The organism is Amycolatopsis sp. NPDC031561, assembly GCF_055580625.1.
Genome location: NZ_JBVILA010000036.1, coordinates 15,791 through 71,976, shown reverse-complemented (window position 1 = coordinate 71,976; position 56,186 = coordinate 15,791). Strand labels below are relative to the sequence as shown.

52 protein-coding genes (1 of these 52 cut by a window edge) are annotated in these 56,186 nt (G+C 68.6%); 25 read left to right on the top strand and 27 right to left on the bottom strand.

Annotation, left to right across the window (positions count from 1 at the left end):
- Both ACZ5IK_RS41380 and ACZ5IK_RS41375 read right to left on the bottom strand, forming a co-directional pair.
- Positions 1-496, bottom strand: the 5' portion of a protein-coding gene (locus ACZ5IK_RS41380; RefSeq protein ID WP_465492702.1) for a hypothetical protein. 59 nt of this gene lie to the left of the window's left edge; 496 of the gene's 555 nt are visible here — the first part of the coding sequence; it begins with the start codon at positions 494-496; its stop codon lies beyond the left edge, outside the window.
- Between the two features lie 23 nt (positions 497-519).
- Positions 520-1,275, bottom strand: a complete 756-nt coding sequence (locus ACZ5IK_RS41375; protein WP_465492701.1) for a serine/threonine protein kinase — start codon at positions 1,273-1,275, stop codon at positions 520-522.
- A gap of 124 nt (positions 1,276-1,399) precedes the next feature.
- On the opposite strand from ACZ5IK_RS41375, the gene ACZ5IK_RS41370 reads away from it, so the two are divergent.
- Together ACZ5IK_RS41370 and ACZ5IK_RS41365 are read left to right on the top strand one after the other, a co-directional pair.
- On the top strand, positions 1,400-2,755 hold the full coding sequence (locus ACZ5IK_RS41370) for an MFS transporter (protein ID WP_465492700.1): 1,356 nt from the start codon (positions 1,400-1,402) through the stop codon (positions 2,753-2,755).
- Between the two features lie 88 nt (positions 2,756-2,843).
- Complete coding sequence (locus ACZ5IK_RS41365) at positions 2,844-3,104, top strand: hypothetical protein (protein ID WP_465492699.1); 261 nt, start codon at positions 2,844-2,846, stop codon at positions 3,102-3,104.
- Between the two features lie 597 nt (positions 3,105-3,701).
- Here the strand turns inward: ACZ5IK_RS41365 and ACZ5IK_RS41360 are convergent.
- The 6 genes from ACZ5IK_RS41360 to ACZ5IK_RS41335 are packed head-to-tail and all read right to left on the bottom strand — an operon-like array spanning position 3,702 to position 10,035.
- On the bottom strand, positions 3,702-4,475 hold the full coding sequence (locus ACZ5IK_RS41360) for an HpcH/HpaI aldolase family protein (RefSeq protein ID WP_465492698.1): 774 nt from the start codon (positions 4,473-4,475) through the stop codon (positions 3,702-3,704).
- The gene (hpaH, locus tag ACZ5IK_RS41355) at positions 4,460-5,245 is read right to left on the bottom strand and encodes a 2-oxo-hept-4-ene-1,7-dioate hydratase (RefSeq protein ID WP_101608214.1); all 786 of its coding nucleotides are present in this window, start codon (positions 5,243-5,245) and stop codon (positions 4,460-4,462) included. Before hpaH ends, ACZ5IK_RS41360 begins: the two co-directional genes overlap by 16 nt.
- 9 nt (positions 5,246-5,254) lie before the next feature.
- Positions 5,255-6,349: a 3,4-dihydroxyphenylacetate 2,3-dioxygenase gene (gene hpaD, locus ACZ5IK_RS41350; RefSeq protein WP_465492697.1), complete on the bottom strand. Its 1,095-nt coding sequence runs from the start codon at positions 6,347-6,349 to the stop codon at positions 5,255-5,257.
- A 29-nt stretch (positions 6,350-6,378) separates the two neighbouring features.
- The gene (gene hpaE, locus ACZ5IK_RS41345; RefSeq protein ID WP_465492696.1) at positions 6,379-7,884 is read right to left on the bottom strand and encodes a 5-carboxymethyl-2-hydroxymuconate semialdehyde dehydrogenase; all 1,506 of its coding nucleotides are present in this window, start codon (positions 7,882-7,884) and stop codon (positions 6,379-6,381) included.
- 13 nt (positions 7,885-7,897) lie between these two features.
- On the bottom strand, positions 7,898-8,569 hold the full coding sequence (locus ACZ5IK_RS41340) for a GntR family transcriptional regulator (protein ID WP_465492695.1): 672 nt from the start codon (positions 8,567-8,569) through the stop codon (positions 7,898-7,900).
- Positions 8,551-10,035, bottom strand: coding sequence for a fumarylacetoacetate hydrolase family protein (locus ACZ5IK_RS41335; protein WP_465492694.1), 1,485 nt, complete (start codon positions 10,033-10,035; stop codon positions 8,551-8,553). Before ACZ5IK_RS41335 ends, ACZ5IK_RS41340 begins: the two co-directional genes overlap by 19 nt.
- Before the next feature lie 148 nt (positions 10,036-10,183).
- Here ACZ5IK_RS41335 and ACZ5IK_RS41330 point away from each other — a divergent pair, with 148 nt between their 5' ends.
- Positions 10,184-11,557, top strand: a complete 1,374-nt coding sequence (locus ACZ5IK_RS41330) for an MFS transporter (RefSeq protein WP_465492693.1) — start codon at positions 10,184-10,186, stop codon at positions 11,555-11,557.
- Positions 11,558-11,575: 18 nt separating this feature from the next.
- Here ACZ5IK_RS41330 and ACZ5IK_RS41325 read toward each other — a convergent pair whose 3' ends face one another.
- Positions 11,576-12,265 carry an IclR family transcriptional regulator gene (locus ACZ5IK_RS41325; protein ID WP_465492692.1) on the bottom strand — a complete coding sequence of 230 codons (690 nt, stop codon included), beginning with the start codon at positions 12,263-12,265 and terminating at the stop codon, positions 11,576-11,578.
- Positions 12,266-12,333: 68 nt separating this feature from the next.
- Between ACZ5IK_RS41325 and ACZ5IK_RS41320 the strand changes: the two genes are divergently transcribed.
- The 6 genes from ACZ5IK_RS41320 (at position 12,334) to ACZ5IK_RS41295 (ending at position 18,383) form a co-directional block, all read left to right on the top strand.
- Positions 12,334-12,867, top strand: coding sequence for a flavin reductase family protein (locus ACZ5IK_RS41320; protein WP_465492691.1), 534 nt, complete (start codon positions 12,334-12,336; stop codon positions 12,865-12,867).
- 27 nt (positions 12,868-12,894) lie between these two features.
- Positions 12,895-14,352 carry a 4-hydroxyphenylacetate 3-monooxygenase, oxygenase component gene (gene hpaB / locus ACZ5IK_RS41315; protein ID WP_465492690.1) on the top strand — a complete coding sequence of 486 codons (1,458 nt, stop codon included), beginning with the start codon at positions 12,895-12,897 and terminating at the stop codon, positions 14,350-14,352.
- 132 nt (positions 14,353-14,484) lie between these two features.
- On the top strand, positions 14,485-14,931 hold the full coding sequence (locus ACZ5IK_RS41310; RefSeq protein ID WP_101608200.1) for a Fur family transcriptional regulator: 447 nt from the start codon (positions 14,485-14,487) through the stop codon (positions 14,929-14,931).
- Positions 14,932-14,965: 34 nt separating this feature from the next.
- Positions 14,966-17,200, top strand: a complete 2,235-nt coding sequence (gene katG / locus ACZ5IK_RS41305) for a catalase/peroxidase HPI (protein ID WP_465492689.1) — start codon at positions 14,966-14,968, stop codon at positions 17,198-17,200.
- A gap of 85 nt (positions 17,201-17,285) precedes the next feature.
- Complete coding sequence (locus tag ACZ5IK_RS41300; RefSeq protein WP_465492688.1) at positions 17,286-18,041, top strand: ZIP family metal transporter; 756 nt, start codon at positions 17,286-17,288, stop codon at positions 18,039-18,041.
- Positions 18,042-18,191: 150 nt separating this feature from the next.
- On the top strand, positions 18,192-18,383 hold the full coding sequence (locus tag ACZ5IK_RS41295; protein WP_465492687.1) for a hypothetical protein: 192 nt from the start codon (positions 18,192-18,194) through the stop codon (positions 18,381-18,383).
- Positions 18,384-18,391: 8 nt separating this feature from the next.
- Here ACZ5IK_RS41295 and ACZ5IK_RS41290 read toward each other — a convergent pair whose 3' ends face one another.
- The 4 genes from ACZ5IK_RS41290 to ACZ5IK_RS41275 form a co-directional block, all read right to left on the bottom strand.
- Positions 18,392-19,831, bottom strand: a complete 1,440-nt coding sequence (locus ACZ5IK_RS41290; RefSeq protein ID WP_465492686.1) for an alpha/beta fold hydrolase — start codon at positions 19,829-19,831, stop codon at positions 18,392-18,394.
- Between the two features lie 98 nt (positions 19,832-19,929).
- Positions 19,930-20,385, bottom strand: coding sequence for an ester cyclase (locus ACZ5IK_RS41285; protein WP_101608195.1), 456 nt, complete (start codon positions 20,383-20,385; stop codon positions 19,930-19,932).
- On the bottom strand, positions 20,382-21,278 hold the full coding sequence (locus ACZ5IK_RS41280) for a hypothetical protein (protein WP_465492685.1): 897 nt from the start codon (positions 21,276-21,278) through the stop codon (positions 20,382-20,384). The genes ACZ5IK_RS41285 and ACZ5IK_RS41280 overlap by 4 nt, the downstream gene beginning before the upstream one ends.
- A 99-nt stretch (positions 21,279-21,377) precedes the next feature.
- On the bottom strand, positions 21,378-22,391 hold the full coding sequence (locus tag ACZ5IK_RS41275) for an SdiA-regulated/phytase-like domain-containing protein (protein WP_465492684.1): 1,014 nt from the start codon (positions 22,389-22,391) through the stop codon (positions 21,378-21,380).
- Positions 22,392-22,583: 192 nt separating this feature from the next.
- Between ACZ5IK_RS41275 and ACZ5IK_RS41270 the strand changes: the two genes are divergently transcribed.
- The 4 genes from ACZ5IK_RS41270 to ACZ5IK_RS41255 are packed head-to-tail and all read left to right on the top strand — an operon-like array spanning position 22,584 to position 26,023.
- Entirely contained in the window at positions 22,584-23,984 is a 1,401-nt protein-coding gene (locus ACZ5IK_RS41270; RefSeq protein WP_465492683.1) for a fatty acid desaturase, read from the top strand.
- Complete coding sequence (locus tag ACZ5IK_RS41265; protein ID WP_007029462.1) at positions 23,981-24,175, top strand: ferredoxin; 195 nt, start codon at positions 23,981-23,983, stop codon at positions 24,173-24,175. The genes ACZ5IK_RS41270 and ACZ5IK_RS41265 overlap by 4 nt, the downstream gene beginning before the upstream one ends.
- Before the next feature lie 2 nt (positions 24,176-24,177).
- A complete protein-coding gene (locus tag ACZ5IK_RS41260) occupies positions 24,178-25,386 on the top strand; it encodes an NAD(P)/FAD-dependent oxidoreductase (RefSeq protein WP_465492682.1) in 1,209 nt (402 codons plus the stop codon).
- A gap of 1 nt (position 25,387) precedes the next feature.
- The gene (locus ACZ5IK_RS41255; protein ID WP_465492681.1) at positions 25,388-26,023 is read left to right on the top strand and encodes a TetR/AcrR family transcriptional regulator; all 636 of its coding nucleotides are present in this window, start codon (positions 25,388-25,390) and stop codon (positions 26,021-26,023) included.
- Here the strand turns inward: ACZ5IK_RS41255 and ACZ5IK_RS41250 are convergent.
- The 4 genes from ACZ5IK_RS41250 to ACZ5IK_RS41235 all read right to left on the bottom strand — a co-directional run bounded on the left by ACZ5IK_RS41250 (position 25,997) and on the right by ACZ5IK_RS41235 (position 34,595).
- On the bottom strand, positions 25,997-26,578 hold the full coding sequence (locus ACZ5IK_RS41250) for a DEAD/DEAH box helicase family protein (protein WP_465492680.1): 582 nt from the start codon (positions 26,576-26,578) through the stop codon (positions 25,997-25,999). The genes ACZ5IK_RS41255 and ACZ5IK_RS41250 overlap by 27 nt on opposite strands.
- 96 nt (positions 26,579-26,674) lie before the next feature.
- Positions 26,675-27,820 carry a hypothetical protein gene (locus ACZ5IK_RS41245; RefSeq protein WP_465492679.1) on the bottom strand — a complete coding sequence of 382 codons (1,146 nt, stop codon included), beginning with the start codon at positions 27,818-27,820 and terminating at the stop codon, positions 26,675-26,677.
- Positions 27,820-28,335: a SigE family RNA polymerase sigma factor gene (locus ACZ5IK_RS41240; protein WP_465492678.1), complete on the bottom strand. Its 516-nt coding sequence runs from the start codon at positions 28,333-28,335 to the stop codon at positions 27,820-27,822. The genes ACZ5IK_RS41245 and ACZ5IK_RS41240 overlap by 1 nt, the downstream gene beginning before the upstream one ends.
- Before the next feature lie 569 nt (positions 28,336-28,904).
- Positions 28,905-34,595 (bottom strand): CHAT domain-containing protein, encoded by a 5,691-nt coding sequence (locus ACZ5IK_RS41235; protein ID WP_465492677.1) that lies wholly within the window; start codon positions 34,593-34,595, stop codon positions 28,905-28,907.
- Between the two features lie 62 nt (positions 34,596-34,657).
- Here ACZ5IK_RS41235 and ACZ5IK_RS41230 point away from each other — a divergent pair, with 62 nt between their 5' ends.
- Together ACZ5IK_RS41230 and ACZ5IK_RS41225 are read left to right on the top strand one after the other, a co-directional pair.
- Positions 34,658-35,047, top strand: a complete 390-nt coding sequence (locus ACZ5IK_RS41230) for a hypothetical protein (protein WP_465492676.1) — start codon at positions 34,658-34,660, stop codon at positions 35,045-35,047.
- Positions 35,044-35,859 (top strand): hypothetical protein, encoded by an 816-nt coding sequence (locus ACZ5IK_RS41225; RefSeq protein WP_465492675.1) that lies wholly within the window; start codon positions 35,044-35,046, stop codon positions 35,857-35,859. Before ACZ5IK_RS41230 ends, ACZ5IK_RS41225 begins: the two co-directional genes overlap by 4 nt.
- 192 nt (positions 35,860-36,051) lie before the next feature.
- On the opposite strand, the gene ACZ5IK_RS41220 is transcribed toward ACZ5IK_RS41225, so the two are convergent.
- Positions 36,052-36,549 (bottom strand): ATP-binding cassette domain-containing protein, encoded by a 498-nt coding sequence (locus tag ACZ5IK_RS41220; protein ID WP_465492674.1) that lies wholly within the window; start codon positions 36,547-36,549, stop codon positions 36,052-36,054.
- A gap of 371 nt (positions 36,550-36,920) precedes the next feature.
- On the opposite strand from ACZ5IK_RS41220, the gene ACZ5IK_RS41215 reads away from it, so the two are divergent.
- Entirely contained in the window at positions 36,921-37,538 is a 618-nt protein-coding gene (locus tag ACZ5IK_RS41215) for a GmrSD restriction endonuclease domain-containing protein (RefSeq protein ID WP_465492706.1), read from the top strand.
- A 27-nt stretch (positions 37,539-37,565) separates the two neighbouring features.
- On the opposite strand, the gene ACZ5IK_RS41210 is transcribed toward ACZ5IK_RS41215, so the two are convergent.
- A complete protein-coding gene (locus ACZ5IK_RS41210) occupies positions 37,566-38,369 on the bottom strand; it encodes a metallophosphoesterase (RefSeq protein ID WP_465492673.1) in 804 nt (267 codons plus the stop codon).
- 202 nt (positions 38,370-38,571) lie between these two features.
- On the opposite strand from ACZ5IK_RS41210, the gene ACZ5IK_RS41205 reads away from it, so the two are divergent.
- Positions 38,572-39,390, top strand: a complete 819-nt coding sequence (locus ACZ5IK_RS41205) for a tyrosine-protein phosphatase (protein ID WP_465492672.1) — start codon at positions 38,572-38,574, stop codon at positions 39,388-39,390.
- 68 nt (positions 39,391-39,458) lie between these two features.
- Here the strand turns inward: ACZ5IK_RS41205 and ACZ5IK_RS41200 are convergent, their stop codons facing one another.
- The 3 genes from ACZ5IK_RS41200 to ACZ5IK_RS41190 form a co-directional block, all read right to left on the bottom strand.
- The gene (locus ACZ5IK_RS41200) at positions 39,459-40,103 is read right to left on the bottom strand and encodes a lytic polysaccharide monooxygenase auxiliary activity family 9 protein (protein WP_465492671.1); all 645 of its coding nucleotides are present in this window, start codon (positions 40,101-40,103) and stop codon (positions 39,459-39,461) included.
- Positions 40,104-40,212: 109 nt separating this feature from the next.
- On the bottom strand, positions 40,213-40,866 hold the full coding sequence (locus ACZ5IK_RS41195) for a response regulator (protein WP_465492670.1): 654 nt from the start codon (positions 40,864-40,866) through the stop codon (positions 40,213-40,215).
- Positions 40,863-42,032, bottom strand: coding sequence for a sensor histidine kinase (locus tag ACZ5IK_RS41190; RefSeq protein WP_465492669.1), 1,170 nt, complete (start codon positions 42,030-42,032; stop codon positions 40,863-40,865). Before ACZ5IK_RS41190 ends, ACZ5IK_RS41195 begins: the two co-directional genes overlap by 4 nt.
- Before the next feature lie 203 nt (positions 42,033-42,235).
- Here ACZ5IK_RS41190 and ACZ5IK_RS41185 point away from each other — a divergent pair, with 203 nt between their 5' ends.
- Complete coding sequence (locus ACZ5IK_RS41185; protein ID WP_465492668.1) at positions 42,236-42,814, top strand: hypothetical protein; 579 nt, start codon at positions 42,236-42,238, stop codon at positions 42,812-42,814.
- 67 nt (positions 42,815-42,881) lie between these two features.
- Here ACZ5IK_RS41185 and ACZ5IK_RS41180 read toward each other — a convergent pair whose 3' ends face one another.
- Positions 42,882-43,028 carry a hypothetical protein gene (locus ACZ5IK_RS41180; RefSeq protein WP_465492667.1) on the bottom strand — a complete coding sequence of 49 codons (147 nt, stop codon included), beginning with the start codon at positions 43,026-43,028 and terminating at the stop codon, positions 42,882-42,884.
- A gap of 433 nt (positions 43,029-43,461) precedes the next feature.
- Between ACZ5IK_RS41180 and ACZ5IK_RS41175 the strand changes: the two genes are divergently transcribed.
- Positions 43,462-45,441, top strand: a complete 1,980-nt coding sequence (locus tag ACZ5IK_RS41175; RefSeq protein WP_465492666.1) for an amino acid transporter — start codon at positions 43,462-43,464, stop codon at positions 45,439-45,441.
- A gap of 108 nt (positions 45,442-45,549) precedes the next feature.
- Positions 45,550-46,233, top strand: coding sequence for a phosphate signaling complex protein PhoU (gene phoU, locus ACZ5IK_RS41170; protein WP_465492665.1), 684 nt, complete (start codon positions 45,550-45,552; stop codon positions 46,231-46,233).
- Positions 46,234-46,255: 22 nt separating this feature from the next.
- Here the strand turns inward: phoU and ACZ5IK_RS41165 are convergent, their stop codons facing one another.
- On the bottom strand, positions 46,256-48,055 hold the full coding sequence (locus ACZ5IK_RS41165) for an APC family permease (protein WP_465492664.1): 1,800 nt from the start codon (positions 48,053-48,055) through the stop codon (positions 46,256-46,258).
- Between the two features lie 299 nt (positions 48,056-48,354).
- On the opposite strand from ACZ5IK_RS41165, the gene ACZ5IK_RS41160 reads away from it, so the two are divergent.
- Positions 48,355-48,996 (top strand): S1 family peptidase, encoded by a 642-nt coding sequence (locus tag ACZ5IK_RS41160; protein ID WP_465492663.1) that lies wholly within the window; start codon positions 48,355-48,357, stop codon positions 48,994-48,996.
- Positions 48,997-49,038: 42 nt separating this feature from the next.
- Complete coding sequence (locus ACZ5IK_RS41155) at positions 49,039-49,341, top strand: DUF1905 domain-containing protein (protein ID WP_101608172.1); 303 nt, start codon at positions 49,039-49,041, stop codon at positions 49,339-49,341.
- A 3-nt stretch (positions 49,342-49,344) separates the two neighbouring features.
- Here ACZ5IK_RS41155 and ACZ5IK_RS41150 read toward each other — a convergent pair whose 3' ends face one another.
- Positions 49,345-50,325, bottom strand: coding sequence for an ArsR/SmtB family transcription factor (locus tag ACZ5IK_RS41150; protein ID WP_465492662.1), 981 nt, complete (start codon positions 50,323-50,325; stop codon positions 49,345-49,347).
- 66 nt (positions 50,326-50,391) lie between these two features.
- On the opposite strand from ACZ5IK_RS41150, the gene ACZ5IK_RS41145 reads away from it, so the two are divergent.
- The gene (locus ACZ5IK_RS41145) at positions 50,392-51,579 is read left to right on the top strand and encodes an MFS transporter (RefSeq protein WP_465492661.1); all 1,188 of its coding nucleotides are present in this window, start codon (positions 50,392-50,394) and stop codon (positions 51,577-51,579) included.
- On the opposite strand, the gene ACZ5IK_RS41140 is transcribed toward ACZ5IK_RS41145, so the two are convergent.
- Together ACZ5IK_RS41140 and ACZ5IK_RS41135 are read right to left on the bottom strand one after the other, a co-directional pair.
- Positions 51,566-51,820: a hypothetical protein gene (locus ACZ5IK_RS41140; RefSeq protein ID WP_199192991.1), complete on the bottom strand. Its 255-nt coding sequence runs from the start codon at positions 51,818-51,820 to the stop codon at positions 51,566-51,568. The genes ACZ5IK_RS41145 and ACZ5IK_RS41140 overlap by 14 nt on opposite strands.
- A gap of 39 nt (positions 51,821-51,859) precedes the next feature.
- Entirely contained in the window at positions 51,860-53,890 is a 2,031-nt protein-coding gene (locus ACZ5IK_RS41135) for an MMPL family transporter (RefSeq protein WP_465492660.1), read from the bottom strand.
- 106 nt (positions 53,891-53,996) lie between these two features.
- Between ACZ5IK_RS41135 and ACZ5IK_RS41130 the strand changes: the two genes are divergently transcribed.
- A complete protein-coding gene (locus ACZ5IK_RS41130) occupies positions 53,997-54,488 on the top strand; it encodes a MarR family winged helix-turn-helix transcriptional regulator (protein WP_465492659.1) in 492 nt (163 codons plus the stop codon).
- Between the two features lie 50 nt (positions 54,489-54,538).
- Positions 54,539-56,005, top strand: coding sequence for an SDR family oxidoreductase (locus tag ACZ5IK_RS41125; RefSeq protein ID WP_465492658.1), 1,467 nt, complete (start codon positions 54,539-54,541; stop codon positions 56,003-56,005).
- Positions 56,006-56,186 lie beyond the last annotated feature (181 nt).

The window sequence follows — 56,186 nt, the reverse complement described above, 5'->3', positions numbered from 1 at the left end:
ACTCCTCTTCGGTGAGCTTGTTGATCGCCGCCCGGCACGCCTGCGCTTGGGGTGTGCCGGGCAGTTCACCCTCGAGGAGCCCCGGAAGGCCGAGTTCGAAACCACAGCGGGCCCGGACTCCATAGCGATGCCGGGCGCGGGCGACGGCGGTGGCGACGCGAAGCCCGTGCTCGGTACCCGGCGGTGTCGCGGGCTTGTCGGTTTCGATGGCCGCGAACCGGAAACCGTCGGCCTGGGCGCAGTTTCCGCAGTTCATGGGACCCGCGCCGAGCTCGTCGCCGCATTCGGCGCACGACAGCCGGTTGAGGGCCGCGTCCACCACCCGCCATTCGAACGCGGAAGTGTCGGCGACGACCATTTCGGCGAGGTCGGTTTCCTCTTTCGTCCTGGCGGCGACGCCGTATTCGGCGAGGAGCAGCCGCCAGCGATCCTCGATGCTCGCCTCTACGGCAATCAAGGCCTCGGCGGGACGGCCGCCGCGCGGGAGAGCGGTCATGGGCAGGACCCTAACCGCGATCGCTATTTCCCGCGGACAAGGGTGTCGGCGTCGATGCAGAGGTGGCCGTCGCAGGGAACGACCGTCAGTTCGTGGGTTTCGAGAGAGGCGCGGCCGTCGCGGTAGTGCAGCGTGACGCGGACCCGGACAGTCGTCGCGGAAGTGGCCGACGCGCTGTGGACGTCCACAGCGCTGATCCTGCCCCAATGAGCCTCGTAATCGGTCAGGCCGCGGCGCTGGAGGTTCGGTCCGATGAGCGGCCAGCCCGCCCGGGTGTCCGGCATCAAGCGGTAGTAGCCGGTGACGAACTCGGTGATGTCTTCGTTCACGACGGGCCGGGGCACGGTGGAAGTCGTGGTGGGGACGGGAAGCGTGGTGGTCGTCGACGAGGGCGGGGGCGCCGGGCGCGGTTCGATCGCGGCGGGAAGCGGGGTTCCGGCGGTCTGGATGGAACCCGCGAAGTGGACGCCCACGAAAATGGCCGCCAGCAGGGAACCCGAGACGCCCAGGATCAGGAACACCAGCCAGACGTTGACCTGTGAATGCTGGACGTTGTAGACGTTCGTCGTGGTCGAGGCTTTCGAGCCACTGCCGTCGCGGCGGGTCATGACCTGGGAGATACCGCTGACTATCCCGGTCGCGAGGGTGAACGCGACGACGAAACCCCAGGCCAGGAAACTGGTCTTGAGGTCGGTCGCGAAATTGATCGCGGTGCCGAGGGCAGCGGCGATGAGGGCGCCGAGCAAAGACCAGAACCACACAGCACCCGCCCGGTTCAAGATCGTCTCCCTCGCCGCTCGCCGAAACCGTCGGCTTACAACTCGCGGGGCGGACTGGCCTTGTTACGACGGACGGGGTCTGTGCCTCTATCGTGATTGGCGTGCGCGTACTGGGGCAGCGGTGGTGACTTCTTCCAAATGGGGTGGCCTCGTCGCCCTGCTCGCAGGATTCTTCGTGCTCCTGCTCGACACGACGATCGTCGCCGTGGCGAGCCCGAGCATCCAGGCCGACCTCGGCGGGGACGTCGCCGCGCTTTTCTGGGTGACCGCGGGTTACCTGCTCGCCTTTTCGGTTCCGTTGCTGGTCGCCGGGCGACTCGGTGACCTCTTCGATCCGAAGCGGGTCTACCTGTTCGGCATGGCAGGCTTCGCCGTCACCTCGGCGCTGTGCGGGCTCGCGACCTCGATCGGATGGCTCATCGCCTTCAGGATCCTGCAAGGCCTGGCCGCGGCCGCGATGTCCCCGCAGCCGCTCACACTGATCCGACGGCTCTTCGCCGAAGACGAGCGAGGCCGCGCCTTCGGCATCTGGGGCTCGGTCGCGGCCGCCGCCACCTTGCTCGGCCCCATTCTGGGCGGATTGCTGACGGCGAGCCTCGATTGGCGCTGGATCTTCTGGGTCAACGTGCCCCTCTGCGGCATCGCCGTCGTCATGGGGATTCGCCTGATTCCGGGTAGCCGCGGCGGCGTCGCGCGTTTCGACCTCGTCGGTGCCGTGCTGAGCACAGCAGGTCTGAGCCTTCTCGTGTGGGCGCTGCTGTCCTGGAACTCCCTTTCGCTGCCCGCGACCGTCCTCGCCGTTGCCCTGCTCATCGGTTTCTATTTCCGGGAACGCGGCGAAGGAGCCGACGCGCTCGCGCCACTGTGGCTCTACCGCTCATCCGGATACCTGTCGGCGAGCCTCGCGATGGCGTCCCTCGGCGCGACGGTCCTCGCGATGGCGTTGCCCACCATGCTCTACATCCAAGAGGCGCGCGGTTTCGGACCGATCGAAGCGGCCATGGTCCTGGCGCCGGACGCCGTCGTCGCGATCCTGTTGTCTCCACCGGCCGGCCGCTGGGTCGACCGGGTGGGAGGACGTCGGCCGGCGATCCTCGGCATGAGCCTGCTCCTGGTGAGCCTGCTGCTCATCGGGCTCGTGGTCGTCCTGGAACTGAACCCTTGGTGGATCACGGCCGGCGCGGCGCTTTTGGGTGCCGCCAACGCGATGGCTTGGTCGCCGCTGTCCGCCATCGCGATGGCGTCCGTGACACCGGGTGCGGCGGGCGGTGCCTCGGGTCTGTTCAACACGGTGAGGCAGGTGGGCGCGGTCGCCGGGGTCGCGGTGACCGGCGCGGTTCTGGCGGGTCTCGGGTCTTGGCCCACGGTGGCGTTCGGTGTCGTGTTCGGGTTCATCAGTCTGGTCGCGGTGGGTGGAGTTGTTGCGGCGCTTCGGCTTCCGGCGAGTCCGCGGGTGGGGGAGCTGGTTGTCGACGGGTGAGGCGGCTGGGGGCGTGCCACTTTGCATGCCCACACCTTCAGAACCGTTCGAACCCGGCGCTCCGGCAACCTCGCCTAGCATCGTCAGCGTGATCAAGGACCAGCCAGGCGAGATTCAGCCAGGTGACATTTACGAAGACTGCGCGTTTCACCCGGTGCTCTGCACCTACATCGACGACGGCGATGAGATCGGCGGTATTTCCCTCATCGACGCGAGCGCGCCGCGGGCCTGCTCGCTCAGCGGCTGCGGCGTCATCAAACTGTCCATCGCCGACGTGGTCGCGGCACGAGCCGACTGGCCCGCCTACCTGGCCCGCCGCAAGGCCGATTTCGAAGCCGAAAGCGGATAGCGATCACGGAGCCCCTCGCTCAGCGCTGGGTCGAGAGTTTCGTGAGTGGCGTTTCGGGTTCTCTTGAGGGGTAAGGCAAAGGTGTCGTGTTCGGGCGGGTTGGGCGTTCACGTGTGATCGAACTGCGATCGCGTGTGATTGAAGCCGGATCTCGCGTGCTTGGAGCCGGATCTCGCGTGCTTGGGCGACGTTCACGGAGTTCGGCTTCTGATCACGTGAGATCCGGCTTCAATCACGCGAGTCACGCCCTCGCTCACCTGAGTTCAGCCACAACGCCACTTTGACCTTCACTCAATAACCCGAAACGCCACTCACGACCACCCCGACCAGACTCGGGCGTTGTGTGCGGCCGCTATGCCTGGTGTCGCGAAAGCCACTTTCGCGACGTCTGATGACCCGAAAGTGGCTTTCGCGACACGCGAAGTCAGGCGTGGGGGTCGCCCGGGACGACGGTGTTGCGAAAGCCACGTTCACAACCTTCAACGTTGCGAACGAGGCTTTCGCAACACCCGACCCGAGACCGACACCGAGAGACGGCCCGAGCACGGCACCTCTACGCCCCCGACAACCCGAAACGCCACCCACGACCAACCCGGCTCAATCCGAATGCCGCCGCGCCAGCGCCTCCGAACCCTGCGCCAGCAAGGAAACATCCGCACCGGCCAGCACGAACGAAGCGCCCGCGTCGAGGTAGCGCCGCGCCTGCGCGGGATCGAACGCGTTGACCCCGACCGGCTTCCCCTGCGCCCGGACCGACTCGAACGTGCCCAGGACGGCCGCCGTGACGTCGGCGTGCGTCTGCTGCCCGAGCAGCCCCATCGAGGCGGCCAGGTCGGACGGTCCGACGAACACGCCGTCGACGCCGTCGACAGCGGCGATCTCGGCGGCGGCCGCGACACCCGTCGTCGACTCGATCTGCACGTACAGCGACGTGAACTCGTCGGCGTTCGTCAAATAGCCCTCGACCCGGTTCCAGCGTGCGGAGCGGGAGAGAGCACTGCCGACACCGCGTATGCCTCGCGGCGGATACCGGACCGCCTGGACGACGGCCTCCGCCTCGTCCGCGCTGTCGACCATGGGCACGAGCAGGTTCTGCGCGCCCAGGTCGAGCAGGCGTTTCAGCGCGACAGCGTCGCCGGACGGGGCGCGCACCATCGGGGTGATGGGGTACGCGGCGATCGTCTGCAGCAACGACTGCACCGTCTCCAAACCGACGGGGGAGTGCTCGGTGTCGACGAGCAGCCAGTCGAGCCCGGAGCCCGCGCAGATCTCCGCGACGACCGGGCTGCCCGACGTGACCCACATGCCGATCTGCGGCCGCGTGGCCTCGGCCAGCCGCTCCCGGAACGTGGGCGCTAGACGAAGCGGCATGTGATCGCCCCCAGGTCCCGGTAGTCGGCGGTCACCGTGTCGCCGGGGTGCACCCACATCGGCCGGGTGAACGATCCGGCCAGCACGATGTCGCCCGGGTCGAGTTTGTCGCCGTGCTGCGCAAGTTTGTTCGCGAGCCAGGCGACGCCGTTCGCGGGATGGTTCAGCACTGCGGCGGCGACGCCGGATTCCTCGATGGTTTCGTTGCGGTACAACAGCGCCGAGACCCAGCGGAGGTCGACGGCGTCCACGGCGACCGGGTTGCCGCCGTAGACCATCCCGCCCATGGCCGCGTTGTCGCTGATCGTGTCCACGATGGTCCGTCCCGCCATTTCGATGCGCGAGGACAGGATCTCCAGCGCGGGTACGACGTACTCGGTCGCGCGCAGGACGTCGAACACCGTGGCGTCCGGACCGGAAAGCGAGTCACGGAGCACGAAGGCCAGTTCGACTTCGATGCGCACGTTCGAGAACCGGCTGTGCTCGATCACGGAACCGTTCTCGAACACCATGTCCGCGAAAATGGCGCCGTAGTCCGGTTCGGTGATCCCGGTGGCGGCCTGCATGACCTTCGACGTGAGCCCGATCTTGCGGCCGACCGGACGGCGACCCGCTTCGATGCCCCGGCGCCGCCACTCGTTCTGCACGGCGTAGGAGTCCTCGACGGTCATGTCCGGATAGCGCGCCGTCAGCAGCGGAATCGTCTCGCGGGCCGCTTCGGCCGCCGCCAGTTCGTCGGCGATCGCGGTGATGGTTTCCTGTTCGAGCATGTTCCCGCCTCAGAGCTGGTTGCCGAGTTTGTACTCGCCTTGTTTCCAGGCAGGCAGTTCCCCGTCGTCGTCACCCTTGCGGGTGTAGGAGAAGCCGTCGGCGCCGATGGTGACCGCCAGTTCGCTTTCCTCGGTCCTCGCGACCACCGGCTGCGGCTTGCCGTCGAGGTCGAGCACCAGCGACGCGTCGGTGTACCAGGACGGGACCACCGGCGTGCCCCACCAGTCGCGGCGCTGGTTGTCGTGCACGTCCCAGGTGACGACCGGGTTGTCGGGGTCGCCGGTGTAGTAGTCCTGCGTGTAGATCTCGACGCGGTGCCCGTCCGGGTCGCGCAGGTAGAGATAGAACGCGTTCGAGACGCCGTGCCTGCCGGGGCCGCGTTCGATGTGGTCCGACATCCGCAGTGAGCCGAGTTTGTCGCAAATGGACAGGATGTTGTGCTTCTCGTGCGTGGCGAACGCGACGTGGTGCATCCGCGGTCCGTCACCACCGGTCATCGCGGTGTCGTGCACGGTCGGCTTGCGGCGCATCCAGGCCGCGTAGGTGACGCCCTGATCGTCCTGGATGTCCTCGGTGACGCGGAAGTTGAGGTCTTCCATGTGCTTCACCGCGAGGGGGACGTCCGGGGTGACCTGGTTGAAGTGGTCGAGCCGCACCAGCGCGCCCGGCAGGTGCAGGTCGTAGCGCCAGCCGAGCCGCTCGACGTGCTGGACGTCGTGGAAGAACTCGATCGGGAAGCCGAGCGGGTCCTGCACGCGCACCGAGTCGCCGATGCCCTTGGTGTACCCGTCTTCGCGGCGTTCGACGCGGCAGCCCAGCTCCGTGTAGAACGCGACGGCCTTGTCCAGATCCTCGGGAGACCGGACCCGGTAGGAGAACGCCGCGACCGCGGCGACCGGGCCCTGGCGCAGCACGAGGTTGTGGTGGATGAACTCGTCGATCGTGCGGAGGCTGACCGTGGTGTCGTCTTCTTCGGTCACCGTCAGGCCGAGGACGTCGGCGTAGAACGCGCGCGAGCGGGCCAGATCGGTGACGACGAGCTCCATGTACGCGCAGCGCAGGACGTCCGGCGGTGGCGACGACGGCGTGGGGATCGGTGTCATGACAGCATCCTTTGTGGACGGGGGAACGGTCAGCGCTTGCCGAAGGCGGGGTTGTGCACCTCGCCGAGATTGATGTGCACCGCCTGCTGGTCGGTGTAGAAGTCGATCGAGCGGTAGCCGCCCTCGTGCCCCAGCCCGGACGCCTTGACGCCGCCGAACGGCGTGCGCAGGTCACGGACGTTGTTCGAGTTGAGCCACACCATCCCGGCCTCGACGGACTGCGCGAAGTTGTGGGCCCGCTTGAGGTCGTTGGTCCAGACGTAGGCCGCGAGCCCGTACTTCGTGTTGTTCGCGAGTTCGAGCGCCTCTTCTTCGCTGTCGAACGGCGTGATCGCGACGACCGGGCCGAAGATCTCCTCCTGGAAGATCCGGGCGTCCGGTTTGACGTCGGCGAACACCGTCGGCGCCACGTAGTTCCCGGCCGGGAAGCCGTCCGGACGGCCGCCACCGGCGACCAGCCTGCCTTCGGTCTTCCCGATCTCGATGTACTTCATGACCTTTTCGTAGTGCTCGGGGTGCACGAGCGCGCCGACCTCGGTCGCCGGGTCGCTCGGGTCGCCCACGACCACGCGCTTGGCCTGCGCGGCGTAGCGCTCGACGAACTCGTCATAGATCGCGCGCTCGACCAGGATCCGGCTGCCCGCGGTGCAGCGTTCGCCGTTGAGCGAGAACACGCCGAAGATCGTCGCGTCGATCGCGGTCTCCAGATCGGCGTCGGCGAAGACGATGGCGGGCGACTTGCCGCCCAGCTCCATCGACAGTCCTTTGAGGAACGGCGCCGCGTTGCCGAAGATCAGGCTGCCGGTGCCGCTCTCGCCGGTGAACGAGATCAGCGGGACGTCCGGATGCTTCACCAGCGCGTCGCCGGCATCCTCGCCGAAACCGTTGACGAGGTTGAACACGCCCGGCGGCAGCCCGGCCTCTTCGAAGATCTCCGCCCACAGCGACGCGGAAAGCGGGGTGAACTCGGCGGGCTTGAGCACCACGGTGTTCCCGGTCGCCAGTGCGGGGGCGAGTTTCCACGACTCCAGCATGAACGGCGTGTTCCACGGCGTGATCAGCCCGGCGACACCGATCGGCTTGCGGTTGACGTAGTTGACCTGGCGTCCGGGCACTTTGTAGGTGTCGTCGGCCTGTGCGACGATCAGATCGGCGAAGAACCGGAAGTTCTCCGCGGCCCGGCGGGCCTGGCCCAGCGCCTGTGAGATCGGCAGGCCCGAGTCGAAACTCTCCAGCGCGGCCAGCCGCTTGTCCCGCGATTCGACGAGATCGGCGATGCGGTTCAGCACCCGGGACCGTTCGCGCGGAACCAGTTTCGGCCACGGTCCCTCGGTGAACGCCTTCCGCGCGGCGGCGACGGCGCGGTCGATGTCGGCCTTCTTGCCCGCGGCGGCCCGCACGTAGACCTCGTTGGTCACCGGGTCGAGTACGTCGAAGACGGCGCCGTCGGCCGAATCGACGAGCTCGCCGCCGATGTAGTGCCGGATCCGCTCCGGGACACCGTCCGGGATCGGCCGGGGAGTCGTGGTGGTCAAAAGTCCTCCTCAGTCAGCGGTTCGCGCGCTCTCGAGCGTCCAAAAAGGCCTGCATGGTGGCCCAGCGGTGATTGCGCGCGGCGAATTCGATGTCGAGCGGGTCGGCCTTCTCGGAGATCAGCCGGAGGATCTGTTCGTGCTCTTCGACCGACCGGTGCGCGCGGTCGGGGACGAAGGCGAACGTCGAGTCGCGCAGTCCGGACAGCCGCGTCCAGCCCTGGTGCACGAGTTCGAGGATCTGCGGGTTGGAGCAGCATTCGAAGAGCAGCGAGTGGAACTGCTGGTTCAGCGCGGTGAACTCGTGCGCGTCGAAGTGGTCGAGCAGGGCGATCATCCGCTCGTTCACCCGGCGTGCCTTCGCGATGTCCTCTTCGGACAGTCCCGGCGCGGACAGCGCGGTGGCGACGCCTTCGACCACGCCGAGGGTCTGCATGGCGTGGATGTATTCGTTCTGGTCCACCATCGCCACGCGCGCGCCGACGTTGCGCTCGAAGGTCACCAGCCGCTCGGCCTCCAGCCGCCGGATCGCCTCGCGCACCGGGACGACGCTCATGTCGAGCGCGCCGGCGATCTCGGCGAGGACGAGCCGGTAGCCGGGTCCGTACTCGTGCCGGGCGATCCGCTCACGCAGCCACTCGTAGGCGAGTTCGGACTTGCTGGCCGTCTTCACTGCTTCTTCTGCCATGCCTCATACCTTTCCCGCCACAAGGGATTGAGCGGGAAGAGCCCCTCGATCGCGCGGCCCTTGCCGACCTGCTCCGCGATCCAGGCGTCCTCGTCCTCCTGGACGAGCGTCGCGTCGACGATCTCTTCGGCGAGATTCGGCGGGATGACGATCACCCCGTCGTCGTCGCCGACGATGATGTCGCCGGGCAGCACGGTGGCCCCGCCGCAGGCGACCGCGACGTCGGTGTCCCACGGCACGTGTTTGCGGCCGAGGACCGCCGGATGCGCGCCCTGCGAGAACACCGGGAGGCCGGTCGCGGCGACGGCGTCGAAGTCGCGGACGCCGCCGTCGGTGATCACCCCGGCGGCGCCGAGGTACCGCGCCCGCAGCGCCAGGATGTCCCCGAGTGTCCCGGAACCCCGGTCACCCCGTGCCTCGATGACGATGACCTCGCCGTCGCCGACGGAGTCGAAGAGGCGTTTCTGCGCGTTGTAGCCGCCGCCATGGGACTTGAAGAGGTCCTCGCGGTTCGGGACGAAACGCAAGGTCCTCGCCGTGCCGACGATCTTCGAGCCCGGCAGGTTGGGACGCACGCCGTCGATCGCGACGTTGTTCAGCCCGCGCTTGCGCAGCTGGGCGGACAGTCCGGCCACCGGCGCGCGCAGCAGTTTGGCGCGAAGTGCCTCGCTGAGCGCGGGAGCTTCTTCCGGCTGCGGTTCGTCCGAGGGAGTGCCCCAGGCTTCGGCGCGCTGCTTGTCGTCGACCTCGGGGAGGCTGCCGATGTCCGAAAAGGACCGGATTCCCTGGGAGACGGTGGTGTGGAGCCGTCCGCTGCTGGCGGAGGTGCCGGGAACGTCGACCTCGACCACGACGACGTCACCGGGGGAGACCACGGTGGACCCGGCGGGGGTCCCGGTGAGGATGACGTCGCCGGGTTCGAGCGTGAAGTGCTGGGAGAGGTCGGAAACGAACTGCCGCAACGGGAAGATCAGCCCGGCGGTGGTGTCCTCCTGCACGAGGTCGCCGTTCACCCAGGTGCGGATGCGCAGTGAGGACGGGTCGACGTCGCGCGCGTCGATGAGGCCGGGGCCGAGCGGGGTGTAGCCGTCGCCGCCCTTGGACCGGACGTTGGAGCCCTTGTCCGCGGTGCGCAGGTCATAGAGGCCGAAGTCGTTCGCGGCGGTGACGGCGGCGACGTGGTCCCACGCCTTGTCCGGTTTGACCCAGCGGGCCGTGGTGCCGATGACCAGGGCGATCTCGCCCTCGAAGGCCAGCAGCTCGGTCCCAGCGGGGCGTTCGACCGTGCCCCCGGACGTGCCGAGCGAGCTCGACGGCTTGAAGAAGTACGACGGGTTCGCCGGACGCCGCCCGCGCTGCTCGGCCCGTGACGCGTAGCTGAGATGGACGGCGATGATCTTGCCCGGCCGGGTGCCCAGCGGACCGGACCCGCGTCCTGATGGCGCCGTTGCCTCGTAAGTGTCCATGTTTCCCTGAACTCCTCGACCCTTGCTTCGTATCTAATAACGTATATGATTCCGTGCCACAGTGGCAAGGCGGTCACCGAGTGGCCTTCGCCTCGCCCGGGATCCAGCGGGCCGCCACTCGCGTCAGGCCTACGTCAAAGGAGCCAAAGTGTCGAATCCAGCGCAGGATGAGCACACATCCGGCCGGACCGCCTCGCCGTCCTCCGACCGGCGCCGGGTCGCGTTCGCGACCGTCGTCGGCACCACCGTCGAGTGGTACGACTTCTTCGTTTACGCGTCCGCGGCAGGGCTCGTCTTCGGAAAGCTGTTCTTCTCCGGCCTCGGGGCGAACAGCACCCTCGTCTCCTTCGCCACCGTGGGCGTGAGCTTCCTGTTCCGCCCGCTCGGCGCCTTCCTCGCCGGCCACTTCGGCGACAAGTACGGCCGCCGCGTCGTCCTGGTGCTCACCCTGATCCTGATGGGCGCCGCGACCACGCTGATCGGCGTGCTCCCGACGTTCGATCAGATCGGTGTCCTCGCGCCGGTCCTGCTGATCCTGCTGCGGATCCTGCAGGGTGTTTCGGCGGGCGGTGAATGGGGCGGCGCCGTGCTGATGGCCGTCGAGCACGCCCCGCCGAACCGGCGGGGACTCTTCGGCGCGTCACCGCAGATCGGTGTCCCGCTCGGCCTCCTGCTGGCTTCCGGTGTCCTGGCGCTGACCAGCCTGCTCGTCCCTGGGCAGGCGTTCCTCGACTGGGGCTGGCGGATCCCGTTCCTGCTCAGCGTCGGGCTGATCCTGGTCGGTCACTACGTCCGGCGGCGCGTCGAGGAAAGCCCGGTCTTCCGGGAGATCGCCGAACGCCGTGAGCGGACCCGGACGCCGATCTTCCAGCTGTTCCGCAAGCATTCGGTGCTCGTCCTGGTGGCCGCGCTGGTGTTCGCGGGCAACAACGCCGTCGGCTACATGACCACCGGTGGCTACATCCAGAACTACGCGACCAACCCGAAGGGACCGATCGGACTCGACCGCGGTCCGGTGCTGTGGGCGGTGACCGCGTCGGCGGCGACCTGGCTGCTTTCCACGTGGGCGGCGGGCGCGGTCTCCGACCGGATCGGCAGGCGGCGTACCTACGTGATGGGCTGGATCGCGCAACTCGCCGGCGTCGCGGTCCTCTTTCCCTTGGTGGACACCGGGAACGTCGTGCTGCTGGCACTGGGGCTGATCATTCTCAGCATCGGTCTCGGCTTCACCTACGGCCAGCAGGCCGCGTTCTACGCGGAACTGTTCCCCGCGTCGATCCGGTTCTCCGGTGTCTCCATCTCCTACGCGCTCGGCGCGATCCTCGGTGGCGCGTTCGCGCCGACGATCGCCACCGCGCTGGTCGGGGCGACCGGTACGTCGATGTCCGTGGCCCTCTATCTGGCGGGGATGACCGTGGTCGGTCTCATCGCCACGTTGCTGCTGCGTGACCGGTCGGGGATCCCGCTCGGGCCGGACCACGAAGCCGAGCAGGCGGTGAGCCCGCTTCGATTCGGTAAGTGATCCCGCTGTCCGTGACGCTCATCCGCCGAGGGCGTCACGGACGGCTTTCGCCGCCGCCTCGAGCCGCTCCGCGAGCTCGGCGGCGGTTCGCGTGCTGGACAGATAGACGACCGCGAGCGCCGCGGGCGCGTGGCCGCGCAGGGGGAGCGGCACCGCGACGGCACTGAGGTTCTCGATCACTTCACCGTGGCTGTCCGCGTATCCGCGGTCAGCCACTTCTCGTACCGCGTCCGTCCAGTTCTCCGACGGCAGCTGGGAAAGGATCGCGCGGCCGGGGGCGCCCGCGGTGAACGGATGCCTGGACCCCGGGCGCTGCGCGACCGACGCGACGGCGTGCCGGGGTTCCACGCTGACCAGGGTCACGCATTCTTCGCGGTCCATCACCGCCACGAAACACGTCATGCCGAGCTCGTTCGCGACCGCGGTCAGCTCGGGCAGCGCGGCGGCCTGCAGATCGTGTTTGATCCCCGCCGCGAGCGCGGCCAGCCGCGCGCCGAGTTCGTACTTCCCGGCGGGCTCCCGGGTGAGCAGCCCGTGATCCTCGAGCGTGCGGATGAGCCGGTACGCGATCGACCGGTGCACGCCGAGCCGTTCGGCGATCTGGTCGACGCTGAGCGCTTCCTGGGCGTCGGCAAGGACTTCGAGCACGCGGACGCCGCGGCTGAGCGTCTGGGACGAGCTCGAAACCTTGCGGGACTCCGAATCCATCGTATACGATCCATTTCGATAGTTGAACTGGCTGTTCGATTATAGAACAGAAATCGGCAGGGTTGCCCATGATGTCACGCGAGACCAGTTTTTCGCCGGGGTCGAATCTCTATCGGCCTCCCGCGCAGTTCTTTCGAGGCTGTCTCGGCCGCTTCGCGACAGGGGTCGCGGTGGTGACCTTCGACGCCGCGACGAAACGGCACGGCCTGACGGTGAACTCCTTCACCGCCGTCTCGATGGATCCGCCGCTCGTGCTCGTTTCCATCCAGCGCACTGTGAAGAGCCACGACCTGCTCGAAGGCCGCCCGTTCGCGGTCAACGTCCTCGGCGCGGAACAAGAGGCGCTCGCGATGAACTTCGCCGGCCGCCCGAGTGCCGAAGGCGCGCCGGTGTGGGTCGAAGGCGGGAACGCGCCACGGCTCGGTGGCGTCCTCAGCTGGTTCGACTGCACGCCGTGGGCCGCCTACGACGGTGGCGACCACACCCTTTTCCTCGGCGAAGTGCGGGAGTTCGACTACCGCTCCGGCGACGCGCTCGGCTTCGTCGACGGCCGGTTTTCGACCATCCACGAATCCGCGCAAGGCCACGAATCCCTGTTCTGACAACGACGTCCCGAGAAGGAGCACGACATGGGAGCCCGCACCGGACAGCAGTACCTCGACAAGCTCAACGCGATGACGCCGGAGCTGTACGTCGACGGCGAGAAGGTGACCTCGAAGGTCGCCGAACACGCCGCGTTCCGGAACAACGCGCTGACCTACGCGAAGCTGTTCGACCTCCAGCACGACCCGGCACACCGCGACGTCCTCACCTACGAGTCGCCGACCACGGGGGAGCGGGTCGGCACCTCGTTCCTGGTGCCGCGGACCGAGGAGGACCTCAAGCGCCGCCGTGCCGCCTTTTCCGTGTGGGCTCAGTACTCCAACGGTTTCCTCGGCCGTACCGGCGACTACATGAACTCGTCGCTCACCGCGCTTTCGACCGCGAAGAAGTTCTTCTCCCAGGCCGACCCCGTCTTCGGAGAGCGCATCGAGAAGTACTACGAGATGGCGCGCGAGAACGACCTCCTCGCGACGCACACGCTGATCCCGCCGCAGGTCAATCGTTCGGTGTCCGGGAGCCAGCAGGGCGGCGGGAACCTTTCGGCGAAGGTGGTCGAGGAGCGGGAGGACGGCATCGTCGTCCGTGGCGCCCGGATGCTCGCCACCATCGCCCCGATCGCCGACGAACTCCTCGTGTTCCCGTCCACCGTCCTGCGCGGCACCCCCGAGGACGCCCCGTACTCCTACGCCTTCGCCGTCCCGAACGACGCGCCCGGGCTGAAGTACTTCTGCCGCGCCGGGCTCCACCACGGCCGCTCGCACTTCGACGAGCCGCTCGCCTCCCGGTTCGAGGAGATGGACGCGGTCGTCGTGTTCGACGACGTGTTCGTCCCGAACGACCGGGTCTTCCTGCTCGGGCACCCGGAACTGTGCAACGCGTGGTACGCCGAGACCGGCGCCGGTGCGCTCATGACCCATCAGGTCGTCACCCGCACACTGGCCAAGACCGAGTTCTACCTCGGTCTCGCCAGTGAGATCGCGGCCGCGATCGGCATCGGCGGATTCCAGCACATCCAGCAGGACCTTTCGGAGCTGATCTCCTACGTCGAGATCGAGAAGGCCGTGCTGCGCGCGGCCGAGGCCGACGGCGCGGTGAGCGAGGACGGCGTCTTCCTGCCCAAGTGGGAAGTCCTCAACGCCGCCCGGAACTGGTACCCCACCAAGGTCTCGCCGCGGCTGACCGAGATCATCCGCAAGTTCTCGGCGTCCGGCCTGATGGCACTACCGGGTGAATCGGACTTCGACGCGGAGGGCCGTCCCGACATCGACACCTACTTGCAGTCGGCCACCCTGCCCGCCAAGGACCGCGCGCGGCTGTTCAAGCTGGCGTTCGACGCTTCGGTCTCGAGCTTCGCCGGGCGGGAGTCGTTGTACGAGTACTTCTTCTTCGGCGACCCGGTGCGGATGGCGGGCGCCCAGGTGAACGCGTACCCGCGGGAGGCGCTGCAGGAGCGGGTGCGAGAGCTGCTGGCGCGCGACGAGTAGAGGACTGGTTGCGGTAGTTGCACGCGCATCCATCGCAACTAGAGGACTACTTGCGAGAGTGGGCGGCGGGGCGCGGACACGCCCGGGATCCGCGAACTTGATTCGTTCCAGAAAATGGGCCAGACTTCGCCCGTGCCCACGACCCCGGAGTTCGAGCGGATGCTGCGCGGGGCCTCCCTGCGCGTGACGCGTCCTCGGGTGGCCGTGTTGACAGCGGTACGCGACCATCCGCACGCCGACACCGACTCGATCATCGGTGTCGTGCGGGCGGAGCTCGGTGAGGTCTCTCACCAGGCGATTTACGACGTGTTGCGGGCACTGACCGCCGCGGGTCTCGTCCGGCGAATCCAGCCGTCCGGATCCGTGGCACGCTATGAGTCCCGTGTCGGGGACAACCACCACCACGTCGTGTGTCGATCATGTGGTGTCATCGCCGACGTCGACTGCGCCGTCGGTCCCGCACCCTGCTTGAGCGCGTCGGACGACCACGGCTTCGTGATCGAAGAGGCCGAGGTCATCTACTGGGGCCTGTGTCCCGACTGTGCTATCGAAACCCGCGCGATCGAACCCCGTTCCTGAGCCCTGCAAGCTCTGAATTCCCGGAAGGATTCCCGTGTCTGACAGCCCGGACGCCGTCGTCGGCGAGATGAACGAAGAGAGCGCGGGCGGCTGCCCCGTCTCGGCGGGGCGCCGCAACCACCCCACCGAAGGCGCGGGAAACCGTGACTGGTGGCCGAATCAGCTCAACCTGAAGATCCTCCGGAAGCACACCGCGGCTTCCGACCCGATGGACGCCGGGTTCGACTACGCCGCCGAGTTCAAGACCGTCGACCTCGACGAACTCGCCAAGGACGTCGACGCCGTTCTCACCACTTCGCAGGATTGGTGGCCCGCGGACTTCGGCCACTACGGCGGCCTCATGATCCGCATGGCGTGGCACAGCGCGGGCACGTACCGCATCGAGGACGGCCGCGGTGGCGCTGGCGCGGGCATGCAGCGCTTCGCCCCGCTCAACAGCTGGCCGGACAACGGCAACCTGGACAAGGCCCGCCGTCTGCTGTGGCCGGTCAAGAAGAAGTACGGCCGCAAGATCTCGTGGGCCGACTTGATGATCTTCACCGGCAACCGCGCCCTGGAGACCATGGGCTTCAAGACCTTCGGCTTCGCCGGTGGCCGCGCCGACGTCTGGGAGCCGGACGAGGACGTGTACTGGGGTCCCGAGCGCACGTGGCTCGGCGACGAGCGCTACACCGGTGACCGCGAGCTCGAGGGCCCGCTGGCCGCCGTGCAGATGGGTCTCATCTACGTGAACCCGGAAGGCCCGAACGGCAACCCGGACCCGCTGGCCGCGGCCCGCGACATCCGCGAGACCTTCCGCCGCATGGCGATGAACGACGAGGAGACCGTCGCGCTGATCGCCGGCGGCCACACCTTCGGCAAGGCGCACGGCGCGGCGAACCCCGACGAGCACGTCGGTGCCGAGCCCGAGGGCGCTTCGATCGAGGAGCAGGGCCTCGGCTGGAAGAACTCCTTCGGCAGCGGCAAGGGCCGCGACGCCATCACCAGTGGTCTCGAAACCACCTGGACCTCCACGCCGACCCAGTGGAGCCACGGCTTCTTCCAGAACCTCTTCGGCTACGAGTGGGAGCTGACCAAGAGCCCCGCCGGTGCCCACCAGTGGCAGCCGAAGGACGGCGCCGGCGCGAACACCGTGCCCGACCCCGAGTCCGGCGAGCTCACGCGCCCGCCGACGATGCTCACCACCGACCTGTCGCTGCGGGTCGACCCGGTCTATGAGCAGATCTCGCGTCGTTTCCTGGACAACCCGGACCAGTTCGCGGACGCCTTCGCCCGCGCCTGGTTCAAGCTGACCCACCGCGACATGGGCCCGATCCAGCGCTACCTCGGCCCGCTGGTGCCGCAGGAGACGCTGATCTGGCAGGACCCGGTGCCCGCCGTCGACCACGAGCTGATCGACGACGCGGACATCGCCTCCCTCAAGGAGAAGCTGCTCGCTTCGGGCCTGTCGGTCTCGCAGCTGGTTTCCACCGCGTGGGCGTCGGCTTCGACCTTCCGTGCGAGCGACAAGCGCGGTGGCGCCAACGGTGCCCGCATCCGCCTCGAGCCGCAGCGCGACTGGGAGGTCAACGACCCGCAGACGCTGGCCCAGGTGCTGCGGACGCTGGAAGGCGTCCAGGAGGCGTTCAACGGCGCCCAGACCGGCGGCAAGAAGGTCTCGCTGGCCGACCTGATCGTGCTCGGCGGCGTCGCGGCCGTCGAGAAGGCCGCCAAGGACGGCGGTCACGACGTCACGGTGCCGTTCACCCCCGGCCGCACCGACGCGACGCAGGAGCAGACCGACGTCGAGTCGTTCGCCGCGCTGGAGCCGACCATCGACGGCTTCCGCAACCACCGCGGCAAGGGCCACCGTCTCCCGACGGAGTACCTGCTCATCGACCGCGCGAACCTGCTGGACCTGAGCGCGCCCGAGCTGACCGTCCTCGTCGGCGGCCTGCGTGTGCTCGGCGCCAACACCCAGGAGTCGAAGCACGGCGTGCTCACGGAGAAGCCGGGGTCGCTGACCAACGACTTCTTCGCGAACCTGCTCGACATGGGCGTTCAGTGGACCGCCGCGGCCGGTGACGCGGAGACCTTCGAAGGCCGCGACCTCGCGACCGGCGAGGTCAAGTGGACCGGTACCCGTGCCGACCTCGTGTTCGGTTCCAACTCCGAGCTTCGCGCGGTGGCGGAGGTCTACGCCAGCGACGACGCCAAGGAGAAGTTCGTCCGCGACTTCGTGGCGGCGTGGGACAAGGTCATGAACCTCGACCGGTACGACGTGGCATGATCCGAGCCTGAACCTGGCTTGACACCGGGCCGGCCGCGTTTCGCGGCCGGCCCGCCGTGTTTCCGCCGGACGAAGGGAGACGGACGTGGGGGACTTGCTGGCGGCGGGCGGCTGGGGCCTGCTGGCCGGGTCGGCGTTGCTGCTCGGGGCGATGGTCGGTTTCCTGGTCCGGATCCCGGGCAAGGCCGTGGCGAGCGTGATGGCCTTCGGCAGCGGTGTGCTGATCTCCGCAGTCTCGTTCGAACTGATCGCCGAGGCGCACGAAAAGGGCGGCTTCCTGCCGACCGCGTTCGGCGCTCTGGGCGGTTCGCTGATCTACACCCTCGCCAACATCGCGCTCGCCCGGCGGGGCGCCCGTCACCGCAAACGTTCGGGCGACCAGCAGACGTCCGAGAAGGAGCAGGCGGGCTCCGGCACGGCCATCGCTCTCGGCGCCCTGCTGGACGGCGTCCCCGAATCGATGGTGATCGGCACCAGCCTGCTCGGCGGCGGGAGTGTCAGCGTCGTGACCGTGGCGGCGGTCTTCATCAGCAATGTCCCGGAAGGACTGTCCAGCGCCGCCGGGATGAAACGGGCGGGCCGGAGTCCGCGCTACGTCTTCACGCTCTGGAGCGGTATCGCCGTGATCAGCGGGGTGGCGGCACTGCTCGGCTACGGCGTTCTCGGTGGGGCGTCCGGCGCCGTCCTGGCCGTGATCACCGCACTCGCGGGCGGCGCGATCCTCGCCATGATCGCCGACACGATGATCCCGGAGGCCTTCGACGACGCGCATCTGTGGACCGGGCTGATCACGGTCGCGGGCTTCCTCACCGCGTTCGGCCTTTCGCGCATCGAGGGCTGAGCGAGGGTGAGCCCGAAGGTGTGAACCACGTCACGCGTTCGGCTTAGTCGAAAAGCACGACGCCGGAATGACGGATAGCTCTGGATGCGAAGGCCCTGGTGACGGACGATTTCGCTGCCGACGAAACACTGAACGCCTGGAGCGAGTCCCATGAAGAACGAAACCTCCGAAAACCTCCGCCTGCTCTTCACCGGCCTCGGGATCGACACCGCGAAGGCGGGCAGTGAGGTCGACCTCGTGATCGACCGCTTCGACAACTGGACCAACAAGGCGCGCGTGGACACCTTCGGATGCTTCACCGGGGCTTGTTGTGTCATCCCACCCTTGGCCGAAGCCAGGTGATCCGCTGATCACCGGCCGGACGGCGGCGGGATCGGCGCTCCGGCGCAGGACCCGTCGCTCGCCGTGCCGGTGGAGAAGAACTCGACGGCCTTGCTCGCACAGGGGAGCGAGGACAGCGAACCGTGGTGATCGTCCTCGATGGTGAGCAGGGCGCCGCCGATCCGCTCGCGCATGGCCAGTGCCCAGCCGATCGGTGTCACCGGTTCGTAGACGTGCCCGACGAGTTGCAGCGGACTCGTTCCTCCGGCGAAGTTCCACGGCTGGACCGGCAACGGCCAGCCCGCGCACCGGCCGTCCCAGAACCCGGGGGAGGCGACGGCCGGGTACGCGCGGATCCGGTCGAGCCGCCGTTGCCAGATCGTCTCGAAGTCGCGAGGGCCCTCGGAGGCGTTGCAGAGGATCGCCGTCTGCTGGAAGGTGTTGGCGCCGTTCGGTTTCACGTCCCAGCCGAATCCGGCGCCTCGCTCGGCCGCGGGTCCGGCCGCGGGCGCGGTGCCGTCACGCAGGGCGGCGAGCGCCTTGGCGGAGTTCGCCCAGTCGCGGCGCGGACCGGCGAGGTAGTTCGTCACGGTCTCGCCGTGGACGTCACGGAGCTTCAGCAGCGCGTCGAGCACCGCGGGCTGGGTGCGCCCGAAGTGGTAGACGGCGTCGTAGCGGGCGATCCAGCCGGCGAACTCCCTGGCGGTGACTTCGCCCGCCGCGATCATCGCGTCGTCCATCGCGCCGACGTCGAGGGTCGGCGCCATGACCGAGTCCAGCAGCATCCGGTCCACCCGGGAGTCGAATCCGGTGCGGTAAGCGGCGCCGAGCGCGGTGCCCCATGAGACGCCGTAGAAGCCGATTTTCGCCTCACCCAGGGCTTCCCGGATCCGGTCCATGTCGCGCGCGACGTTCTCGGTGGTCAGGTTGCGGACGAACTCGGGATCGCCCGCGACGCAACGCTGGTTCACCTTCGCGTCGCGTTCGAAGACGAACCTGGCTTTTTCCTTGTCCGGCAAGGAGGACGGCGGCTCGACATCGTCACCGGGAAGCGACGGACAGGCGATGTCGGCGCTGTAGTGGACACCGCGCGGATCGAACCCGATCAGGTCGTGGCCGGCGCCGATCCCGGCCGCCTTGCTGTCGGTGAGCCACCTCGGCTCGTGGATCCCGGACTGGCCGGGGCCGCCGGGATTCAGCAGGACGACACCTCGCCGCCGGGTGGGATCGGTCGCCTTCTGCCTCGAAACCGCGATGTCGATCTTCCGGCCGTCCGGCTTCGCGTAGTCGACCGGGACGGTCACCATCGCGCATTCGGTGCGCTGATCGTCCGCGGGCTCCCAGCCCTCGGCGACGTCCTTGCAGAGTTTCCACTCCAACGGTGCGGGTGACGCCGAGGCGAGCGCCGGCGTCGCCAGCGCGGCCATCGTCATCGCGAGCAGCACGGTCGCGACCCGGTTGCGGGGCATGGGCGGTTCTCCAGGGCTCGACGGCGGGACTTCGTCAGCCTCGCCGCGGGCCCCGGCCGTCCACATCGGCCGATCGGCCGATGATCACCGGCCGCCGGTCAGACGTCACCCGACGCCAGCAAGGTCAGCAGTTCGGCGTGCCCTGCCTGGGTGATCAGGCTGGCGGCGTCGAAGTAGACGCGCTCGTTGGTGATCCGGTCTCCGTCGAAGAAGAACACCGCGATGATCGGGACGCGGAATGCCTTGCCGGTGGGCGGACGGCCGTAGAACTCGCCGAGGTTGGTGCCGAGCAGGTCGAACTCGACGATGACCGACTCGTCCGCGAAGTGGTAACGGACGTTTTCGTGCCGCTGGTCCGGGAACGCCGTGCGGGTCATGCGGTAGTACCCCATGACCTCCTCGTCGCCGTCGAAGATCTGCCCGGTCGCCATGATCTCGTAGTGCGGGTGGCCGTTGAAGGTGCCCAGCGTGCGGTCGAACTCCTGGGTCACCTCGGTGTCCATGTGCTCTTCGATGATCTTGTGGCGCCGCTCGCGCAGGTCTTCGCTGATCACTGGTCCTCCGGGTCGTTCCTGGTCGCGATCCGCAGACTACCGCCCGCGGCCTCGTCGTCGGTCCCGTAGAGCAGACTGCCGCACGAGCGTGAGAGGCACGTCATGGCCTCGATCTTGTGACCGGGGAAGTCACCGATCTTCGCCGGAACGGGGGAGAGGGCGATCGAACCGTCGGCACGGAGCACACCCGCCGCGTACACGGCCGAATCGAACGGGCCGTCGTCGCCGGGATCGGAGGCGGCCGAGATCAGGACGCGGCCGTCCGCGGTGATCTCGACGTCGGAGGCGTGCCGGACGTCGGTGGCGGGATGGGCGACGCGGAACGGGATCGACTTCGGCTTCTTGAAGGACAGCTTCGAGACCGAGAACTCCGCCGAGTAGAGCGTGGCCGGGCGGGCGTCCTGGCCCCGATCCGCCCAGACCGCGAACAAGCGGTCATTCACCTTCTTCAGCGCGAAACTCTCGTAATTGTCTTCCGGGTCGCCCTTCGGGACCTGGAACGTGCCGAGCACTTTCAAGCGCCGTTCGTGCAGCTTGAGGTGAAAGCCTTTGCCGCCGCTGGCCAGTGCGATGAATTCGCCCGCTTCTCCCGGCACGGCTTCGGCCGCTTCCAGGTCGACGGGGAGTTCGCCCGGCCAGTCGATCGGGTCCACCTTGGACACCCGACCGTGATCGAGACGCACGCGGACCGCCCGGTTCTCTCCGGGCTTCTTGCTGTCTCGCAACACAAGTGCGTCGATCCGAGCGCCGTCCTTGTCGAGGACGGCGACACCGCTGGCGCCGGAAGTCATCCCGGTTCCGATGGATTCCCAGCCGTCGCCCGCCAAAGCCGTCGAGGGGAGGAATAGCGGGATGACCAAAGCCGGGAGAATGGCGAGGGAAGCGAATTTCATGCCGACAAACTAGTTCAGGAGCGGGACGGGACAAAGGCTGGAATCGGTGCAGGAGTTCCGGCGCGGACCCGGGGGATCCGCGCCGGAAACAGGAACCGTTCAGCCGCCGCAGTAAAGGCTGCCGGCGCGGAGCGCGTGGCCCCCTTCGTTCCCGTCATCGGCCCAGACCGCCTGCTTGCCCCCGCGTTCGCAGGTCGGCGAGAGGGCGAAGCCTTCGTTGTTGTAGTTCGGCATCGCGCTCGGACGGTTGAATGTGTCGGTCACGGCGAACTTGCCCCGCGGGGTGACCGAGAGCGTGGTCGAGTTACCGCTGCAGTTGTCGTCGCAGACCGCCCACAGCTTGCCTTTCGAAGCTTCGTACTCGAGGTCCATGATCGAGTCGAGGCCGCTCGCGAAACTCGCGACGCGCGTGTACTTCCCGCCAGCCTGGTCGAGGGCGTAGGCGTAGATCATCCCGTTGCTCTCGAGACCGACGAGATAGAGGCCGGTGCCGTGGCCGGGGTAGGTGGCCGGGTTGTACGGCGCCTTCGTGCGTTCGTCCACGAAACCCGTCGAGGTGAGGGCGCTGTCCGGGATCCACGAGACGGCTTCGAGACCATCGTTGGCCGAGACCTTCGGCAGGTCCGCCGTCAGATCCCATTCGGCCTTGGCGGTGAGGGTCTTGGCCGACCCGGAGACGTCGTACCGGAGCACCTTCAGAGCGCTCTTCTTGCTGTTGTCACCGTCGCGCTCGGTGGCCGTGACCACGCCGTCCGGGGTGGCCACGACGGCCTCGGCGTCGGGATCGCCCTTGCCGTTGCGGTAGCGCAGGGCCTTGCCGGACGACCAGCCGTTGGCCGTGTCCGGCCGCCACGTCGTGCCGTTGCGCACGAGGCGGTACAGCGTGCCGGGGCCGTTCTTCACCGCCCACAGGACGTCGGCGCCTTGGAAGGACAAACCGCTCATGTTGCCGCCGAGGACGTCCGAATCGTCGACGTTCGTGACGGCGGAACCGCCTGGCCAAGGGCTGTTCGCGGCGGTGCTCGCGGTGGCGGTGGTGGCGGGCAGGACCAGCAGGACCGCGGCGACGGTGGCCACGGCAGCGGGGCGGATCCGGCGAGGTGATCGGGGCATTCGCGCTCCTTCGGGGCGGACGAAGTGGATCGCGGCGTGTCGTCACAAGTTAAGTAAGTTTCCTAACAAATACAAGATATCGCCAAACTCTCACGAAATGAAGCAACGGCGGGTTTACAAATAGTGACTACTTGTCAAACCGGGTGTACATCACCTACAGTTTTGTAAACCCAGCCAACGGAGGAGGGTGCGATGAGCGAGATGACGGGCACGATCCCGGAGGGCTCGACCGAGCGGTGGACCGACCGCAAGCGATACCTGTGGCTGATCGGCCTGGTGGTCCCCTCGCTCGCGTTCCTCGCCATCGGGCTGTACGCGGCCACCGGATGGGGCGTGTGGTTCTGGATCGGGCCGATCGTGATCCTGGTGGTCGTGCCGCTGATCGACCTGATCGCCGGGCTGGACCGTGACAACCCGCCGGACGACGTCATCGAACGGCTGGAGAAGGACCGCTACTACCGCTGGATCACCTTCGCGTTCCTGCCCATCCAGTACGCGGGTTTCGTGGCCGCGTTCTGGCTGATCTCCCGCGGCGATCTGTCCGTTGTGGACAAGATCGGCCTGGCGATCTCGATCGGCTGCATCGGCGGCATCGGCATCAACACCGCGCACGAACTCGGGCACAAGAAAGAAAGTCACGAGCGTTGGCTGTCGAAGATCGCGCTGGCACAGAGCTTTTACGGTCACTTCTACATCGAGCACAACCGTGGGCACCACGTCCGGGTGGCGACCCCGGAGGACCCGGCCAGCAGCCGGGTGGGGGAGAGTTTCTACCGGTTCTGGCCGCGCACGGTGTTCGGCTCGCTGAAATCCGCGTGGGGCCTGGAGCGCAAGCGGTACGCCCGGCGTGACCGGCATCCGTTCCGGATCGGCAACGACGTGCTCAACGCCTGGCTGATGTCGGCGGTGCTGTGGGCGGCGCTGACCGTGTGGCTGGGGCCGGGAATCCTGCCGTACCTGGTGATCCAGGCGGTGATCGGGTTCTCGCTGCTGGAAGTCGTGAACTACATGGAGCACTACGGGATGCGGCGGCAGAAGGTCGGCCCGCCGAACCGCCGGCGCTACGAACGGGTGGATCCCAGCCACAGCTGGAACTCCAACAACATCGCCACCAACGTCCTGCTCTACCACCTGCAGCGGCACAGCGATCACCACGCCAACCCGACCCGCCGCTACCAGACCTTGCGCGATTTCGCGGAATCGCCCGTCCTGCCGACGGGCTATGCCGGGATGATCGTGCTGGCGCTGTTCCCGCCGGTCTGGCGCCGCGTGATGGACCCGCGGGTGCTCGCGCATTTCGACGGCGACATCTCGCGCGCCAACATCCAGCCGTCGAAGCGGGGCAAGATCCTGGCGCGCTACGGAACCCGCGTGACCGCGCCGTCCCAGGTCGTCACCGACACACACGGCGACGCGACCGAGGGCGGGATGTGCCCGGGCTGCGGCTACGTCTACGACGAGAAACTCGGCGACCCGCGTGAGGGTTTCCCCGCCGGAACCCCGTGGTCGGCGATCCCGGATTCGTGGTGCTGCCCGGACTGCGGAGTGCGGGAGAAGGTCGACTTCGTGGCACCGGGAAGGGTCGGAGCATGATGAAGATCGAGGCGGACCGCGCGAAATGCGACGGGCTGGGCATGTGCGAAGCGATGGCGCCCGACTTCTTCGAGGTCGGTGACGACGGCACGGTCGTGGTGCTCGACGAGCGGCCCGGCGAGGAACACCGGCAGGATCTGTCGGCCGCCGTCGACGCTTGCCCGGTTCTCGCCTTGAAACTGCGGGACTGACCATGACACTGGTCGTCGTGGGAGCCTCGCTGGCCGGTCTGCGCGCGGTGGAGGCGGCGCGCCGGGACGGCTACCGCGGGCGGATCGTGCTGATCGGCGCGGAAGATCACCCGCCGTACGACCGGCTTCCGCTGTCGAAGGCCTTCCTCGACGCGGAAGGCCCCGGGCGGATCGATCCGTTCCACAGCGTGTCCGCACTGCGTGACGAACTCGGCGTCGAGCTGGTGCTCGGCGCGGCCGCGGACGGGCTCGACACCACCGCGCGCGAAGTGGCGGTGGACGGCTGGACCGTGCCCTATGACGCGCTGGTGATCGCGACCGGCGCCACCGCGCGGCGGCTGCCCGGGAGCGAGGGAATCGCCGGGGTCCACACCCTGAGGACCGCCGAGGACGCCCTGGCGGTGCGTGCCGCGCTCGACCGCGGGGCCCGCACGGTCGTGGTCGGGGCGGGTTTCATCGGCTCGGAAGTCGCCGCCGCGGCCCGGAAACGGGGGCTGCCGTCGACGATCGTCGAGGCACTCGACGTCCCGCTCACCCGATCCGTCGGGGCCGAAGCCGGTGCGATGTGCGCCTCGCTGCACCGGGAGGCAGGCACGGAGCTGCGGCTGTCCACGAAGGTCACCGGCCTGGAATCCGACAACGGGGTGGTGACCGGCGTCCGGCTCGCGACCGGCGAGGTGCTGCCCGCGGACCTGGTGGTCGCCGGCATCGGCGTCGTCCCGGCCACCGGCTGGCTGACCGGGAGCGGAGTCCCGCTGCACGAGCTCGACGGTGGTGTGGTGTGCGATGCCACGCTCGCGACCGGCGTGCCCGGCGTGTACGCCGCCGGAGACGTCGCGCACGCCGAGAACCCCCTGTTCGACGGCGAACTGATGCGGCTCGAACACTGGACGAACGCCGCGGAGCAAGGTGCCGCGGCCGCTCGTCACGCGCTGTCCCCGGAGTCGGCACGTGCGCTGGCGCCGGTGCCGTACTTCTGGTCGGACTGGTACGACCACCGGATCCAGTTCGTCGGCACCCCGCACGCGGACGAGGTGGTGACCGCCGTCCCGGCCTCCGGTGGGTTCACCGCGCTGTACCGGCGCGGGGACCGGATCGTCGGCGCGCTGACCGTCGACCGGCCGCGCGAGATCATGAAGTACCGCCGCCACGTCGCCGGACGAACGCCGTGGCCGGAGGCGCTGGCGTTCGCCGCCTCGACGGCGGCTTAGAATGACGATCATGAGCGAGGCACCCTCAGCCGCGGCCACGGGTGGCCCGTACCGGCAGCCGATCGTCGCGTCGGCGATCGAGCTGACCGTGCGTTCCGGCTGGGCCTCGGTGACGATGAGCAAGCTCGCGGAGATCGTCGGCGTCAGCCGTCAGACCGTCTACAACGAACTCGGCTCGAAGACCCAGCTTGCCGAAGCGATGATCTCGCACGAACTCGCGAGGTTCCTTTCGGTCGTGCGAGACGCCTTCGAGCGGCACCCCGACGACCTGGTCGAGGCGATCCACGACGCCGTCCGAGGCGTCCTCGAACTCGCCGACGACAACCTCCTGCTGCGTGCCATCGTCTCGGCCACGCACGGCGCCGACACCGAGTTGCTGCCGCTGCTGACCGTCCGGGCAGGCAGCCTGCTGGGCGAAGCGACGATCATGCTGCGCGGCCGCGTGCGCGACTACGGGCCGCCGCTGGACGCCGACCAGCTCGACGTCGCGATCGACGTCGTGGTCCGGACGGTGCTGAGCCACATCATGCAGCCGTCGGACACTCCCGCGCGCACGGCCGACGCGCTGGCGTGGATGGCCTCGCGGGTCCTCGGCACGAGCACGACCCGGTCACTGCGGCATCTTTCGCAGGATTAGGGCCGCGGCCTCGGCCGGGCTCAAGTGGGTGTTGTCGATACGCAGGTGATCGTGCTGCTCGATCAAGCCCTGGGCGTGGACCCGGCGGGTTCCGCCGGTGTTCATGACGTAGTCGCGGTCGAGTTCGAGAAGGCTGACGCGCGAGAACTCGAGATCACGCTCGCTGGGCTTGCGATCGAGGCGGAGCTCGGTGGAATTGCGCCTGAGCCGCTCGTCGAGATCCGCGTACAGCTCGACGAACCGCGTCCGCCCGCCGCGTGACCGGACGATGTCGACGTACGAGCCGATGAGCTCGGCGTCCTCGGGCAGGTCCAGACCCCAGACGTTCGTGTACACGAGGCCGGGCAGGCCCGCGTCGGCCGCCTCCTCGATGACGCGGCGTCGGAACTCGTTGACGAGCCTGCCGAACGGCGGCGAGCCGAACGGGAAGATCCCGAGCACCGGCTCGACGGCCATGTGGTTGTGGAACAGCTTGAACCCGGTGAGTTCGCACAGCTTCTCGCCGACGGTCATCTTGCCGACGGCGGGCGGTCCGAAGATCACGACGAACTCCACCCGAGTCACGGTAGCGGGCCCGTAACGGGCACCGAGGGAGCAGGGCCGGCCACACTCTCGGTCCGCCCTTGTCGGCGCTCGGCTGGAGCCGATGGTTCAGCGCACGAGAGGTTGGCTGGTCCAGCCAGCGCGGTCCGCGTGGACGGTAAGGCCGCGGTAGACGCCGAGTACGCCGTCCGGTCCCAGCGGGGCGGCATCGGCGGCCGATGTGGCGTCGATGAACAGGTCGGCCTGGAGGCCGTCGATGTCGGAGACGGACAGCCGGTCTGAGTACTGCGGCGTCCCGAGGTGGTCTCCGTCGAAGGTGTCGCGGCGGGCGGGGTGCCCGTCGACGGTGGTGTTGGGCACGAGGCCGTCGGTGCCGGGGTGGACGGACACGCTCAGGGCCGGTCCGTGCCCGTCGGGGCGGAGGTTCAGGTCGAGGGTGGCGCGCCATGCGCCGCCGAGGCCGCCTTCCTCGATCTCGCCCGCCGTCGGCCGGATCTCAGGGGACAGGCCGGTGAGCTGGAAAGGGAAGCGCAATCGTTCGGCACCGTCGGTGCGTAGCGCCTCGGCGATGCGGCGGGCGGTCTCGCGCGGGTAGCCCTTGAGCCGGGAGACGGACAACTCGGCCCAGCCGTCGGCGGCGTAACGCCACTTCAGGATGAGTGTCCCGGAGTCACCGGGCACCCCTACCCAGTACGCCGGGGCGCCGTTGACGGCAGGGGCGCCGGTCACCGGCCCGTAGGGCACCATCCGTGTGCCCTCGCCGGGAAGCTGTGTCTCGATCGGCCGGTCGGTCAGGGGGGCGACGCCGGCGGCGTAGAGGCGCACCTCGACGTGCGTCGCGGGGAGGGTCACACCCGGACCGTTGGCCGGGTCCGGAACGAACCTCGAAGCCTTCAAAGTCAGCCGCTCGCCGTTGATCGACGTGGTGCGCCAGTCCAGCGTGTCCTGCTCGGGCAGCCAGCCGAACGAGGCGTAGCGCACCAGCGGGTCGAACCGCGCAGGCGCACTGGGGGCCGGGGCGGCCGCGGGCGGCGGGGCGGAAGAACCGGTGGGCGGCGGCGAACGGTCGATGACGGCGTACGTCAGGGTGGTGGCCAGCCCGGCGACGAGGACCGACGCCGCGACCGAGGTCGCCGTGCGGACCCTCCGCCCGCGCCGGGCCGTGGTCACCGCGCCCACGACGTCGACTCGGGACGGGGGAGCGGGGGTCTGGGCAAGATCGTCCAAGAGGGTGCGCACATCCTGCTCGTCCATCAACTGCTCCTCTTCGCGGCCGGCGAGACCGGTGACGGGGTATCGGCCAGCACGCGCCGCAGCGCGTCCAGGCCACGTGCGGTTTGACTTTTGACGGTTCCCGGAGAACAGCCCAGAACGTCGGCGGCCTGCTCCACGCTCAGATCGCAGTAGAACCGCAGCACGAGAGTGGCCCGTTGCCGCGGCGGCACGGTGGCCAGCGCGGTCCGCACCGCTACGCGACTGGCGTGGTCCGGCTCCCCTCCGGCGTGGTCCGGCGGCTCGGCCATCAGCCGGACCCTCGACCCCCACCGGCGCCGCTCGCCCAGAAACGAGCGCACCAGGATCGTGCGCGTGTAGCCGTCCAGGTTCTCCACCTGCGAGGCTCGTTTCCAGTGCCGGTACAGCTGCGTGAACGCCGTCTGCACCACGTCGTCGGCCCGGTGCCAGTCCTGGGTCAGCAGGTAGGCCGTCTGACGCAGCCAAGGCAGCCGTGTCGTCGCGTAGTCGACGTAGTCACGGTCTTGCTCGCGCACGGTCTCTCCTGTCCTCGGCGGCTCCCACCCCCTAATGCGCCGGGCGGCCAGAAGGTTGCACGGTGGATCGCGTCGGCCCTATCTGCCTCACATCAACCCCGCACGGCACCGGGAGGTGGGCGTTCAGGTCAGCCGTGGCCGAGCTCGGTCCGGTGCCACACGGCCGGCACGCCGCCTGACCTCGCCTTTGCTTTGCGAGGAAATGCCACGGATTTGAGACTGAATAAGGGTGGCAAGCGAGAGGACTCAACTCCGAGTGGCGGCCAGCACGGTGGCGGCTCGATCATTCTCGTGTTGTTGGCCGGGGAAGACGGCGGTGACTCGTGCGTAGCCCGCCATCCAGACTGAGGCAGCAGCTGCTGGAGTTTGGCCTCGGAAACATGAATCAGCTCAAGCACAAGCTCATGGTGCCCCAACCGAGGAACAGCCCTCGACTAACACGCGACCGCCCCAAGCGGTAGGCAGATCCCTCGGACCTTGATCGGCGTGGAGGCAGCCAGACTGACACGCCAGTCGCCGCGAGCACTGGCTGACTCTCGGTGCGAGGGTCGAGTCATGCGCCCCGTAGTTCACGGTCCGAAGTGGACGTATGAGGCCCAGATGGCCGGGTCGCGGGGAGCCGAGTCGCGCAAGGCACGCACGGTGCGGTGGAGCAGATGGGCGGTGCCGTCGAGACGCAGGCCCGAAGGTCCGAGCAGCTCGGTGTACATCATCTTGGTCACCTCGACCGCGGTCCGGTCCGTGATGGTCCACAGGGTGGCGATCACCTGCCGGTAACCCGCGAGCTGGAGTGCCGCGGCGAGGTGGATGGCCTCGTCGGGCAGGGTCGTGCCACCGATCGCCGTGCTGCAGGCCGACAGGTAGGCGAGTTCGGCGTGCTCGAGATCCAGCTCCGCGACCTCGAGCACGGTCAGTGGTTTGTCCCACAGGTAGAGACTGCCCGTCGAGGGCTGTTGCAGGTTTTGTCCGCCATGGCAGGCGAAATGTGCGAGGGCGTGGGTGCGCAGGTCGGCGGTGATCGCGGCGTGAGTGGCGGTGCCGGCGACACGCGACGTGCGACCGAGGGGGATCGCGCGAGAAAGGAACTCGGCTTCCTCGCGGGCGCAGGGCAGCGGGCACAGGTCCGGGGAGCCTGGAACCGGTGGGGTCTCTGGCATGCTGACCACGAGGACACGTCGGTCGGCGGGCTCGACGGCGTCGGCGGTGTTCGCCTTCGCCAGCGCGCGCAGTGTCGGCGTGTAGGACGACACCGCGCGGTCGATCACCGTGCGCCCGGTGGGGGTCTCGGCCGGGTCGTGGTAACCGGCGGCGTGCAGCGGGAGCAGGGTGAGTGATCCGGTGGGGCACCACCACAGTCGCGGCAACGGCTCGTCGTGGCCGGTGTAGCCCAACCGGGTCAGCACCGGATCGGCGACGGTGTCCCACAACCATTCCAGGGTCGCGTGCACCGTTTGCCTGGCGCCGGTGGTGGCGAAGTCGCCTGGCCCGCCTGGATTTTCCAGCAGCTTCAACGCCCGCAGGTACCCCTCTGCCCGTCGCCCGGCCTCCACGAACGACAGAGCAGGCAGCGGAACATGCTCGACGTCGCGGTCCCGGTGCACGATCAAGGCGTCACATCGGGCTTCGTCGACGTTGAGCAGGACGACGGGACCGTCGGGCAGACCCTCGCGCAGGGTGGCCAGCGGCGGGATCCGCAGTAGGTACTCCAGTCCCGGCAAGGCGCGTGCTTCGGCGAGCAACCGGTCCCAGTCCTCGGCCAGCTTGATCCGGTCGGACCGCATGCGCTGGCTCGGGTCGCTCCACGGATCGGTCGTGGCGGCGGCCTCCGGGATGTCGGGCACGGTCGTGGCCGCCAGCTTCGTCGCCACGGCACGCAGCCGATCGTGCAACGCGAGGTCACGTTCCCGCAGCATCGACAGGTCGTCCCTGGTCTGCAACGCCTGCGACCACAACACGGAGCGGCCTTGCTCGAGCAGTTCCACGGCGCGGCCGGGGTCACCGGCCTCCAGCGCCGCGGCGGCGGCCATCCTCGCCAGGCCTTCCCACACCGTCAGCCTGCGCTCGCGCGCGTCGCGTTCGACGCCGTGCCAGGCCACCTGGGGTATCAGCGCGACAGCGACGCCGAACGCCTCCGTCGCGGAGGCCCAGTCGCGCTGCCGGACGGCCGACTCGGCCCACAATCTGGCCGCGGCCGCCCGAAACGCCGGTGCCGTGGCGGGAGATTCGACCGCGGTCCGGTAGGCGGCGGCCGCGGCGTCGAGGCCGCCCCCGCCTTCGACACGCCTGCGCTCGTGCAGCCTTCCCAGCGTCACCCAGGCCAGCGCGACCCGAGGGTCACCGGCGGTCATGCTGTCGATGGCCCGTCCGGCCAACTCGATCGACTCGGCCGCGTCCGCGTCGTCACCACCGCGGTCGTACCTGGTGTGCAGCGCGGTCGAAAGGCTGAGGACGCACATCGGGTACATCGAGTGCGTCACGTCGGTGATCGCGATCGCCTCCCGGACGAGTGCGACGGCCCGGTCCAGCGCGTCCCGGCCCGGGCGCCGGTCACGGCGGGTGCGCAGCAGCCCCGCCAGGTTCACCAGGATCTCCCTCCGGTTCGGGCTCTGGGGCGTGCTGCGGTCCACCGCCTCGTTCAAGGCGGCGACCGCGGCGTCGAGGTCCGCGGTGTCGCGCCTTTCCAGGTACCGGATGTGCAGCGCGGTCCCGAGGTTCATCAGGCACATCGACACCGCCGGGTGGTCCGCCGGCGCGGCGGCGACGGCCGATCGCCCGGCGTCCACGGCGGCGTCGAGGTCGGCGGCCGAGCCGAGCAGACCCGCCCGGGTACGTAGCGCGTTGGACAGGTTGGTCAGCATGATGGGCCGCATCGTGTGCCCGGGGTGGGCGTCCTCCGCCGCCTCGAACAACGCGTCGATGGCGGCGTTGAGGTCGGAAACCGTTCCGGTCCGATCGAACCGGGACCACAGTGCCAGCCCCAGCGCCATCAGGTTGACCGCCGAGGCGATGTACCAGTTGGGCGAGCGTGCGGCCTCGCGGCCCAAGTCGATGGCGGCGTCGAGGTCGTCGAGATCGCCCGTGGCCAGCGATCTGGTCAGCAGGCCGATGGCCAGAGCGGTGACATGGACACCCCGTTCGGCCGGTGTCGTGCCCGGCAGGGTCGCGGCGCGCTCGGCGGACGCGATGGCCTCGTTCAGATCGGCGCGCTCCGCCAGGACGCTGTACCGGCCACGCAGTGCGTACGCCAGCTCGGATAAGGCGTTCGCCGCTATCGCGTTGTTCGTGCCCGCGGCGGCCACCCCACGGCGCAGCACCTCGATCGACTCGGCCACCACCTCGATGTCGCCGGTCCGCTCGAACCGCAGGGCCAGCAGGGTGCCCAGCGTGATCAGCGTGTGAGCCCGGTTGGTCTCCTCGTCCTGGGTGTGGGCGAGGACCTCTCTGCCGATTTCGATCGCTTCGGTGAGCAGAGGCTCTTCTCCGGTGTTGAGAAAACGCAGGCGGAGCGTGCCTGCCAAGAGGATCCCGGCCGTGATCCGGCCTGGGTTCGCCACTGGTAGCCCGTCACCCGCGGCTTCCAGCAGTTCACTCGCCTCGGCGAGCGCGACCGGGTCGTTCGACCACTGCCCGTGAAGCGACAGCGCGCTTCCCAGGATCAGGCTGAATTGGGCCGTCTGGTCGCGCGATCCGGACGAAGCAAGACCGGGCCGCAGCACCGCGATCGCCTCGTCCAGATCCGCGGTGGAGGCCATGGCCTGGAAGCGGGCTCGCAGGGCGAAGCCGAGATAGACCCGGAGCGTCGGCAGGTCTGGATCGTCCGCCCTGGCCCGGCCGAGCAGCGAGCGCAGCGCGTCGACGGCCTCGGTGAGATCGGCGGGGTCGCGGGCCCACTCGTACCGGTCGGTCTGTGCGGCCGCGACATTCCCCGCCAGCAGCAATACATCGGGGCTGGTCCGGAGGGCCGCCTTGCCGCTGTCGATCGCCTCGGTCAGTGCGCTTTCGTCGCCATAGCGGTAAAAGCGGATGCGAAGCACCTGGATGAGGTTGTTCACGAGCATGGTCCGGTTCATTCCGGTGGCCTGCGCCAACGCGGCCCGCAGTGTCGTGGCCGCCGCCTCCAAGTCCGCTTTGGCACCGGTGTTCTCGTAGCGGGACATAAGCGCGTTGCCCAGGGTGAGGGTGACCATCACCGCCGGGACCTCGCCGGGTGGCGTTGCCGCGTAGCAGGTTTCGATGGCTTCGGTCAGCTTCTCGGGGTCGCGCTCCGAGGTGGCCGTCGAGGTCAGGAGCGCGGCCAGAATGCCGAGCATCCGATAACGGCTCGAGTCGTCCGCGCCGGTGGCGGCGAGCGCTGAGCGGATCAGCCGGGTCGCCGTCTCCCTGTCGGCAGGCTCGCCCCTGGCTTCGAAGCGTCGCAGGTGTGCCAACGCGGTGTCCGCCCGCAGGTCGGGCAGTTCGGGGCCGTCCGCGGGCAGGGCCTCGACGACCCGGCACAACGCGGCGACGGACTCGTCGAGGTCGGCCGGGTCCGAATTCCGGCTGTACCGGACGCTGAGTGCGTTCGAGAGGGCGGACGAACACTGCGTCAACGCGGGGGCGTCGGGAGCCAGCGGCACCATCGCCCGCAGCGTCTCGATCCGTTCGTCGAGGTCCGTCGCCTGGCCTGTGCGCGAGAAGCGCCACCGCAGCAGCTCCGCCAGTTGCCAGAGCTGCTGGCCACGGATCAACGTGTGACCGGGGATGCCCTGCGCGGCCGCTCTCGTCGTCTCGATGGCTTCGCCGAGCTCACTGTCATCGATCGCGCCGACGGTGCCCGCCAGCTTGATCGCCTCGAACAGCGCCATCGACAGGGCCGTGAGCATCGGCGCCCGGCCGTGTGGACCGCCCGCCCCGGCCGTCTTCGCCTCACGAAGGACGTCCACGGCTTCCCGGAGGACCTCCTGGCCACCGGTTGCCCGGTACTGACGGCGAAGTGACTCACCGAGGGACAGCAGCGCGGTCCCTCGAAGCGGACTGTCCGCGGGCAGTCCCGCCAAGGTCGCTCTCGCCGCGCTTATCGCCTCGGCAGGGTCCGTGGTGCCGTCTCGCAGCACGGTCGCCAGCGTGGCCTCGACCGTCCACCTCAGCGGGTGGCCTTCTCCGATGGCCGCGTCGGCCTCCCTGGCCAGTGCGATGGCTTCGGCCAGGTCGGCTTCGTCGGGACCATCAGGTGTGGTGAAGGCCGAGGCATACGCGAACCGGGTCTGGAGCGAGCTCGCGAGGTTGAGCTTCGCGGTGACATGCGACTCGCTGCCCTCGGGGAGGCTCCTCAGCGCCTCCCGCAGGTATCGGACGCTTTCGGCGATGTCGGTGGGTTCGCCCGTACGGACGAACCTGACCCGCAGGGCGCTGCCTCGCAACAGGAGCGCTTCACCGAATGCCGGGTCTTCCGGAGCGCAGTTCGCGAGGACTTCCTTGGTCACCTCGACGTACTCCTCGACCACGGCGAGCGGACCGCCGGTATTGCACTGGGTCTCCAAGGCCAAGGCGAACTGCGACAAGTAGGCGACGCGATTCGGTTCACCGGGCGGCAGGGACGACACCGCTTCGCGCAGGAGCACCGTGCTGTCGGCGAGGTCCCGTTCCTGCCCGCGGATGCCGAACCGGGTGAGCAGAACGACCCCGAGCGGAAACCGGACCGCCGCGGTCATCGGGTGCCCGGCCGGCTCGAGAGCCGCGCGGCCCGCCGCGACGGCGTCGTCCAGATCCGCCTCGGCGGTCGTCCGTTCGAAGCGCTGATTCAACAGCACCATCAGGTTGAGGCGGTGCGCCGGACGGTCGGCCTCGCTGCCGACGTCGACGGCGGCTCGGCATGCGGCCACCCCCAGGTCGGTCAGGACGGGATCCGCGGCCGCCAAAGCGACGTCGGTGATCACCGACGCGTAGAAAGGTCCAAGCTCCGCGGGTGTGAGTCCCGGATAGCGGTTCTCCTGAAGCCAGCTGAGCACCGGCGGTGGCACTACGCCGGGAAAGGATTCGGCGAGCGGGGCGAACAGTTCCGTACAGGTCTGGATATCAGGCCCGACGCTGCCCGGCGGCAGGGCGCAATGCCGCAGCCAGTGCAGCATTCCGAGTTCTCGAAGCATCTCGGGAGGCAGGCCGGTACCGATGGCTGGCAGGACCAGGCGGGCGGCGTCCGCCACGGCAGCGGGTGTGGTGACCTCGTCGGCCTCGCCTGTTTCCAGACAACGGCGAATGCGTTCCAAGAGCGAGATGTCCACTCCTCCTTCGCCACCCACTACGGTGCGGTAGACGATTCAGGATGGCACAAGGGAGGGGCGACGTGGCGGTATTCGACGAGGGACAAGCACTCGTTCTGTGGTGCACCGTCATGCCGGATCTGCGCCAGGCCGCCATCGCCGGCCGATGGACCGACAGGCTCGAACGCGCCGCCTCCCGAGTGCGAAAGGGCGGTTCGGCCTTGGACGCGTGCAGGCAGTTCGACCTGCTGGACGCCGAGTCGGCGGAGCCGACCAGGAGCGCCGGAACTCCCGGCAGCATGCCCGTGTATCCCACACCGCGGAGCGCTCGCGTGCCGAGGACCGGGCGCGGCGACTACAGCTGCCCGCGCAAGTTGTGCTCACGCCACGACCATCGGGACGACGACGGGCACCCGCCCGTGTGCGCCCTGTTCGACGACGAGCCGATGCTGCCGACGGGCGCGATGCCGTGAACCCCTTCTTGTCGTCGCTGAGCGGCAAGCTCGCCGAGCGATGGGTCGCGACTCTCGTACTGCCGGGGGCGTTGTTCATCGCCGCGGCGGTGTGCGCGGTCCGGCTGGGCCACCGCTCCGCGTTCGACCTCGTCTCGGTCGCCGGCTGGATCGTGCGGGAGGCGCCGCGCCTGCCGGTCGCGGCGGTGGCCGTCTTCCTGCTGATCGGTGCCACGGCGGCGGCCATGGCCGCGCAGGCGGTCGGCAGCCTGGCCGAGGCGGTCTGGACCAGACCGTGGCGCGGACCGGCGGGCAGGGTCGCGCGGGGGCTGGTGGCCTTGCGCGGCAGGTTGTTCGATCGGGCGGCGGCCAGGGCGGGGGTGGACCCGGTATCCGCCTACCGTCCACGACACCCGGCCTGGATCGGCGAGCGGTTCCGGCTGCTGAACGCCCGGATCGCCGGGCAGTACCACGGACTCGATCTGGGCTTGGTGTGGCCGCGCTTGTGGTTGCTGGTCCCGGAAACGGTCCGTACTCCGGTGCAGGCGGCCGAATCCCAGTTCAGGTCGGCCACCAGGCTCGTCGGCTGGGGTGTGCTGTACCTCGGCCTCGGGATCTATTGGTACCCCGCGATAGTGGTCGGAATCGGCACCGCCGCGCTGGGGTGGAGCCGGGCCCGATCCACCACCGCGACACTCACCACGTTGATCGAAGCCACGGTGGACACCCATCTCCACACGATCCTCACCGCTCTCGGCCACACCGTGCCGGCCGTGGGCTTCACCGCCGAGCTGGCCCGCCGGATCAACGACCGGTTGGCCAAGGGTGACTGACACCCGGTAGAACAGCCGGTCGCCCCGCGAGCCGCGCGCATCCCTCTGAGAGGTGGTGGCGCGCCGAGGGAATTACGTCGTAACGGGCACTTCGAGCGTGGCGGCCATCAGGCTGCGGGTGTAAGGGGTGCGACGGCGTCGTGAGTACTGAGCCGGTCATGCCCGATTCCACGACACAGCCCTGGCTCAGTACTACGACACTACCTGTACTGACACGTCGAGCGCGGACGTCACCTCGTCGCAGACGAGGAGTTTCGGTTCGCACACCAGGGCGCGGGCGATCGCGACACGTTGGCGTTGCCCGCCGGAAAGTTCGACCGGGTAGTACCCGGCGTATCGCGCCGGTATCTCGACTCGTTCGAGCGCCTCACGTGCTCGCTGCCGGCCTCGTGCTTGGTCACGCCGAAGTAGTGCCGCAGTGTTACGGCGAGGCTGTTTTCCACGCTGCGATGCGGGGATCGGGCGGTCTTCGATCGTCAGGGTTCCTTGTTGCTCTTCGTGCAAGCGCGACATCGTGGTCTTTCCGCTGCCGGACTCGCCGACGACGGCCAGGCATTCGCCCCGCACCAAACGGAACGACACGTCGAAGAGGATCTGGCTGCCGCCATAGCCCGCGTGCAGCCCGGCGACCGACAACACTGTGTGGTCGGAAACCACGGCGAGGTCGTGGGATACGTAGATCGCCGCCATGTCGTGGTCACGCCAGTTTAGGGCACGTGGGCGTCGGCGTCGGATGGCGAGATGGACGGGGCGGCGACGTCTTGCGTGACCCAGTCACTGAGACGCCTGCAAAGTGTGTCCGATCCTCATGTTCGGCGCGTCATTGGCCAGTGTGGACTGTCCGGTTGCGGGGTGTCGCCTAGCGAGGCGGATCCGGATGTCCGGAAGTCGTGTCGGGTCATCGGCGGGAAGTTAGGCTGTTCGCCGGTCCCGCGGGACGGTGCGTCCGGTTGACTGGTCAGGTCGGAAGAGGCGTGACAGTTGAGGATGAGGTGCGCACCGTGACTGGCGTGAGTGGGCGTGTCGGTCACGCCGTGGCGTGCGTCGTGGCCGGCGTGTCGATGCTGGTGTCGGGTTGTGCGGTTCCGCAGGCTGACTCTGGCAATCCGGGCACGAGCGGCACGGCCGCGGGGGAGGCGCCGACAATCCCTGTCACCGACGCGCGTAAGCGTCTCGGTGAGCTGTCGGTCGCGGTACGCGGAAATCTCGATGGTTACGACCGGGCGAAGTTCCCGCACTGGAAGACCGTGTCCGGCACCTGCAACGTCCGCGAGGAGCTGTTGAAACGGGACGGGGCGGACGTCGAGGTCAACGCGGAGTGCGCCGCTGTGTCCGGGGTCTGGCGAAGCGTCTATGACGGGGAGACGTGGCGGAAGGCTTCCGAGGTGGATGTAGACCACGTGGTGCCGTTGGCTCATGCCTGGGCGAGCGGCGCGAAGACCTGGGAACAGGCCCGGCGCGAGAAGTTCGCCAACGAGCTGGCCTTGCCGCAGCTGCGGGTGGTCACCGACAACCTCAACCAGCAGAAGGGAGACAAGGGGCCGGAGGCGTGGAAGCCGCCGCTCGTCGCGTTCTGGTGCACCTATGCCACGGACTGGATCGTGGTCAAACACGCCTATGGGCTGACGATCACCGTCCCGGAAAGGACCGCGCTGTCGAGCATGCTCGACCGGTGCTGACGCCCGCCCCGAAATCCCGTGGCGGCATTAGTGCGGGCTTGGGGCCGTGACGCTGGCATCGTCGAGGACCAGCGGTTGCCAATCGGCGGCGCCGGTCCGGCCGTGCCCCGGGTCGATGCCGATGAACATGCGTCCGCCCACACGGACGCGAACGTGGCGGGCGTACCAATCGACCGCCGCGCGTTGCCGGACCCGCCCAGCGCACCGCCAGGTTCGATCGGCGAACCGCACGACCGTGGAGTGCCCGTGGATCTGGCCGAAGGGCACGACGCCGCGATAGCCCATCCAGGGTTCGTGCAGCGCCGCGCCCGATTCGGCCCACAGCGGACCCGCACTGCCGTCGCGGCCGTGTTCACCGATTTCCCAGATCAACTCCGGACGCTCGTTGAGCAACTCCGCCGCCTCGGTCGCCGACATCGGTTCTCCCAGCCGTTGCCAGCAGGCGAGCGTCAAACCCGCGTGAGTGACCAGTAGTTCGTCGCCCTCGGCGGTACGGACGGTCTCGGCCACACGCAACAGCCCCTCGGCCCACCACTGCCGCAGCCTGGCCACGTCGCCCTCCGCAAGGGGTTCGCGCCAGAAGACGGCCCTGCCGGGCAAGTACTGCGTCTCGTGGTTCCCCGCGAGCTGGATCCATCGCCGCTTGCCCAGCAAGGTCGCCACGATGTCGAGCACTCCTGCGCTGTCCGGGCCGCGATCGACGAGATCACCCACCTGGATCACGGTGAGATCCAGTGGAAGTTCTCCTTTGGAGGCGCCGAGCCAGGCCAACGCCCGGCGCAACTGATCCGGGTGCCCGCCGACATCGCCGATGATGGCGACTCTTCCCATGACCACTCCCCATGACAGCCGACTGGAACCAGCGTACGGACTCTCACGCCGAACGGTCTCGCTTCTCCGGAAGCTCTGGAGGGTTGGTGGCACTGGTGTCCGCTCGTTGAACTCCCCGCTAATCCTTCCTCGTTGCGGTTGTCCTCCCCGGCGTAGGCGGGAATCATTCGTGTTCGGTCCGAATGTTGTTGGAGGGAGCGACATGCGCGTGAGGAAGCTGCTCGTGGCGGTCACCGCGGTGACCGCGCTCGTCGGCGGGGTGAACGTGCCGGCGTGGGCGACCATCGAAGCCCCAGGCGCCGTCGCCAACGCGGTGACGCTGGAGGGAGCCAAGAACTTTCGCGATGTCGGCGGGTACACCACGACCGACGGGCGCACGGTGCGTACCGGCGTGGTCTTCCGGTCCAACAAGCTTTCCCGGCTCACCGACGCGGATCTCCGTCTGCTCACCGCGGTGAACGTGTCGCTGGATGTCGATCTGCGCAACGTGAAGGAGCGCCGCGACGAGCCCGACCGGGTGCCTGCGGGCGCCCGTTACCAGGTGGCCGACGTGGTCTCGCTCGAACACGGGCTGCGGTTCCACGACAACGCCGCCGTCACGCTGGTTAAGGCCATCGCGGCCGGGCTGCTCAACGGATCCGACAACCTGGGCCAGTCGATCGGCTACCCGTTCATGGTCGACTTCGTGGGCGCTGACCACGCGTTCGGCGACCTGCTGCGTGCCATCGCGGCGAACGGTTCCGGCGCCACCGTTTTCCACTGTTCGGCGGGCAAGGACCGCACCGGCTGGGGGACGGCGATCCTGCTGAGCCTGCTCGGTGTGCCGCGTGCGGCCATCGAGGCCGACTTCATGCTCAGCAACGACAAGCTGGGCGACCCCAAGGCCGTCGAGTTGAGCTGGTTGCGTGCGGCTTTCGACGAGGTCGACCATCACTACGGGTCCATGGAAGCCTATGCCCGCCAAGGACTCCGCCTCGACGACGCGACCATCGCCGCGTTGAAGGCCCGCCTCCTGGTCTGACAACCCAGCCGAAAGTACCGAGAGAGCAGTCGTCGGCGGCGAGCCCGGCGACTGGACGGCCGTGGCGATCAGGTGAAGATCACGTCCGAGCAGGTGTAGAAGGCTTCGCCGGAGTCCGGCCAGTGGCGTTGCCAGATCGAGTAGATCAGGTGCCTGCCGGTGCGCCCGCCGGGCAGGTTCGCCTGGAGCTGGTAGGCGTTGCCGACGATCGGCGGGTTGTCCTGCTGGTAGAACGGGGTGTCTTCCAGGTCGGACCATTTGAGCGGTTTCGTCGGGTCGTAGCCCGGTTTGGTGACGTACAGCTCGAAGGTGCCCTCGTGCGCGGCGGTCAGCTGGTATTGGAAGGTGTACGGGCCGCTGCCCGGCATCGTGGTCGCCGGCCAGTCGTCGCGGGCCAGGTCGAGCCCCTTGTACTTGTCCCGGCCGGCGCCGCACAGCTTGCCGTCCGGGATGATCTCGCGGCTGCGGCCGCTGGCGTCGCCGATGTTGACCTCGTCCCAGTCGTAGATCGGCCAGCTGTCGCCCACCTCGATGGCGGCCTTGCACGCGGCGGACTGCGGGTCCTCCGGACCCTCCTCGAAACATTGCATGATCCGGCTGATCGGGTTGCCCATCGAGCCGTGCGCGAGGGCCGGGACGGCGGTGAACACCGAGACCGTGCCGAGCACGGCGGTCAGTATCGCGACTTTGACGGCGGATCGGGAAAACCTCATCGCAGAACTCCTCTCGTGAGAGGTCTAGACCATGTCTAGGGTAGGTGCCCCGGCGCACTGGCTTGTAGGTCCGAAAGTCGGGCGCGTCGGCGACATAAGCCTTGTCTGCTCAGTCCTCGGAGTTCGCCAGTAGTCCGTGATCGCGGGCGTAGATCGCGGCTTGGGTGCGATCTCGTAGTCCGAGGCGGCCGAGAATGCGGGAAATGTGGTTCTTCACCGTTCCTTCGCTGAGGTACAGCCGTGCGGCGATTTCGCGGTTCGTCGAGCCGATCGCGACGAGCCGCAGTACCGCGGTCTCCCGGCTGGTCAATACTTCGGTGGGTGCCGGTTTCGCGGGTTCGGCTGCTGGAGCCCTCGCGGCCAGGCGCCGTGCCACTGAGGTGTCGAGTTGGGTGATCCCGGCGTGCGTCAGCCGGATGGCGTCGGCCAGTTCGTCGGCGGGGAGGTCCTTGAGGAGGTACCCGGTGGCACCGGCGCGCAGCGCCTGTACGACGTATTCGTCGTCGTCGAAGGTGGTCAGCATGACGATTCGGCAGCCGGGCGCTTTGTGCCGCAGGATCGCGGTGGCTTCGACGCCGTCCATCCCGGGCATCCGGACGTCCATCAGCACCACGTCGGGTTCGAGCGCGAGGACGCGGGCGATGGCTTCTTTCCCTTCCGCGGCGACGCCGACCACCTCGATACCCGGCTGGATGCCCAGCAGCGAGGCGATGCCGTCGCGGATCAACCGCTGGTCGTCGACGACCAGTACGCGCACGCTCATCGGGCCGGCACCGTCACGGTGATCCGGGTGCCCGCCCCGGGATGGCTCTCGACCAGGGCGAGCCCGCCGACCAGCGCCGCGCGCTCGCGCAGGCCGAGCAACCCGAACCCTTCTCCGGATTCGGACGCTCCGGTACTGAACCCGCGGCCGTCGTCGGCGACGACGAGCCGGGTCTCGGTGTCGCCGAAGGTCAGTGACACCGAGACCCGATCGGCTTGTGCGTGCCTTCGCGCGTTGGTCAAGGCTTCTTGCGCTGCGCGGAAAAGCGCGCTCACCGTCGCGTTGTCCCCGGCGCGCTCCTCGCCGTCCACGACGAGGCTGACCCGGAGCCGGTCGTCGCCGGCTTGGTCGACGAGTTCGGCGAGCGACGCGGACAGGGTGCGTCCCTCCCGCTCGTCGCGGAGCGCTCCGACCGACCGGCGGACGTCGTCGAGCGCGCGTCGCGCCGAAGACCGCGCGTCGGCCAGGGCCTGGTCCGCGGCCCGCGGATCGCGCTCGCGGAAGGCGGACGCCTTCTCCACCTGTACCGCGATCGCGGTGAGGTGGTGGCCGAGGCTGTCGTGGATGTCCCTGGCGACGCGGTTGCGCTCCGCCGCCGCCGACAGGTCCGCGACCTGGGCGGCGTAGGAGGTCACCTCGTCCAGCGACTCCTCGAGCCGGGCACGGGCCTGCTGCTCGCGGACCGCGATCCCGGCCATGGCGATGGCGAGAACCAGGCCGATGACGAACATCAGCACGTCGGCGACGTAGTTGGCGCTGGTGTACCAGCCGGGAACCCACAAGGCGTAGGAGCAGACGAGCAGCACCAGGCACAGCGCGCCGAGCGCGATACTCACCGTCCGGCCGAACGCGAGGTAGGCCGCGAACGGCACCAGCACGAACAGCGCCCGGGACAGCCCCGAGTCGTCCAGCGCGGCGACCGCGACGAACAGCGCGAGCCGGACGAGCAGGAACGCCGCCGCGGCGCCACGCCCCGCGCCGCGGCGCCGTTCGGCGGGCTCCAGCGCGAACAGCGCCGCGACGCACGCGACGAACCCCGCTGTCCTAAGAGGACGGATGTCCTCGCCGAGCCCGGCAAGGACGTAGTAGAGGCCCGCGATCAGCACGATCCCGTAGACGACGGCCGACACCCAGGACACCGGTGATTCTTTCCGCATGATCGGCATGCAGCACCTCCCTGCGAGGAAAGGGTACGGCCGATCCGGCCGAGTTCTTCCGGGTTCGCGAAACCATGGCCGAACGGCACGTGCCGTTCGGCCATGCCCGGTGAGAACTCCGGCCCGGTCGGCACTTCCGGACCGCGACGGCCCTTCGTAGCGTTCGGCACTGTCATCGCACGCTAATGCTTGTGCCACAAGGGAGTTCTCATATGCTGTCGCCCACGTTGATCCGCCTCGGCGCGCCGTGCGGCATCGTCGCCGGACTGTTCATCGCGGTTCCCGCGGCCTTCGAAACGGTACTCGGGGAGACCGCGGCCACCAGCTTCGTCCTCGGCCTCGCCCCGGCCTTGGCGACGCCCGCCCTCGTGGCGCTCTACGCGCGTCACAGCGAAGCCGCCGGCCGGTTCGGTGCCCTCGCGTACCTGGTCAACCTGGTCGGTCTCGGACTGTTCGGCGGCGCCGCGTTCGCGCTGAACATGGCGCTGTTCTACCTCGACGGCCCGATAGTCGCCGAACTTCTGCGCGGTCCGACCAAAGTGGCCCTCACCGCGAGCGCGGGAGTGTTCGCCCTCGGGTCGGTGCTCTTCGGCCTGTCCCTGCTGCGCGCCAAGGTCCACCCCCGAATCCCGTCGGGCCTCTACGTGGTGGTGCCGGCCGCGTTCGCGCTCGCCGCGCCCTTGCCGGACACCCTGTTCACCAGCGGGTTGCACATCCTGTTCGGCTTCACGCTCGGGTGGCTGTCGACGTCGATGTGGCGAAGCGAGAGCCTCAGCCCGGCCTCGGCCTAGGTTGCTGCACGCGGCCCGGCCAAGTGGCGGACCTCGGGTGCGTAACCGACTGGTGAAGTCGATGTCCTCAGTGTCCGGCCAGATCCATCGTGAACAGCAGCAGCCCGAAGAAGAGCTGGAGTGCGGCGATGCAGACGCCTGCGATGACAAGGCCATCGAGTCGATACTGGCGGTCCGTCAGCATCGATACCGCTCCGGCGGCCAAGGCCAGCACCGAGGCCACCTCGCCGTAGGGGAGTATCCAACCGAGCAAGCTGAGTACGAGACAGACAGGACCGAGTGAGCCTTTGACTCCGGGGCGGTCGCCGGCTGACAGTCGTCGAGTCACAGTGCCCGGAATCCCTTCGGCTCGTCCGGCACACACGCTACCTCGAAGATTCGATGGGCAGCACGGTGGGAGCTCGACCTGCGGTTTCTGGTCGGCGAGTTGCCGCGACCAGGAGCTGGCCGGGATCGTGGCCATCGTCCTGCCGGCCGGGACTACCCGCGGCACGTCAGCTTGTCGCGCGACATTGATGTTTTCTTTACGTCCGGCTCGGTGATTCTTGGCGCTGGATCGTTAGTGTCCGCGTCGGTGTGCGGCCGTCACGTCGGGGTGGAGATGGCGTGCCAGGTGCGGCGCACGGAGAATCGGGGAGGACAGGGGTATGACCGAAGAAGCTGGATCCGCTGTTCCGGGGCGGGTGGACAGCCCGGTCCGGCAGGCGGCGCCGACGGGCAAGGTCGGCCGGTGGCTGATGGAGCACCGGGTTCAGCCGGTCGGGCCGGAAAGCCAGGAGAACCACACCACGCCGCAGTCGTGGTGGAAGGTCATGTGCCTCACCGGCGTGGACTACTTCTCCACGTTGTCCTATCTGCCCGGGATCGCGGCACTGGCGGCGGGTGCGCTCTCGCCGCTGGCGACGTTGCTGATCGTGGCGCTGACGTTGCTCGGCATGCTGCCGATGTATCGGCGGGTGGCGAAGGAGAGCCCGCACGGCCAGGGGTCGGTCGCGATGCTGGAGAACCTCCTGCCGTTCTGGCGCGGCAAGATCTTCGTGCTGGTGCTGCTCGGGTTCGTCGCGACATCGTGGATCATCACCATCACCCTGTCGTCGGCCGACGCCACCGTGCACGCGCTGGAGAATCCGAACGTCCCCTCGTTCCTGCACGGGCACGAGGTGCTGATCACGGTGGTCCTGCTGCTGATCCTGGGCGGGGTGTTCCTGCTCGGGTTCAGTGAGGCTGTTGGCGTCGCGATCCCGCTGGTGGCGATTTTCCTGGTGCTCAACGCGGTGGTCGTGGTCGCCGGTGTCGGCGAGGTGCTCACCGATCCCGCCGCGTTCGACCGCTGGCTGGACGCGCTCACTTCCGGGGGAGGCGGCTTCGGCGGTGTCATCGGCCCGGCGATCCTGGCGTTCCCCTTGCTGGTGCTCGGTTTGTCCGGTTTCGAGACCGGTGTGAGCATGATGCCGCTGGTGGCGGCCAAGGGTGAGAACGCCGAGCAGAGGCTGGCTGACCGGATCCGCAACACGCGCAAACTGCTGACCGTCGCCGCGCTGATCATGTCGGTCTACCTGATCGCGACCAGCTTCATCACCACGGTCCTGATCCCGAAGGACGCGTTCGCGCCCGGTGGTGAGGCGAACGGCCGCGCGCTGGCGTACCTCGCGCATGAACTGCTGGGTGAGTGGGTCGGGACTGCCTACGACATCAGCAGCATCCTGATCCTGTGGTTCGCCGGGGCGTCGGCGATGGCGGGGCTGATCAACATCGTGCCGCGCTATCTCCCCGCCTACGGGATGGCGCCGGACTGGGCCCGTGCGGTCCGTCCGGTCGTGCTGGTCTACACCGCGATCTGCGTCCTGGTGACGATCATCTTCAACGCGGACGTCAACGCCCAGGCCGGGGCGTACGCCACCGGGATCCTCGCGATGATGGTCTCCGCGTCGATCGCGGTGGCCATCTCCGCGGCGAAGAAGCGGCAGCGCAAGGCCGCGATCGCGTTCGCCGTGCTGACGCTGATCCTGATCTATGCCTTGGTGGAGAACGTCATCGAGAAGCCCGACGGGCTCACCATCTCCGCGTTCTTCATTCTCGGGATCATCGCCGTGTCGCTGGTTTCGCGGGTCACGCGGACCACGGAACTGCGGGTGGAGCACATCGAGTTCGACGAGCCCGCTCGCCGGTTCGTCACCGAGTCGATCGCTCACGACGGCGCGCTGACGATCATCGCGAACCGTCGTCAGGCCGGGGATGCCGAGGAGTACCGGGCGAAGGAGGCCGAGCAGCGGGGTCTGAACCCGGTGCCGGGCGCAGCCGATGTCCTGTTCCTCGAAATCGACGTGATCGACCCGTCCGGGTTCAGTGACGTGCTGAAGGTCCGCGGCGTCGAGATCGAGGGTTTCCGGGTCCTGCGCGTGGAAAGCCCGGCGGCGCCGAACGCGATCGCGGCGATCCTGCTCGCGCTGCGTGATGCCACCGGGGTGCGGCCGCAGTGCCATTTCGAGTGGAGCGAAGGGAATCCGCTCGGCCATCTGTTCCGCTACCTGATCCTCGGCCGGGGCGACACCGCGCCGGTGGTCCGCGAGATCATCCGCACCAGCGAACGAGACTCGGCGCTCCGCCCGGGAATCCACGTCGGCTGACGTCAGGCGTCAACGAGAGGTCGTCGTCAGAGCGATCCGCGTTCTGTTCCCGTGAAAAAGGGGCGGAGGGCGCGGGGAATCGATTCCCCGCGCGTAAAGATCGGGTGCATGCGCACCTCTTACCACGACCAACTCGACCGGCTCGTCGCCCGGCTGCTGCGGACTTCGCGGATGGTCGCGGACATGATGGATCGGGCCGGAACTGCCCTTCTCGAGGCCGATGGTGAGCTTGCGGGCGAGGTCATCGCCGAAGGCACTGCCCTGGCACAGGTCAAGTCCGAGGCCGAGGAGCACGCGCACGCGATCCTGGCGTTGCAGTCCCCGGTCGCGACCGACCTCCGGGTCGTGCTTTCGGCGATCCACGCCGTCGGCGACCTCGATCGGATGGGCCGCCTCGCGATCCATGTCGCCGAAGCCGTCCAGCGCAGGTATCCGGACCGGGTGGTACCGCAGGTCCTGATGCCGCGGTTCGTCGAAATGAGCCGGATCGCGGTGTGGCTGGCGGTGATGGCCGGGCAGGCGATCGAGAGCCGCGACGCCGTATTGGCACGCACGCTGATCAGCGTCGACGACGACATGGACGACCTGCATCGGACGCTCTTCACGGTGATCGACTATCACGACTGGACCTACGGAACGGCGAAAGCGGTCGATGCGGCTTTGCTGAGCCGGTACTACGAACGCTTCGCCGATCACGCGGTCTCGCTGGCGAGGCAGACCACGTTCGTCGTCACCGGACGTCCGAAGTGGACAGACACGGTGCCGGTTCAGGGCGGCGCGCGGATCGCCTGAAGGAACGCCCGCACGAGGTCGCTCATCGGGCTTCCAGGCGGAACCGCATCCGGCAGACGACGGCGTCCGAACGCCGCCGGAGCGCGCGGGCGAGTACGGCACCGCGCTGGTTCTGCAGGATCCGCTCCCACCAATGTGCCGGTTCGACCTCGGCGATCAGGACGAAGACGTGCCGGTCTCCGGCGGTGCGGAGGTGATCGAGGAGTGGTTCGCCGAGCCGTCGCCGTTCGTCGTAGAGCTGGACCAGCGTCACGTCGGGATGCCACTTCTCCCAGGCCGTCACGAAATCCTGCGCCGACTGCTCGTCCTCGGGGTGGATGACGTGGACGGCTTCGACGTGGTCGCCGAGGGAAAGCGCGGCGGCCAGCGCGTCGCGGGTCAGACGGGAGACCGTGTGCACCGGGACGATCACCAGTGACCGGTTCGGCCGTGGGGGAGCGGGGGTCACACCGAGTTCGAGCCGGTCGCCGATCCGGCGGTAGCTGCGGTCCACCCATTCCATGGCCGCCACCAGCAGCGGGAGCGCGAGGACGATCAGCCAGCCGCCCTCGCCGAACTTCGTCGCCGTCACCACGATCGCGGCGACCCCGGTGAGCAGCGCGCCGAAACCGTTGAGCGCGGCCTTGCCCCGCCAGCCGGGCGGGCGGTGGCGCCGCCAGTGCCGGACCATCCCGGACTGGGAGAGCGTGAACCCGACGAACACCCCGATCGCGAACAGCGGGACCAGCGTGTTCATGTCGCCGTTGGTGAGGACGAGCAGCAGGGCGGCGGTGATCGCGAGGAAACCGACGCCGTAGCGGTACACCTGGCGTTCGGCGCGCAGGGCGAACACGTGCGGCAGTTTGTTGTGTTTCGCGAGCAACTGCGCCAGGACCGGCAAACCGCCGAAGGAGGTGTTCGCGGCCAGGGCGAGCAGGACCACGGTCGAGAACTGCACGAGGTAGAAACCGAAGCCGTCGCCGAGCGAGGCGGTGGTCACCTGGGAGAGCACGGTGACGCCGTCCACCGGGTGGATGGCGAATTTTCCGATCAGCACGGCGATCCCGATCAGCATCACGCCGAGCAGGCCGCCCAGGGCGATTTCCGCGTGCTGGGCGCGGCGTACCCGCGGCCTGCGGAACGACGGCACCGCGTTCGCGATCGCCTCGACGCCGGTCAGCGCGGCGCACCCGTTCGCGAAAGCCTTGAGCAGCAGCAGAATCCCGACCATCTGGAGGTTCTGTGCGTGCTCCGGCGCGGCGATCTCCGCCGCCGGGCCCGGCCGGAACAGGCCGGCGACGATCACGGTCAGGATCGCGCCGACGTAGATCACGGTGGGCACGACGAACACCCGCGCGCTTTCCGCGATCCCGCGCAGGTTCACCGCGGTGACCAGCGCCAGGACGCCGAGGCACACCCACAGCGTGTACGGCAGCAAGCCGGGAAACGCCGAGGTCAGCGCGGCCACGCCCGCCGCCACCGAGACCGCGACGTTGAGGACGTAGTCGATGATCAGCGACGCCGCGGCCACCAGCGAGGCCCGGTGCCCGAGGTAGGTCCGGCTGACCCCGTAGGCGCCTCCGCCGTCGGGGAACGCGGCGATGACCTGGCGGTAGGACAGCGTCAAGACGCCCAGTAGCACGGTGATCGCGATCGTGACGGGCAGGGTGAAGCCCAGTCCGGCGCCGCCGGCGACGGCCAGCACGATCACGATGGCCTCGGGTCCGTAGGCGACCGACGCCATCGCGTCCAAGGACAGCGCGGCGAGCCCGCCGACGACGGAAAGACGGTGCCGTTCGGAGCGGTCGGTGTCGCTCTCGGGACGGGTGAGGGTTGTGGTCACGCCGTCAGCGTGGGGCTCTGCTTTTCTTCGCTGAGAGGACGTTGACGTGTTCTTGACACCGAATCGGGTGAACCCGACACCAAACTGACGGGCTGGAGATGCGGATCACCGCGATGCCGCGACACCCCATCTGGCCGGACGTCGACGAAGTCGCCGACGTCCGATGGCTTCTGATCACTCGTCAGGCTGACTCCGATTGTGCCTCCGGCGGCGTGGCACTGGACTGGTCGTACGTATCAGTCTCCTGTGGACGGAAGGACACGACCATGTTTGGCTGCTCACGCCGTAAACAAGCCGGGGTGCTGATCGCCTCGGTCGTGGCCACCTTGTTGGCCGCCCCGGTCGTGTCCGCGGCGCCGTCTGCGGGCGGTGCGGCGCGGCTGTCGGCGGTGAACAGCGGTGATGCGATGTACACCGTCTCGCCGGGACCCGGTCGTGAACCGTACTTCTGCTCAGCGGGGTTCGCGATCCTCGTCAAGGGTGTCCGGTACATACTCACGGCCGGGCATTGCACTGAACACGGGCTCGATTGGCAAGGCATCGGCCCCACCGTGGACACCCACTTCCCGGTGACCGATTACGGCCGCGTCCGGGACGTCTCCGGCTCTGGGCCCAGCCGAGTGAATCTCTACGACGGCGGCACCCAGCGGATCCTGCGTGCGGGCATCCCGCAGGTGGGCCAAACAGTGTGCAAGAGCGGCATGACGACGAAGAAGACGTGCGGGAAGGTCCTCGGCCTCAACCAGACCGTGAACTACGGCAAAAACAAGCAGGTCGTCGGGACGATCGCCACCGACATCCCGATCGAGAGCGGTGACAGCGGCGGCCCGTTGTTCTATGGCGGTGTCGGCTACGGAGTGCTGTCCGGCGGGAACAGCCAAGTCAGCTTCTTCCAGCCCCTACGGTCCGTGCTCGCCGCCTACGGCGCCACCCTCGCCTGAGAGGGACGGCAAACTGTCGGTCCCGTATGCGACGCTCCACCCATGATCGTCGTGTTCGATGCCGAACTCTGGGTGTGGGACGCCCGCCGCGAGGAGACCTGGACCTTCGTCAGCTTGCCCACTGACGTCTCCGAGGAGATCCGTGAGATCACGGACGGCCCGCGACGCGGCTTCGGCGCGGTGCGCGTGCAGGTGGGCATCGGCGGCAGCAGGTGGAAGACGTCGATCTTCCCGGATTCGAAGCGGGGCGCTTACGTGCTGCCGGTCAAGAAAGCGGTCCGCAAGGCCGAAGGAATCGAGGAAGGTGATGTCGCGAAAGTGACCGTAGAGCTGATCGACCTCTGACAGTCAGAGCAGGCGCTCACCGAGTGGGGTCGTCAGGTAGAGGACGCTGCGGCCGGAGCGTTCACGCGCGACCAAGCCGCTGTCCCGAAGGACTCTGAGGTGTTGAGAGACGGCGCTCGGAGTCACGCCGAGGGTGTGGGCCAGATCGGTCGTGGTCGCGGGGGAGGACAACGCCAGTAGTAGTTCGGCCCGTGTCCGGCCCAGCAGTCGCACCGCGGCGGGTGTGGCGGCGCGTGGCCCGGTCGCCCACAAGGTGCCGGTTCCCCTCGCCGGATAGCGGATCGTGGTCTGTGTCGACGTGTTGTTCTTGACTAAGGCGTGGGGTGAGCCGAGGGCGACCGGCATCAGCACGAGACCATTCGGCCCTCGGGTGACGACGCGATGCCGATCGCGCCACCGATCACCGGCCAGCATCACCCGGTCGACATGCCAGCGCAGGTCCGGGTGCAGATCCGCGAACAGCCGTTCGATGCCGCCCGCGGCCAGTTGCCGTGCGCGGTGACCGATGTCGGTGTTCAGCGCCGCCCGGATCCGCGTCCAGTGTGGCGCGAGGAGACGATCGTGGGCTTCGCGAAGCTGCTCGGCGATCTTCCGCAGACCGGACGCCGGGTTGAGCGCGAGGGCCGCGGCGGCGTAGGGAAGCCGTTCGCCGAAGACCCGGTCGAGGCTCGCTCTCACCCGGTCTTCAGGAGTTCGCCGCAACGCGTCGAGATCGTTCTCGAGGGAGTCTCCTGCGTCTTGCGGCGCGGGGACGAGGAACTCCGGCCAGCTGAGCCGGCCGTTCACGAGCAACGGCCAAGTCCACGAAAGATCGAGCGGTTCGCGCTCGAGTTCCTCCCGTGCCCACCGCAGCCAGGGCAGGTTGACCGTGTTCTGGTCGAGGCCGGCGAGTTGCTGCAGGCAGGCCACGGTCTCGGACAACGGCGAGATCGCGAACCGGGTCGAGGCCAGTTCGGCGACGCCGAGTTCGATGGTCATCGGCATAGTCCGAGTATGTAGCCCCGGCCTAAATGGTGTCGCCGGAATGCCGGACGTCGCCACGATTCGGCCATGTCCGACTTGCCTCGCGCCTATCGACGACTGTGGTGGGCCACCGGGATCGACAGCCTCGGCAACGGCGTCTTCACCGCGGCACTGCCCTTGCTGGCCCTGACGGTGAGCCACGACGCGAGGGACATCGCGCTGGTCTCCGCCGCGACGTACCTGCCATGGCTCCTGCTGTCCCTCCTCGCCGGATCCATCGTGGACAGGGTCGATCGAGTCACCCTCCTGTGGCGAACGCAGGCGTTGCAAGCACTGATCGTCGGGATACTCGCCGCGCTCGTCGCGACCGGGGCGATCAGCGTGCCGACGCTCGTTCTCCTCGCGTTCGCTCTGGGTGCCTGCGACGTCTTCTACGACAACGCCGCGCAGACGGTCATTCCGGAACTCGTCCCGAAAGAACAGCTGAACCAGGCGAACGGTAGCCAGCAGGTGGCCATGACCGTCGGCAGGCAGTTCCTGGGGCCGCCTCTCGGGAGCTTGTTCTTCGCGCTCGCCTGGGCGCTCCCGTTCGCCGTCGACGCCGCTTCGTTCGTCATCGCCGTCATTCTGCTGGCCAGGTTGCCCCAACGACGCCGCATGCCTTCGGAAGACGTGAATGTCCTCGATGGACTCCGCTGGCTGATGAGCCATCGCTTGTTGCGTGCGCTCGCGTTGCTGCTCGGCGTCAACACGTTCTGCGGCCAACTGGGAAACGCGACACTCGTGCTGTTCGTGACCGACGCGCTCCATCTGGGCGCGGGCATGTTCGGCGTGCTGCTCGCCGGGGCCGCGCTCGGCAGCATCGCGGGCGGACTGGTGATCACGCGGCTGGTCGCCCGGCTCGGCGACCTTCGCGCGCTCCTTGTCTCGCTGGCTGTGAACGCCATCGTCTTCGTCGGCGTCGGGTTCAGCCCGAACGTGGTCACGCTCGGCGCGCTGCTGGCCCTGAGCGGTTTCGTGACGACGGTCTGGAACGTCGTGACCGTCAGCGTCCGGCAGCGAAAGGTGCCCCCGGCCTTGCTCGGCCGGGTCAACGGCGTCTACCGGTTGCTCGGCTGGGGGTTGATGCCGCTCGGCACGCTCGCGGGCGGGCTGCTCGCGCACAGATTCGGGCTTCGTGTTCCCTATCCGGTCGCGGGTTTCGTGCGCGGCATGGCGCTCCTGGTCGCGCTTCCCGTGCTGATCCCGGCGATGCGAGGCGCTACTCCTCGGTGAGCTCCGCCAGCTGATCCGCGGCGTCCTGGTTGCCGCGCTCGGCCAGCCGTCGCAGCTCGTCCAGCGCCCCCAGTTCGGTCGCGGTTTCGATCAGCTGGTCCGCCGCGTCGCTGCTTCCGCCGTCGGCCAGCCGCCGGAGTTCGTCCAGGTCGCCACGCTCTCCGGCGAGTTCGATCAGTTCGTCGACGGCGTCCCGATCCCCGGCCGCGGCGCGTTTCCGCAAGTCGTCCAGCTCGCTCATGGTCATCAGGTTACGGGCAGTTCGGCTCGGGGACCGCGTTCATCCCCGGTCCGACTTCGCCAGCTTCGACGGCCACCAGATCTTCCGTCCGACGTCCACCGCGAGCGCCGGTACCAGCAGGGACCGCACCAGAAGCGTGTCGAGCAGGACGCCGAACGCGACGATGAACGCCAGTTGGGCGAGGAAGAGGATGGGCAGGACGGCCAGTGCGGCGAAGGTCGCGGCGAGTACGACGCCCGCGGACGTGATCACGCCGCCGGTGACGCGCAGGCCGCGCAGCGTCCCGTCCCGCGTGCCGATCCTTCCCGCCTCTTCGCGGACCCGGGTCATCAGGAAGATGTTGTAGTCGATCCCCAGTGCGACGAGGAAGACGAAACCGAACAACGGGACGACCGGGTCGGCGCCGGGGAAGTCGAAGACGTGGTTGAACACCAGCGCCGAGACACCCATCGTCGCGGCGAACGACAGCACCACCGTGCCGATCAGCAGCAGCGGCGCGAGCAGCGACCGCAGCAGCAGGGCGAGCACGAGGAAGATCACGACCAGGACGATCGGGATGATCACCATGCGGTCGTGCTCGGACGTCTCCCTGGTGTCGAGCAGCGTCGCCGTCGGCCCGCCGACCTTGGTGCCGTCGACGGTGTGCACGGCTTCGCGGATCCGCTGGACCGTCGCGACGGCCGCGTCGGAGTCCGGCGGATCGGCCAGGACGGCGTCGATTTTCGCGAGCCCGCCCGCTTCGCCGCTTTGACGGACGTCGGAGACGCCGGGGACGCGTGCCAGCGCGGTCACGGCGTCGCCCTGACCGGCCGGGGTGATGATCACCGTGGGAGAGCCGGAACCGCCGGGGAAGTACCGGGAGAGGACTTCCTGTCCCGCGACGGAATCGACCGGGGTGAGGAAGACGTCGGACTGCGCGGTGCCGGAAGCCTTGAGCTGCGGGAGGAACGCGCCGCCCGCGAGCAGCACGACGGTCGTGACGATCCAGACCGTGCGGGGCGCGTGGGAGATCCAGCCCGCGACGTGGCCCCAAAGCCCGCCGGTCTCCTCTTTCGGCGGGGCCACCGCCGGCCGGAAGGGCCAGAAGGCGTTGCGACCGCAGAGAGCCAGGACGGCGGGCAGGAACGTGATGGTGGTGAGGAAGGCGGCGCCGATGCCGATGGCGGCGACCGGGCCGAGCCCCTTGTTCGAGTTCAGGTCGCTGAACAGCAGGCAGAGGACGCCGAGGATCACGGTCCCCGCCGACGCCGCGATCGGTTCGATGGTCGAGCGCCAGGCCGTGCGGAGTGCGGCGCGGGCGTCGTCGGTCGTCCGGAGTTCCTCGCGGTAGCGCGAGATCATCAGGAGCGCGTAGTCCGTGGCGGCGCCGAAGACGAGGATGAACAGGATTCCCTGACTTTGCCCGTTCAAGGCCAGCACGTCGTGGTCCGCGAGCAGGTACACCGCGAGGCTCGCCGATCCCAGCGCGAACACGGCCGACAGCAGGACGAGCAGGGGGAGCAGCGGGCTCCGGTAGACGATGATCAGGATGAGCGCGACCACCGCGCCCGCGACCAGGAGCAGCAGGCCGTCGATCCCGCCGAACGCCTCCTTGAGGTCGGCGACCTGCGCGGCGGGACCGGTCACGAGCACTTTCAACCCGTCGGGTGTGTCGCGGGCGAGCGCGTCTCGCAGCGCCTCGACGCCGTCCCCGGGGTCGCTCGTGGCGTCCAAGAGCACGACGACCTGCGCACCCGCGTTGCTCTCCGGCGCTGGGATGAGCCGCGCGTTCGACGTCCGGTCGGCGAGGAACCGCTTGTCGCCGTCGGTCAAGCCCGAAGGCCGCTCGGCGACGACGATCGCGGGGATGACGGCGGCGCTGGAGAACTGCTTCTGGAGCTCGCCGACCTCGGTCGCCTCGGCCGAAGCGGGCAGGAAACTGCTGCTGTCGTTCTCCGTGACCTGGCTCAGCTTGCCGGCGTACGGGCCGCTGAACCCGCCGAAGATCAGCCAGGCCACCGCGACGAGGGCGGGGAGCAGCCACCGCAGACGTGACCGTGTGCGGGCTGGGCGTTCGACTTCCGAGATCATGGGCGGATGGCTCCTGTGGCAAGGCTATTTCGACGAGTGAATAGTTCGACCATCGAAATAGTAGAGTGGTCACCCGGACGGGGCAACAGGAGGGGAGGTTTCGGACATGACCAACGGCGCTGAAGACACTGGCGACGTCGAAGAGGTCTCGGACGAGTTGCTCGTTCTCCTGCTGCGGCAGCTGACCGTCGAGTCGGACCGGTTCGCCGAGATGTTCGGCGAGGCGCACGGCCTGCACCGGACCGACCTCAACGCGCTCGCGGTGATCATGGACGCGGCCAGGATGGGCGCCCCGATGAGCCCGAGCAGGCTCGCGAGCGCGCTGCACCTGAGTGCGTCCGCGACGACGTCGGTGCTGGACCGGCTGGAGCGGGCCGGGCACCTCTACCGCGACCGGAGCGCGACCGACCGGCGCAAGGTCGAACTGCGGATGCACGATCAGGCGAGGCAGATCGGCGCGGAGTTCTTCCTGCCGCTCGGCGCGAGCTTCTCCGCCGCGTGGCGGGACCTGGGGGAGGGCGAGCGGCGGACGGTCGCCCGGTTCCTCCGGAGCAGCATCGCCGCGACCGTCGAGGTCCGGGGCCGGCTGGCCCCCTGAAAGGCTCACTCGGACTGCGCGGCGCCCCTTCGCGGTGAACACTCGGGTGAATGCGATGTGTGGTGCTCGGTGCGACGGGTTATGTGGGCGGACGGCTGGTGCCGCAACTGCTCGACGCGGGTCACGAGGTCCGCGTGGTGGCGCGCTCTCCGGAGAAGGTCGCCGAAGAGCCGTGGCGTGACCTGGTCGAGGTCGAACGCGGCGACGTCACCGATCCGGCCTCGATCGAGACGGCCCTGACCGACGGCGAGGTGGTCTACTACCTCGTGCATTCCCTGGCGCGCAAGGACTTCGTCGAGGTCGACCGGGAGGCGGCGCGAACGGTCGCCGAGGCCGCGAAGACGGCGGGCGTGCGGCGGCTGGTGTACCTGGGCGGCATCGTGCCGGACGACGAGGAACTGTCCCCGCACCTGGCGTCCCGTGCCGAAGTGGGCCGGGTCCTGCTGGACTCCGGGGTACCCGCTGTCGTCCTGCAGGCCGCGGTGATCATCGGCTCGGGCTCGGCGAGCTTCGAGATGCTGCGCTACCTGACCGAGCGGCTCCCGGCGATGATCACCCCCAGATGGGTGCACAACCGGATCCAGCCGATCGCGATCCGGGACGTGCTGCACTACCTCGTGCACGCGGCGGAACTGCCGTCCGAGGTGAACGGCGCCTTCGACATCGGCGGCCCCGACGTCCTGACCTACCTGGAGATGATGCGCCGCTACGCCGTCGTCGCCAGGCTGCCGAGGCGAGCCGTCGTCCCCGTGCCGGTGCTGACGCCGTGGCTTTCCGCGCAGTGGGTCAACCTGGTCACGCCCGTGCCGAAGTCGATCGCCGTACCGCTGATCGAATCGCTGGTGCACGAGGTGGTCTGCCACGATCACGAGATCGCCGGGCACATCCCCGATCCGGACGCAGGCCTGACCCACTACGAGCACGCCGTCGAACTGGCACTGACCCGGATCCGCAACGCCGACGTGCCGACCCGCTGGTCGGACGCGTCGACTACCTCCGCGCCGTCGGATCCGTTGCCGAGCGATCCGGACTGGGCGGGCGGGACCGTCTACGAGGACAAGCGCGAGCAGAAGACGGACGCCTCGCCGGAAGCACTGTGGGACGTCATCGAATCCATCGGCGGGGAACACGGCTGGTACTCGTTCCCGCTGGCGTGGTCGGTCCGCGGCTGGGCCGACCGGCTCGTCGGCGGGGTCGGGCTGCGGCGCGGCCGCCGGGATCCGCGGCGGCTGCATCTGGGCGAGGCACTGGACTGGTGGCGCGTCGAATACCTCGACCGGCCGCGGCTGCTGAGGCTGCGGGCGGAGATGAAGCTGCCGGGGCGCGCCTGGCTCGAACTCAGCGTCGAGTCCGATGAGGACGGTGGGACGATCTACCGCCAGCGGGCGGTCTTCGAGCCGCGCGGTCTGGCCGGGCACGCCTACTGGAAGGGGATCGCGCCGTTCCACGGCGTCGTCTTCGGCGGCATGGTCCGCAACATCACCGGTGCCGCTCAAGGAGAATCCGGCGCCTCGTGAGTGGTAAGGACGGTTCTAAATTGGGGTAGGCCCAAGGTGGGGTGTTCGTAGGCGGGGCCGGTGACGGGATGAAGGTGCCCTTCGTCGCGTCTGATGCCGAGTGGCCGTGTCGCGAAAGCCACTTTCGGGACGTCAGACGTCGCGAAAGTGGCTTTCGCGGCACCCCGACCCACAAGGTCTG

What these genes read in the sequence shown, in the direction of transcription:
- ACZ5IK_RS41260 (WP_465492682.1), top strand. Translation starts at nt 24,178, where the DNA reads ATGACACTGGTCGTCGTGGGAGCCTCGCTGGCCGGTCTGCGCGCGGTG.
- ACZ5IK_RS41265 (WP_007029462.1), top strand. Translation starts at nt 23,981, where the DNA reads ATGATGAAGATCGAGGCGGACCGCGCGAAATGCGACGGGCTGGGCATG.
- hpaB (WP_465492690.1), top strand. Translation starts at nt 12,895, where the DNA reads ATGGGAGCCCGCACCGGACAGCAGTACCTCGACAAGCTCAACGCGATG.
- phoU (WP_465492665.1), top strand. Translation starts at nt 45,550, where the DNA reads ATGCGCACCTCTTACCACGACCAACTCGACCGGCTCGTCGCCCGGCTG.
- ACZ5IK_RS41215 (WP_465492706.1), top strand. Translation starts at nt 36,921, where the DNA reads ATGCTGGTGTCGGGTTGTGCGGTTCCGCAGGCTGACTCTGGCAATCCG.
- ACZ5IK_RS41195 (WP_465492670.1), bottom strand. Translation starts at nt 40,866, where the DNA reads ATGAGCGTGCGCGTACTGGTCGTCGACGACCAGCGGTTGATCCGCGAC.
- ACZ5IK_RS41145 (WP_465492661.1), top strand. Translation starts at nt 50,392, where the DNA reads ATGTCCGACTTGCCTCGCGCCTATCGACGACTGTGGTGGGCCACCGGG.
- ACZ5IK_RS41325 (WP_465492692.1), bottom strand. Translation starts at nt 12,265, where the DNA reads ATGGATTCGGAGTCCCGCAAGGTTTCGAGCTCGTCCCAGACGCTCAGC.
- ACZ5IK_RS41290 (WP_465492686.1), bottom strand. Translation starts at nt 19,831, where the DNA reads ATGCCCCGCAACCGGGTCGCGACCGTGCTGCTCGCGATGACGATGGCC.
- ACZ5IK_RS41135 (WP_465492660.1), bottom strand. Translation starts at nt 53,890, where the DNA reads ATGATCTCGGAAGTCGAACGCCCAGCCCGCACACGGTCACGTCTGCGG.
- ACZ5IK_RS41205 (WP_465492672.1), top strand. Translation starts at nt 38,572, where the DNA reads ATGCGCGTGAGGAAGCTGCTCGTGGCGGTCACCGCGGTGACCGCGCTC.
- ACZ5IK_RS41320 (WP_465492691.1), top strand. Translation starts at nt 12,334, where the DNA reads ATGATGTCACGCGAGACCAGTTTTTCGCCGGGGTCGAATCTCTATCGG.
- ACZ5IK_RS41295 (WP_465492687.1), top strand. Translation starts at nt 18,192, where the DNA reads ATGAAGAACGAAACCTCCGAAAACCTCCGCCTGCTCTTCACCGGCCTC.
- ACZ5IK_RS41150 (WP_465492662.1), bottom strand. Translation starts at nt 50,325, where the DNA reads ATGCCGATGACCATCGAACTCGGCGTCGCCGAACTGGCCTCGACCCGG.
- ACZ5IK_RS41125 (WP_465492658.1), top strand. Translation starts at nt 54,539, where the DNA reads ATGCGATGTGTGGTGCTCGGTGCGACGGGTTATGTGGGCGGACGGCTG.
- ACZ5IK_RS41280 (WP_465492685.1), bottom strand. Translation starts at nt 21,278, where the DNA reads ATGAAATTCGCTTCCCTCGCCATTCTCCCGGCTTTGGTCATCCCGCTA.
- ACZ5IK_RS41245 (WP_465492679.1), bottom strand. Translation starts at nt 27,820, where the DNA reads ATGGACGAGCAGGATGTGCGCACCCTCTTGGACGATCTTGCCCAGACC.
- ACZ5IK_RS41270 (WP_465492683.1), top strand. Translation starts at nt 22,584, where the DNA reads ATGAGCGAGATGACGGGCACGATCCCGGAGGGCTCGACCGAGCGGTGG.
- hpaD (WP_465492697.1), bottom strand. Translation starts at nt 6,349, where the DNA reads ATGACACCGATCCCCACGCCGTCGTCGCCACCGCCGGACGTCCTGCGC.
- ACZ5IK_RS41185 (WP_465492668.1), top strand. Translation starts at nt 42,236, where the DNA reads ATGCTGTCGCCCACGTTGATCCGCCTCGGCGCGCCGTGCGGCATCGTC.
- ACZ5IK_RS41200 (WP_465492671.1), bottom strand. Translation starts at nt 40,103, where the DNA reads ATGAGGTTTTCCCGATCCGCCGTCAAAGTCGCGATACTGACCGCCGTG.
- ACZ5IK_RS41340 (WP_465492695.1), bottom strand. Translation starts at nt 8,569, where the DNA reads ATGGCAGAAGAAGCAGTGAAGACGGCCAGCAAGTCCGAACTCGCCTAC.
- ACZ5IK_RS41190 (WP_465492669.1), bottom strand. Translation starts at nt 42,032, where the DNA reads ATGCCGATCATGCGGAAAGAATCACCGGTGTCCTGGGTGTCGGCCGTC.
- ACZ5IK_RS41130 (WP_465492659.1), top strand. Translation starts at nt 53,997, where the DNA reads ATGACCAACGGCGCTGAAGACACTGGCGACGTCGAAGAGGTCTCGGAC.
- ACZ5IK_RS41255 (WP_465492681.1), top strand. Translation starts at nt 25,388, where the DNA reads ATGACGATCATGAGCGAGGCACCCTCAGCCGCGGCCACGGGTGGCCCG.
- ACZ5IK_RS41140 (WP_199192991.1), bottom strand. Translation starts at nt 51,820, where the DNA reads ATGAGCGAGCTGGACGACTTGCGGAAACGCGCCGCGGCCGGGGATCGG.
- ACZ5IK_RS41335 (WP_465492694.1), bottom strand. Translation starts at nt 10,035, where the DNA reads ATGGACACTTACGAGGCAACGGCGCCATCAGGACGCGGGTCCGGTCCG.
- ACZ5IK_RS41360 (WP_465492698.1), bottom strand. Translation starts at nt 4,475, where the DNA reads ATGCCGCTTCGTCTAGCGCCCACGTTCCGGGAGCGGCTGGCCGAGGCC.
- ACZ5IK_RS41175 (WP_465492666.1), top strand. Translation starts at nt 43,462, where the DNA reads ATGACCGAAGAAGCTGGATCCGCTGTTCCGGGGCGGGTGGACAGCCCG.
- ACZ5IK_RS41220 (WP_465492674.1), bottom strand. Translation starts at nt 36,549, where the DNA reads ATGGCGGCGATCTACGTATCCCACGACCTCGCCGTGGTTTCCGACCAC.
- ACZ5IK_RS41155 (WP_101608172.1), top strand. Translation starts at nt 49,039, where the DNA reads ATGATCGTCGTGTTCGATGCCGAACTCTGGGTGTGGGACGCCCGCCGC.
- ACZ5IK_RS41275 (WP_465492684.1), bottom strand. Translation starts at nt 22,391, where the DNA reads ATGCCCCGATCACCTCGCCGGATCCGCCCCGCTGCCGTGGCCACCGTC.
- ACZ5IK_RS41210 (WP_465492673.1), bottom strand. Translation starts at nt 38,369, where the DNA reads ATGGGAAGAGTCGCCATCATCGGCGATGTCGGCGGGCACCCGGATCAG.
- hpaH (WP_101608214.1), bottom strand. Translation starts at nt 5,245, where the DNA reads ATGCTCGAACAGGAAACCATCACCGCGATCGCCGACGAACTGGCGGCG.